The following is a 57,671-nucleotide window of genomic DNA, read 5'->3' as shown; positions in this document are numbered from 1 at the left end:
GTTTGGCGCAACCGCAGGTCGAAAAGGCTCATCGGCCCACTCCAGCCGCACTCGCCCAAGTGTTGGACCTGATCGCTGGACAACTCCAACAGCCCCTCACGCTGCAACAACTGGCGGCGGCCTACGGCCAGAGCGAGTTGCGCTTTTTGCGCGACTTTACCCGCGCCATCGGCCTGACACCGCACGCTTACCTCGTTGAAGTACGACTGCAGGCGGCACGGCGGATGATCGAGCACACCCGGCTGAGCCTGGCTGACATCGCCCTTGATGCCGGTTTCGCCCATCAGTCGCACATGGGCAGCGCCTTCCGCAAATTCCTCGCCATGACCCCCAGCCAATACCGCTCGCGCTTTTAGTCGTACGCCCGCCGCGCGCATCTGCCATGCTCAAAGTCCGCAGCACTGTTTCAACAAAGGAACACCGCAATGGACGACGTACAGCAACTGGGCGAGATGCTTCGCCACTACGCAGACAGCGAAGCGCACAAAAAACAACTGTTCGAGTCGCAATCGGCCGTGTGGGCGACGCGCATTGGCGAGCTGTTCGATCAGATCCAGCAATGGCTGGAACCGGTCCGGGCGCCGAACCTGCTGGAAGTCAGCCGCGAGGCATATGTCGCCTCGGGGCCGAGTGTTCCGGTCGAGACTTCAACATTCAAGACCGAGAAACTGGGCATCGTGATCGCCGGCAAACCCGTGGAGTTCGTGCCGGACGTGATGGGCACCGGCGGGCAGATTTCCCTGGCGGTGATGGGCCTGACCGCCGCGCGGTATGGCAGCATTTCGCTGGTGTGCCTGCCGCCGGCCAACAACTGGCAGTGGCGCAAGACCAATGGTTTGAAGGACCCGGACACCTTTGCCTTCGATGCGAATTTCCTGGCGCTGCAGTTGCAGAGTCTGATCCCTCGAGATCGTAGCTGAACTTCCTGACCTGACAACAACCCCTTGTGGGAGCGAGCCTGCTCGCGATTGCGGTTCAGCATTCAACATTTATGCTGCCTGACCCTCCGCTATCGCCGGCAAGCCGGTCTCGCTCCTACAATGGATCTGCGGTGCATCAGATTTCGAGGTTTATCCAACCGGGTTTTGCCACTTCCGGCGCAACCGCCTTCACCACTTTCCCCGTCGCCAACTCCACCCGTCGCGCCACCTCCGGGTCATCGGCAAACGGGATCAGGCTCGCTTCCTCCAGACTCTCCGTTGTCTGCTGCTTTAGGCAGTACTCGACCGCCAGCCAAAGCCCCGCAACACCCACGATATTCAACACGATCTCGAACATCTCAGCTCCTCGCCTCAGGCAATCCGTGCATCACGTTCAGCCATCGCCACGTCGGAAACCCGCACGGTGCGCCAGGCGTTGTACGCCATCAACAGCATGCCGCTGAGGAAGAACACGCCGCCGGCAAACCGCACCACAAATCCCGGATGGCTGGCCTGCAAGGCTTCGACGAAGGAATAGGTCAGCGTGCCGTCGTCGTTGATCGCGCGCCACATCAGGCCCTGGGTGATGCCGTTGACCCACATCGAGGCGATGTACAGCACGGTGCCGATGGTCGCCAGCCAGAAATGCAGGTTGATCAGCGGCGTGCTGTACATCTGCTCGCGACCGAAGACTTTCGGAATCATGTGGTAGACCGCGCCGAAGGTGATCATCGCCACCCAACCGAGGGCGCCGGCGTGCACGTGGCCGATGGTCCAGTCGGTGTAGTGGGAGAGGGCGTTCACGGTTTTGATCGCCATCATCGGCCCCTCGAAAGTCGACATGCCGTAGAAGGCCAGCGACAGCACCAGAAAACGCAAAATCGGATCGGTGCGCAATTTATGCCAGGCACCCGACAGGGTCATCATGCCGTTGATCATGCCGCCCCAGCTCGGCGCCAACAGGATCAGCGACATGGCCATGCCCAACGACTGCGCCCAGTCCGGCAATGCGGTGTAGTGCAAATGGTGCGGGCCGGCCCAGATGTACAGGGTGATCAACGCCCAGAAATGCACGATGGACAAACGATAGGAATACACCGGCCGCCCGACCTGTTTCGGCACGAAGTAATACATCATCCCGAGGAACCCGGTCGTCAGGAAGAAACCCACCGCGTTATGCCCGTACCACCACTGCACCATGGCGTCGGTGGCGCCGGAATACACCGGGTAGGACTTGAACCAGTCCACCGGAATCGACAGGTGATTGACCACGTGCAACATGGCGATCACCACGATGAACGCGCCGAAAAACCAGTTGCCGACGTAAATGTGATGGGTCTTGCGTTGCACCACCGTGGTGAAAAACACGACGGCGTACGCCACCCAGACCACGGTCATCCACACCGCGCCGGAGAACTCGATCTCGGCGTATTCCTTGGTGGTGGTGTAGCCCAGCGGCAGGGTGATCAGCATCACCACGATGACCGATTGCCAACCCCAGAAGGTGAAGGCGGCAAGGGTGTCCGAGTACAACCGCACCTGGCAGGTACGCTGCACTGCGTAGTAACTGGCGGCGAACTGCGCGCTGCCGGCAAAGCCGAAAATCACCAGGCTGGTGTGCAGCGGACGCAAACGCCCGAACGAGGTCCACGGCAGGTCGAGGTTCATCTCGGGCCACACCAGTTGCGAGGCGATCCACACCCCCATCGCCATCCCCACGACGCCCCAGAAAATGGTCGCCACGACGAATTGGCGGACGACCTTGTAGTTATAGGCCTGTCCGATTGTTGCTGTGCTCATGGTCAATGCTTCCACGGTTGCAAAGTCTTGCCAGGCCACCCGGACTGGCATGCCGTGAACTGTAGAAATCTCATCGAAAACAAAACAGATTCAGGAAAGCGCAATTAATACGGATCAGATAAAGGCGCCGTACCTGTCAGAGTTGACAGTATCGGCGGATTGAATCCAGCGGTTTAATAAACCCGCTGACGCATTGGGTAGTGGTGAGTTCCAGTGGTTGCGTTCAAGGCAAGTCAGCCCTGCCGGTCATGGCGATCAGGAGGGGCACTTTCATACAGGATGTTCTGAACTCAAGGGTGAACCAATGACAACTTCCACTTATACAGGCCCCAAGGCGCCTGCCGATGACGCGTCCGTGATGCCCGATATTCGCGGTAAAAAGATATTCATGGGTTTTTGGCATAACTGGGGGCCGAGTGTCGGGTATCAAGGCGGATTGACGGGTGAAGTGCAACTGGAAGACATCCCCGTCGAATACAACGTTGTGGCCGTCGCGTTCATGAAGGGGGCCGGTATCCCGACATTCAAGCCATACAACCAGACCGATGTGGAGTTTCGGCGTCAGGTCGGCGTACTCAACAAGCAAGGTCGCGCGGTGCTGATTTCACTGGGGGGCGCCGATGCTCACATTGAGCTGCGCAATGGTCAGGAACAGGCGCTTGCCACTGAAATTATCCGATTGGCGGAAGTCTATGGTTTTGATGGGCTGGACATCGATCTGGAGCAGGCCGCTATCGACTTTGCCGATAACAATAAGGTGATTCCGGCGGCGCTTAAACTGGTCAGGGAACACTACGGGAAAGAGGGTAAACACTTCATCATCAGCATGGCGCCAGAGTTCCCGTATCTGAGAACCGGGGGTAAGTACCTACCGTATTTGACTGCGCTGAAGGACCATTACGACTTCATTGCCCCTCAATATTACAACCAGCGCGGCGATGGGCTTAGTGTCCCAGGGCTTAACCCACCATGGCTTGCGCAGGACGATGGAGTGCGCAAGGAAGAGTTCCTCTACTACCTGACCGCCGCATTGGTAACAGGTGATTTGGGTTTCACCAAAATCCCTGCCGACAAATTCGTTATCGGCTTGCCCAGCAATATCGATGCAGCCGCCAACGGATATGTAGTTGATCCCGCTTTTGTGAAAAATGCACTCAAGCGACTGGTAAAAGACGGCAACCGGATCAGAGGCTTGATGACGTGGTCGTGCAGTTGGGAGTGTGGCACCAACAAGGCCGGCGATTCGTACGATTGGCGCTTCAAAAGGCTTTACGCACCCATCGTTGATGAGATGCCGAATCAACCTCAGTAGTGATCCATCAAACTGATATGGTTTTTTTGAAGTCTCCTGAATCTGTAATGTTTTTCCGGTGCCCCTCATAGTCGCCTCATCGAAAACGAGCCACAGAGCCCGTCCCATCCTGATGAGGTAGCCACATGTATCAGTACGACGACTATGACCGGGCGCTGGTCTTCGAGCGGGTTGCGCAGTTTCGTGATCAGGTCGAACGCTTCACGGCAGGCGAGTTGAGCGAAGAGGAATTCCTGCCGTTGCGCTTGCAGAATGGCCTGTACATGCAAAAACACGCGTACATGCTGCGCGTGGCCATTCCCTACGGCACGCTGAGTGCGCAACAGATGCGTACGCTGGCGAGCATCGCCCGGGATTACGACCGTGGCTACGGCCACTTCACCACCCGGCAGAACATGCAGTTCAACTGGATCGAACTGGCCCAGGTGCCGGAAATCCTCGAACGCCTGGCCCAGGTAGAAATGCACGCGATCCAGACGTCCGGCAACTGCGTGCGCAATATCACCACCGAAGCCTTCGCCGGGGTTGCGGCGGACGAGTTGATCGACCCGCGACCGCTGGCGGAAATCCTGCGCCAATGGTCGACGATCAACCCGGAGTTCCTGTTCCTGCCACGCAAATTCAAGATCGCCATCTGCTCGGCCGTACAGGACCGCGCGGCGATCATGATGCACGACATCGGTCTTTATCTTTACCCCGGCGCCGACGGACAAATGCTCCTGCGGGTGATCGTAGGCGGTGGTTTGGGACGCACGCCGATTCTTGGCCTGCAGATTCGCGAAGGCTTGCCGTGGCAGCATTTGCTGTCGTATGTCGAAGCGGTGCTGCGGGTCTACAACCGCCACGGTCGGCGGGACAACAAGTACAAGGCGCGGATCAAGATTCTGGTCAAGGCGCTCGGTATCGAAGCCTTCGCCAGGGAAGTGGAGGAGGAGTGGCAGCACCTCAAGGACGGTCCGGCGCAGTTGACCGGCGATGAATATGCGCGTGTCGCCAGTGCCTTCGTGCCGCCGGATTACCGTTCGCTGTCCAGTACCGACCTGGAGTTCGGCACCCGCCTGGCCGAAAACAGTGCATTCGCCCGCTGGGTCTCGCGCAACGTCCAGCCGCACAAGGTGCCGGGCTACGCCAGTGTGGTGCTGTCGACCAAACCGGGCAGTGCTTCGCCGCCGGGAGATGTCACCGGCGAACAAATGGATGCCGTGGCCGCGTGGTCCGAGCAATTCGGTTTCGGCGAAATCCGCATTGCCCATGAACAGAACATCGTCCTGCCGGACGTGCCGAAGTCGGACTTGTTCACGCTCTGGCGTGTGGCTTGCGAGCATGGGTTGGGCAGTGCCAATGTCGGTTTGCTGACCGACATCATCGCGTGCCCCGGCGGCGATTTCTGTGCATTGGCCAACGCCAAGTCGATCCCCATTGCGCAAGGCATTCAGGCGCGTTTTGACGACCTGGATTATCTGCATGATCTGGGCGACATCAGCCTCAACATTTCCGGTTGCATGAACGCCTGCGGCCATCACCACATCGGCAATATCGGCATTCTTGGCGTCGACAAGAACGGCAGCGAGTGGTACCAGATCACCCTCGGCGGCGCTCAGGGCAAGAACAGCGCGCTGGGAAAAGTCATCGGCCCATCCTTCAGCGCGGCTGAAGTGCCCGACGTGATCGAGCGGATCATCGCCACGTTCGTGCGTTACCGCGAGAGTGAGGAACTGTTCGTCGACACGTTGCAGCGCCTTGGTCTGGAGCCGTTCAAAGAGGCGGTCTATCCGAAGTTGCTGGAGGTCTCGGCATGAACAATCTGCTGCGACTGGAGGCCGGTGTAGCGCGGATCGATAGCGCCGATCCGTGGACCCTGGTCAGGGAGCTTGCCGCCGGATTGCCGTCAGGTCCGGTGATAGTCCCGCTGGCCTGCTGGCTGGAGGAACCCGGGCGGCAGGGCGTGTGGCTGGGGCCGGACGATGAAGTGGAAAGCCTCAAGCCGTGGTTCGACCAACTGCCGCTGATTGCGCTGGATTTCCCGAGTTTTCGCGACGGTCGTGGTTACAGCCAGGCGTATTTGCTGCGTACCCGACTGGGCTGGACCGGCGAATTGCGCGCGGTTGGCGATGTCCTGCGCGATCAACTCAGCCACATGCGCCAATGCGGGTTCGACAGCTTTGCGGTGCGCGAGGACAAATCCGCCGAAGACGCGCTCAAGGGCCTCGCCGGCATGAGCGTGTTGTATGGCCGCTCGGTGATCGAGCCTCGACCGTTGTTTCGGCGCCGCTGAAAACCACACGACTTTTTGCTTTGGCCGGGGACCCCGTTTTGATAGAGTCCGCGCCTCATAAGGAAGCGGGTCAAAGAAAGGAGTCTGGTTTGAGCGCGGGCAAGAAAGTTTTAGGGCTGGTCGCAGTGTTGCTGATGGCGGCCCTGTGGGGCAGTTATGTGTATCTGTTCCAGGAGAACCGTGACGGGCAACTCGGGGCCTCAGCCGACAGTTCCGCCTGGTGCGGCACGCCACCGGCCAGCGATGCGGCGGCGCTGGGCAAGGATCACCTGACCCTGCGCATCACCAACAACGTACGGGGCGATTTCATGCTCTCGGGTGCGGTCATCGTCTCCGAGCGCACTTTCGATCGGTATGACCTGGGCCGCAACGAGTTGCGCCTGCGCCTGGAACCTCTTCAATGGTCCTACGGCGTCACGCCGATCTTCCTTGAGCAGGTCAAGATCAAGCCGCTGAGTCGCAACCTCTCTTCGCTCGACAAAAGTGCCTACGCCGAGCTTGAGTCCCGGCCTATCGGCGTGCAGGGGCGGGCGGCGGCGTTTCCGTTCGACACTTGGCGCTACGGCTACAAACCGGTGCTGTACATCCTCAAGGGCAATGAACGGATCGACCTGAAGTTCAAACGCATCACCACCCTCATGGAGATGTCCAACACCTTCACGCCGATTCAAAAGTACAACCGGGTCGAATACATCAACGAGAAAAATTCATTGGTTCGCGAGGACGATTACAAGCCCTACGCGGCCAATGAGTGCGCCTTCAGTGTCGAGCGCAAAGGCTCGTTCAAGGTGATCGTGCTGCTGTTGTTGCTGGTGATCTGCCTGCCGCTGATGCACGTGTTTTACCGCGACGAACCGGGCATCGATTTTCTCGCGACACTGGTGAGTATCGGCGCGATCCGCGTGCTGTTGGTGGGACCGCTGGAGGACTTCCAGTTGTACAACATCGACTTCCTGTTCGGCGCCGCGATTCTGTTGGTGGGCACGGTGTCGTTGATCAAGGCGATGCGGGCTAACAGTCGGCGGGAGTTGGCGTTGAAGAGTGGTTCTTCGTGGTGATGTAAGGTTAAGACCGTGGTGACGCTTTCGCGGGCAAGTCGGATCGCCGCACCGCTCGCTCCTACAAGGATTACGCAATACCTGTAGGAGCGAGCGGTGCGGCGATCCGACTTGCCCGCGAAGGGGCCCTCGAATCAACCCTCGGATCACTTCAACGCCGGATCCCCCATGTTCATCTTCTTCCAGCCCTGCAACAGCACCTGGGCCTTGGGCTCCTGTCCGTTTTCCAGGTAGTACTGGATCAACGACAACCGCGCATTGCGGTTCGCCGGTTGCACCTTCAACAACCGTTCCAGTTCCTCGCAGGCCTCATCGACCTTGCCGCTGTCATGCAGCGCCACCGCCAGCACATAGCCGAATTGCGCGCTCTGGGGTTCCAGCCCGGCGGCTTTGCGCAGCACCGGCATGGCCTGGGCCGTTTTACCCGCTCGTATCAGCGACAACCCTTGGGTATGCAACAGCAAAGCGGCGTCCGGATGCTCCTTGATGCCCTGTTCCAGCAGGGTCTGTGCCTCCTGACCGCGCCCACTGGCTTCCAGCCACTGCACCAGCGTCACCAGCGCCGGGTAAAAGTCCGGATCGCGCTGGAGCGCCGTGCGCAGCAGCGCTTCAACTTCAGCGCTGCGACCGCTGGCCTGATACAGCATGGCGAGGTTGAGGTTGGCTTCCGCGCGTTCGGCCAGGCTCTTTTGCACATCCTCATACTCGGCGATGGCGGCGTTCCAGTTCGCCTGAGCGCTGCCCAAACCGTCGCGGGCGACGCTGAGCAGATCCCGGGCGGCAGCGATGCGTACCGCTTTGACCGGGTCACCCAGTAACGGTGTCAGCAGTGGTGCGCGCTCCGGCGGCGGGAGGAACGCGCTGATCGCCCGAACGGCGCTTTCACGCACTTGCGGTGCCGGGTTGCGCAAGTCCTGAGTCGCCAGTTTCAACGCCTGTTCGCTGGGGTACAGCGGCAACTCGGCCAGCAGCGTTGCGCGCTGGATCGCCGGCAGGTTGCTGCGTTGCAGCTGTTCGTACAAGGCTTGCGCCGCGCTGGGCTGACCATTGCGAATCAGCCACAGGCTTTCGTCGTAACGCGGCGCCTGGGCGGCGGTGGCTGCGGTATTCCAGAGCTTGAATTGTTCAGTGATTTTGTCACCGGCCTTACCCTGATGGCAGGTCAGGCAGGCGTCCGGCGTGCCGAGTTTTTTCGCCCGCTCAGGGTTGGGAATGCTGAAGCTGTGGTCATGCCGAAAGTCATTGCCCATGTAGAACTTGCCGGGCATGTGGCAATCCACGCACTGCGAACCCGGTTGGCCCATGGCGTGGCGGGTGTGTTCGACAGAATCGTAGTTTTTCGCTTGCAAGCCCTTGCCCTCGACACCGGCCACCGAGGTTTTGCCGGCGCTGTTGTGGCATTGCAGGCAGACGCCGTTGCCCGGTGCCTTGAGTTCGTTGCTGTGGGGATTGTGGCAGTTGCTGCAGCGCACGCCCTTGTCGAACATTTTGCTCTGGGCGAAGGAACCGTGTTCGAACACTTCGTCCTTGATCTTGCCATCCAGCGCATACAACTCGCGGGTCAGGGGGCTGGGCAGATAGTCATCCATCAGGCGCTTGCCGACGGTGAAGCCATCACCCAGCGGTGCGCGCCGTGAATGGCAGCGGGCGCAGGTTTCGATCTCGACGGTCGCGTCCTTGTCCTTGAGGTCGACGGCGAAACCGGCGTGGATCAGATCAGTCTTTTTCGCGGTCCATTCCAGGTGGCTGGACGCCGGACCGTGGCACGCCTGACAACCCACGCCAAGGCTGTTCCACTGACTGTCAAAGGTGTTTTTAGCCGCATCGAAGTTGCGTTTGTAGCCGGTGGTATGGCACTCGACGCACATGAAATTGGCGTTCTGGCTCGGCTTGCTCCAGTGCAACGGGTTCTTGAAGTTCACACCCCGGCCCGGATAGAGGTGAAACCAGCGGTGTTTCTCGGTATCCCAAGCGACACCCAACGCCTGCAACCGACCATCACCGACCTCAATCAAATACTGCTGCAACGGCGCGATACCAAAGGTGTAGGCGACCTTGAAATCAGCGTTGTTGCCATCAATGCCCGGCGTGTTGACCCAGAATTCGTCGTTCTTGCGCGAAAACCGGGTCGTCTCGTTTTCGGCCTTGAAGGTGACGTTGTTGAAGTCGCCGAGCATCGTCCCGGCGCTGGCTTCCTGCATCGCCAATTGGTGATGCGAGCCTTGCCAGTCCTTCACTTGCTCGCTGTGGCAAGCCTGGCACTGTTGCTCATCGACCATCTTCGCCGGCGCGGCGACCACGGGTTTTTCAGGAGCAATGACCGGTGTACTGAGCGGCGGCGCATAGGTCACCGGGGCCGGTTGGCTGCTGAACAGAAACCAGCCAATGCCCCCGATCGCCAGGAGCAGCACGCTGATGAGAACGGGAAACAGATAACGAGAAAACGAAGTCGGTGACGAATCAGGGTTTGGGGCGACTGCTTTGTTTTTATGTTTCGGCATTGCGACTTCCATAGTCCGGGTGCGTTTGCCGTCAGGCGCGCGTTCTAGCTCGATGCAGCTTTGACGGATGCCGGGCGTCTGTCAAATGACAGGTGTGATCCTCTGCGCGGCGATAGATGAATGTTGTGATTCTGCACAACAAAACGCGCTGCATTAGCTATACCTGTTAAACCGTTTCCAAACCGTAGTCGACCGCCCTACAGGAGTTACCGCATGAAGCTTGCATTGATGATGAGTACATTGTGTATTGCCTCGATCGGCGTAGTTGGCTGCGCCAGCAAAAAGGTCGAGCCAGACGAGTATTCAGGCTTCCTCAAAAATTACAGCCAACTCCAGGAAGCCAAATCACCTTCGGGTGCAGTAGTGATGCGCTGGATCGATCCGAAAGTTGACATCAAGAAATTCCAAAGCGTGTACATCGAGCCGACCCAGCTGTATCCCAAGCCTCAGGCAACCGTAAAAATCCCTCAGGCCACCCTGAACGGAATCACCAGTTATTACGATCAGGCGCTCAAACGCGAAATCGGCAAATCCCTGCCTCTGGCCTCAGGCCCTGGCCCGGGTGTGATTGTGGTGCGCGCCGCGATCACTGCCGTGAGCAGCAAGACCGAAGGGCTGAAACCTTATGAAGTGATCCCGATTGCGTTGGTGGCAGCGGCGGTGAGTACTGCCAGCGGTATTCGTGATCAGCAGACCGACCTGGCCACCGAAGCGGTGTTCCTCGACGGCGGCAGCAATAAAGTCGTGGCCCAGGTCGTGCGCAAGGGCACCGGCAAACCGCTGGAAAACGAGTCGCAGGTGATGAAGGCCGATGACGTGAAAAGCGTGATCGATGGCTGGGCTGCGGATATGCATCAGTCGTATCTGAAGCTCAAATCCAAGTAAGCGCAAAAAGCTTCGCGGGCAAGCCTCGCTCCTACAGAGTTGCGGTCGGATGCAAAAAATGTGTACGACTCGGACCTGTAGGAGCGAGGCTTGCCCGCGAAAGCGTACTTATGGGCACCGCATCACTCCCCGACAAACCACCGGTAATACGGATTCCCCCCATCCCCGCGCATCACCTCGCGAATATCCCTGGCCCACGCATCACGGTCGCCGTCATAGGCATGCAGGCTCGCCCGATAGAACTGCATCAAGCGCTGCTGGTGCGCATTCATCCGCTCGATGAATCCCGCATCGGCATTCACTAACGGTGGCGCGACGTGCAAGTCCAGCAGGGCGGGGAGCACCCGACTGATCTCTTTGGCCCGCACCCACGGCGCATATTCGATACGCGGCTGGTCGTCGGTCACTGGTGGGGCATCGGCGGCGAAACGCTCCAGCCCCGTGCGATCGGTGACCCACGTGGCGAGCAAGGTGTTGGCGGAACCGATGCCCACGTCCTGCAACGTGCTGCGCACGCTGTCCTGCTGGAAGCGCTCGCTGATTTTTGCCACATCCAGCGCAATCGGTTCCATCGAACCCACCAGCAGCATTTCGTGGAACTCGCTGGTCCACACGTTGGCGTACGGGAACACATCGAGAAAGCTGCGCACCAGGGAGCGTGAATCGTCGATGTTCTGCGTGGGCAGCGGCAGCCACTGCGCGACCAGCCCCTGTTTCTCCAGACGACTGGCGGCCAGTTGGTAGAAGTCCCGGGAGTAAAGATTGACCACGCCGGCCGCGGAGGGCGGTGGCGGTTCAAGGGTGATCAAGTCATAGCGCTGCGGGTTGCGCAGCAGCTCCTGGCGCCCGTCGCGCAGGCGTACGTCAACGCCGGGATCGGCGGCGGCATTGAAGTTGCCTTTGAACAGCGGCGCAGCCTTGACCACCGAAGGCAGCAACTCGGCCACCACCCGGTGTTCGAGCCCCGGATAACGGGTCAATGCGCCTGCGGTGATGCCGGTGCCAAAACCGATCACCAGCGCCGAGCGCGGTTCGCCGTTGTGGATCAGCAGCGGCAGCAGCGCCTGAATGCGCATGTAACGCAGGGACGGCATGGCGTCGCCGGTGTTGGACACGCCTTGAATGTACAAACGCTGGAAGGCTTTCTGTCCCTTGCCCTGGGTGACCACCGCCACGGTCCCGCCGCGTCCTTCTTCATAGAAGGCCAGCGTGGCGTTGCGAGCACCGGGGAGCAGGCTGGCGAGTTTGTTCACCGGGGTAAATACCGCCACCGCCACCGACAACAGGCCGATAGCCACCACGGCTTGGCGCCGACCTTTCTTGACCCCGTGACCCTTGCGCACCGCGAAGTACCCGATCCCGGCGGCGACAATGGCCAACAGCCCCAATGTGCGTACCAGGCCCAGCCACGGGATCAGCACAAACCCGCAGAGCATCACCCCGACAATCCCGCCCAGCGTATTGAACGCCACGACAGCGCCGACATCCTGGCCGACCCGCTCGCGGCCAACGCTCAGGCGCAGGGCGAGGGGAAACGCCGCGCCCAACAACAGCGTCGGCACAAACACGATGCTTAACGCCGCCACCGCAAACCGCGCGCTCATGCCCGGCAACTCACTCGCACCCAGCGACAACACCCAGGCTTCGGCGAGGCTTTGCGCGACCACCAACCAGCGACCGAGCAGGGCGATTTCCAGCAACGCGACCAGCCCGGCGCCGGCGATCAGCAAACCGAATACTCCCCAGGGATCACGAATGCGCTCCACCCGACGGGCCAGCAGCACACTGCCGAGAAACAGCCCGGTGAGGTACGTCGCCAGCACCACGGCAAAGGCGTAGGTGCGGGTGCTCATGAACTGCACGATCGATTGCGACCAGACCACCTCATAACCGAGGGCCACGCCGCCGGCAATCGAGTACAGCCACAAGGCCAGTCGGTCGGGCGCTTTGCTCGACGTGTGTTTTGCCGGCGCAACGGCCGGCAGTGAACGGTGACGCTGAAACCACAAGGCGCCGGCGGCGGCCAGCAGGTTCAGCATCGCGGCGGCCAGGGCACTGCCGCGCACGCCGAGGGTGGCAATCAGCACGAACGCCGCAAGCAGGGTGCCGGCGATGGCCCCGGCGGTGTTCGCCGCGTAAAGCTGGCCGCCAGCCTTGCCCAGATGCTGCGGGTCGGTGGCCAGCGAGCGCACCAGCACCGGCAAGGTGCCGCCCATCAACAGCGCCGGAATACCCACCAACGCAAACGGCAATGCCCATGCGGCCAGACCGATGTGTTGTTCCAGCCAGGCAAACGGGCTGGCCGCGAGACTCATGGCAAAGGTCGCGCCGACACCCAGCACGGCCACCACCACTTCCAGCCCTGCATACAGCAGAACGGGCTGCTGCAAGCGATCCGCCCAGCGTCCGAACAGCCATCCACCCAAGGCCAGCCCGGCAAAAAAAGCGCTGATACCGGTGGTGATTGCATAGACCTCGACGCCGACCACCAGCGACAGTTGCTTGATCCACAGCACCTGATACACCAGCGCCGCAGCACCGGAGACGAACAGCAACAGGGCCGGGATCAGCAGCGCGGGGGAGGCGGCATGAGGAACAGGAATGGCCGACGACTTGCTGGCGACACGTGAGGACATAGGGCTATTGCCTTGTACAAAAATTCAAATAAAACACAAATCCTTGTAGGAGCCGGCTTGCTGGCGATAGCGGTGGGTCAGACACCGATTGATTGACTGGAAGACCGCTATCGTCGGAACGCCGCCCGCAGCAAGCCGGCTCCTACAGGGTTTGTGTTTGCACCATGGAATAGGGCCGCTCGCCCGGTCAGGGCGAGCGGCGGTCAAACGTTATTTCTTGGCTTTTTCTTCAATCCGTCGATCCACATCCGCGCGGATCTGATCGATGCTGAAGCTCGCCGGTTTCTGGCTAGGCGGATACTCGACGAAGGTTTCCAGGAATCTCGCGGCCTGGGTGGACGCTAGCGATACGAGGTACGCATTCTTGGCCGTCCAGTCGTAATACTGGTCGGAAACCACATCGGCACGTTCATACGGATCCATGCGCAGGTTGAAGATTTTCGGTACGCGCAGGCAGACGAACGGTTCGGCCCAGACTTCGAAACCACCTGGTTTGCGTTGTTCGCAGAACACCGCTTTCCAGTTGCCGGAGCGCATGGACACGAGCACGCCGTCATCGTTGAAGTAGAAGAACTGCGTGCGCTCACTCTTAGGCGATTGGCCGGTCAGGTACGGTAGTTGGTTGTACCCGTCCAGATGCACCTTGAAACTGGTGCCGCCTGAAGCCGGCGCCCAGCCCTTGAGCAGCTTGTCCTTGACCCCGTCGTCGCCAGCAGCCGCCAGCAAGGTCGGGAACCAGTCGAGGCCCGAGAACAGTTCGTTGGAAACCTCGCCCGGTTTGATCTTGCCCGGCCAACGCACCATGGCCGGAACGCGGTAGGCACCTTCCCAGTTGGAGTTCTTCTCGTTACGGAACGGCGTGGTCGCCGCGTCCGGCCAGGACCATTGATTCGGGCCGTTGTCGGTGGTGTAGACCACGATGGTGTTGTCGGTGATTTTCAGGTCATCGAGGGTCTTGAGCAGTTTGCCGACATCCCCGTCGTGCTCGAGCATGCCGTCGGCGTACTCGTTGCCTGGCATGCCGCTCTGGCCCGCCATCGATTCACGCACATGAGTGAAGGCGTGCATGCGCGTGGTGTTCATCCAGACGAAGAACGGCTTATCGGCCTTGGCCTGTTTCTCGATGAACGCTTGCGCAGCGGCGGTGGTTTCGTCGTCGATGGTTTCCATGCGCTTGGTCGTCAAGGCGCCGGTGTCCTCGATCTTGCCATCGGCAAAGCTGTGGATCACGCCGCGTGGAGAGTTGGCCTTGACCCACTCGGGGTCATCTTTGGGCCAATACGGTCGTTGCGGCTCTTCTTCGGCATTGAGGTGGTACAGGTTGCCGAAAAATTCGTCAAAGCCGTGGTTCGTTGGCAGGTATTCATCCCGGTCGCCCAAGTGATTTTTGCCGAACTGGCCTGTCGCGTAGCCTTGCGATTTGAGTGCCTGAGCAATGGTGATGTCGCGTTTCTGAATGCCGACCGGCGCACCTGGAACGCCGACTTTCGACAGGCCGGTACGCAACGGCGTCTGGCCAGTGATGAACGATGAGCGTCCGGCCGTGCAGCTGTTCTCCGCGTAATAGTCGGTGAACAGCATGCCTTCCTTGGCAATCCGGTCGATGTTCGGAGTCTTGTACCCGACCACGCCCATGGAGTAGGCACTGATGTTGGTCTGGCCGATGTCATCGCCGAAGATCACGAGAATGTTGGGTTTTTCGGCAGCCCCGGCAGTCGCCGAAATCGCCATCACCGAGGCCGCCACCAGGGCGAGTTTCGGTAGCCACTTGCGTATGCGAGTCATCTGACTTGCTCCTTTTGCGCTAGTGTCGCGTGGTGCGACAAACGTTTATTGCAGTCCTGCGTCACGCTTTTTATTGCACTTGCTCGGGAGTGGCGGCTGCCTCGAACGGATAGATCCGGCGCCATTCGGACGCCATGTCGACGATAGTCCAGCCACGGGTTTTTGCTTCGTCCAGGGCTTTGTCCAGGCGCCCGATATCGGACTTGCGGTCATAGGCCCATTCGCGTTTGGCGTCGGTGTGGTGCACCAACCCCATGAATCGTTTGCCGGGGCCGGCGGCAGTCCACTGCAACATTTGCAGGTCGCCGTCGGAATTGCCGAACGCCAGGATTGGCCGCTTGCCGATCACCGCGTCGATGCTTTCCGGTTTGCCCGGACCGTCGTCGTTATGGGCCAGCTTGGGCGTGCGCACGATCGAAGCCTTGCCGTCCTTGAACTGGAACGCCGTGACGAAGGTGGTGCCGATCACTTGCTCGGGCGGGATGCCGTAGACCTTCTCGGCGAAGGCGCGCATGAACCCGGTGTCGCCACCAGAGACGATGTAGGTCTTGAAGTCCTGGCCGCGCAGGTAGTCGAGCATTTCCAGCATCGGCTGGAAGATCATCTCGGTGTACGGCTTGCCGGTCTTCGGATGCCGGGCCTGGCTCAGCCAGGTCTTGGCATAGTCGTCGAAGGCTTCGGTGGTCATGCCGGTGTGGGTCGCACCGAAGATCTTCATGATGCCGTCCATGCCGGCGGCGGCGAGTGCCTGGTGATCGTTTTCCAGGACGGCCTTGAAGGGCTGGGTGGTTTTCCATTCCGGGTGCTGCGGCGCGGTGCGCTTGACCTCTTCCAGGGCAAACAGCAGCTCGAAGTACATCGGCTGCTCGCTCCACAAGGTGCCGTCGTTGTCGAACACGGCGATGCGGTCAGCGGGCTTGACGAAGTCCCTGCTGGATTGGTCGGTGACCGTCTGGACGAACTCGATGATGTGCTTTTTCGCCGGGCCGTCATTCCACGACGGCAATGGCTCGTTGGCATGCGCCAGCAGCGGCAGGATCAGCGTGAAGAGCAGCGTCAGCCCGAAACGATGGTGGCTTGATGTCGCGTTCGTCATGGGAATTCCTTCTCGTGGACGGGGTTGAGCGGCCGCAGTGCGGGAACGGTCCGGACGTTGCTGCCTCGCGCCTGACTATGCAGCGTAGACAAGGATTGCCCGAGTTGGCGCAGCGCCTGATCTTCGGTCGATTGACGGCTGTAACAGGCGCGTAACAGGTCCTGCAGGCGCGGTCCGAGGACGCTCAATTTCAGGCCTCCGCGGCTGCGTTTGAGCCACAGGTACAGGGCGCTGAGTTGCGCCGGTGTGGCGTTGATTTGCCGTGGAATCTGCCGCCAGGCGTAGTCGGCGGATTGCAGCCACGCGGCGTATCGGGCACGGCGTCGGTCGCGCACGGACAGGTAAACGCGATGCATGAAAGGCCTTGCGAACCAGCCCAGTAGCAGCACTGCCGGCAGCAGCAAGACAACCAGCCAGTGCCTGGAAAAACGCACGCGACTGTGTTCGCCCATTTGTTTCAGGTCTTCGGCAATCGAGAACACAGGCGTGTAAGCGCTGTTGGCGATGGCCTCAAAGCTCACTGCCGGCACTTGCGCGGTGCGGGTTTGCTGGCTGCTGGCATCCCACCATTTCAACTCGATCGCGGGCAGGCTGTGATGGCCTTCGCTGTCGATACGGTAAGTCACGGTGTCGATGCGTTGGCCGCCGGTGAAGTTGCCCCGGCCGTCGTCCAGGCTGCTGATTTGCGGGTTCTTCGGGTAACGGCTCAGGCCGCTGACATCGCCCAGTGACGGCGCAGGCAGCGACATGGCCATGGCGTTGTCGGCCTGTAAGGTCAGTTGCCGGGTCAGGCTGTCGCCGACCTTCAAAGGCGTTGCCGAGTCGATGACTTTTTGCGTGAAACGCAGCCCTTGCGCCACCAGTACCGGTTCGCCGGATTTGAATCCAGGTGGTTGCTTGGCGGTGAAATGCAGCGGCTTGCTTTGCGCACTCAACGGGGCGCTGGCCTGGCCCGGCGTGGCCTGCACGGTCAGCGCCGGAATGTCAAAATCCCGGGCCTGATTCGGGCTGATCCGGTAGCTGTAGCGCATGCCGTTGAACGCCTTGCCGTCCAGCGTCTGGTTGATGTGCTCGGCGTGGCCGTCGGGCGGTAGCACCAGCGCGCCGGGCAGTTTCAGGTCGGGCAGGGCGGGGGCGTCGGTGAACCAACTGTCGGTGAGGACGTCGAGTTGCAGTTCCAGAAGGCCGCCGACCATGACCGGGGCAGCGGGTTGCAGGCGGGTCTGGATGCGCAGTTCGGGTTCAGCGGCGAGGGCGGATGTGGTGATCAGGCAGCAGAGCAAAGCGCAGAGATTTGTGGTGAGTGAGCGGACGCCATCGCGAGCAGGCTCGCTCCCACAGTTGATTGGATTGAAATCAAATTTTTGTGATCGCCACAAATCCTCTGTAGGAGCCGGCTTGCCGGCGATGGCCATCACCCGATTCATGGCTTGCCCCCCGCCTGATCCTGCAAGCTGAACTTCTGCTTGAGGAATTTCGCTGGCGATGTCGTCAGGTTCTGCAACCACAACGCGTCCGACGCTGCCTGCTCGGTCTCCACGGTTTTGCTTTGTCCCTTGCCCGGCGCCTTGTCCATCTTGATTTCGTCGGGTTTGACCTCAGGCGCGTTCTGTTCGGCGCTTTCGGTGTCTTTTTCCAGGGCGATGGCCAACGCCAGATTGGCCGTGGCCTCCGGGAACTGTGGTTGCAGCTTCAGCGCCTGGGTGTAGGCCGCGATGGCCTGATCAAACTTGAAACGGCGCACGTAAATATTGCCCAGGTAGAAATACGCCTGGGGTGTTTCCAGTCGCGCAAAACTCGCCAGCGCGAGGTCAAAATCCGCCGCGTTATAGGCCGCGATGCCTTTCCAGTACGGATCGACAAAAAGCGCAGCGGCCTGCGGGAAGTGCTCATGTTCGAAGGCCCAGCGACCTTGCTGGTCGGGGGTAAAAAATGCATCGGTCAAAGCGTTGGCCTGGGCATTGGTGGGCTGAAAACCGATACCCAGCGCCAGCAGCAAACCGGCCGTCCAGTTCAGGCTCCAGCCTTTGCGCACGCAGAAAAACGCGATCAGCAACAGCGGCCAGCACAGCCAGTATCCGGCGTCTTTCCAATGCAACTCACGCTGCTCGTCACTGGTCGCCTGGAAATGTTGACGGGCGTGCAGTTCGATCCAGTCCAGATCGTTGTCATTGAGCGTCAGGCTGCCCAGCGGCGCCGCCATGGCTGATGCCAACTGCTTCAGCGCGGCCTGGTCGAAACGGCCAAGGGCCGGGCGGCCATTACTGTCGGTGCGCGGCTGGCCATTGGCGTCACGAATGATCCCGCCATCCTCGCGCCCGACCGCGAGGATCAACACTTGCAGCGTGCTGTCGTTCAGTTGCTTGCCCAGGCCGGCGAGTTGCGAGGTGTCGGCGCCGTCGGTGATCAGCAACAACGTGCCCGGCGTTTTCTCCGCCGCCAACAGGCGTTTGGCCTCGTCGATCACCGCGCCGACATCCTTCCCAGGTTTGCCGATCAGGTCACTGCTCAATGCCTGGATAAACGTATCGAGCAACGCCGGATCGTCGGTTGGCGGCAGCACCAGATGCGCGCTGCCGGCGTAGGCGATCAGCGCGTTGCGAGCACCGGCGCGGCGCTGGATCAGGTCGTGCAGTTTGTGTTTGACCGCTTCCAGGCGACTGGGCTGCACGTCGCTGGCGTCCATCGAGGACGAGAGGTCGATGGCAATGATCAGCGGCGCACGATTTTCCAGAAAGTCCGGCTGGTCCTGCTCCCAGGTCGGCCCGGCAGCGGCGAGGGCGCCCAACATCAACAGCGCGCATACCAGATGCACCGGCCGCAAGCGCTGTTGGTCCTGCGGGGTCATCAGCAAGTGCGGCAGCAAGTGCTCGGCAATGTTGCTGCGCAAACGCCGCTGCACATCCCGACTGCGCCTCCAGAGCCACGGCAGCAAGGCACCCAACGGCACGAGCAAGAGCCACAGCGGACGGAGGAAGTGCAAGTCGCTGAGGTTGATCTCCATCTCAAGCCTCCTGCCGCTGACGCGCGAGGGTCAGGTGCGGACGCAGCAGGGCGCCGAGGTGGTAGAGCGCGAGCAAACCGATAGCGGCGCCGAGCGGCCACCAGAACAGATCCCTTTTCGGTTGGTGGCTGAGGGTTTTCACCTGGTGCGGGGTCAGCGTGTCGAGGGTGCTGTAGACCTGATCCAGCGCGGTGCGGTCTTCGGCGCGGAAGAACTTGCCACCCGTGGCGTCGGCGATCTGCTGCAAGCCTTGCAGGTTGACCTTGGCTTCGCCTTCGGCGCTCGGGTCGCCAATGCCGATGGTATGAATCACCACACCTTTGGCGGCGGCCATCGACGCCGCGTGATCCGGGGTGATGGCGCTGCTGGTGTCGTTGCCGTCGGTGAGCAGGATCAGGACTTTTTCCTGTTCATGGGCCTGATCCAGCAACTTCAGGCTCAGGCCAATCGCATCACCGATGGCGGTGTTGGGTCCGGCCATGCCGATGCCGGTGTCGTCCAGCAACAGCGACAGGCTGGCGTGATCCAGTGTCAGCGGCGCCTGCGGATACGCGCCGCTGCCGAACACGATCAGGCCCAGGCGATCTTCTTTACGCTTGTCGATAAAACCGTGGACCACGTCCTTGACCGCCGCCAGACGATTGATTTTCTGCCCGTTGGCATCGGTGAAATCAGTGGTTTCCATTGACTGGGAGATGTCGATGGCCAGCATCAGATCACGCACCGGTTGCTGGCGTTCGATGGGTTTTTCCACGAACACCGGGCGTGCGGCCGCGAGCAGCAACAGCGCCCAGACCAGCAGGTTCAGGAGCAATTGCCAGCGATTGTTGCGTGTACCGGCGGCGCTCGGCGCCTGACCGACCGCGCGGCTCATGGCGCCAAAAAACGGCACCCGCACGGCGCTGCGGGCTTCGCGGTAATCGGGCAGGTAGCGGTAACCCAACCAGGGCAACGGGAGGAGCAGTAACAGCCAAGGGTAATCAAGCTGCCACATGATGCGACTCCACCCAGTGTTTGCAGGTGTCGAACAACTGCTGACGCTGATCATTGGGCAACGCCAGCAATGTTGCATCCGGCGCATAGGCCAGCAACGCCAATTGCCGGCTGAAATCCGCCGGCAACGGCTGCGCACTGTGCTGCGCCAGAAATGCCTGCCAACGCTCATTACCTAACGCCGCAGGACCTTGTAGGAGCGAGGCTTGCCCGCGAAGAACGATTACACGGTTTGTCTGGGATACCGTGGGGCCTGGTTCGCGGGCAAGCCTCGCTCCTACGGGATCTGGCATCGACAGGGCTACGCGTTTGAGCAGTTCGGGGAGTTCGCGCAGGGCGCTGATTTGATCATCGCTGCCTTGCAGTTCAGCCAACCGCACCAATGCCTCGCGCCGATACCGATCCCGCCGCCACTGCCAATACCGCCGCGCACCCACCAGCAACACGGCGCCCATCAACACCGCCAACAACACCCACCAGCCCCACGTTTGTGGCGCGTAACTGACGGGCGCCGGCAGGGCCATTTCCTTGAGTTGCTCAATGCTCGGCACGTTCGGGTTCATCGCCGCCCCCCGCCGAGTTTGCCCAGTTCCGCGCGCAGTTGTGCCTGCGCCTCGGTCGCCGTACTGAACATCATCAACGGCACCTGACTGCGCCGCAGCAGCGTGGCGACGTCCTTGAGCCGACCGCTGAGAAAATCCCCCAGCGGCTGATGAACGCTGCGTTGCTCGACCGCCAGCTCGACTTGCAACTGACCTTGAGTAATCAGCAAGCGGCCATTTTTCGGCAGGTTCAACGCCAGCGGGTCGTACACCTGCATGGCGATCACATCGTTATGCGCCGCCAGTTGCCGCATCAGTTGCAAGGTGTGTTCGCCCGCACCGGCAAAGTCGCTGACGATGCAGATCAGGTGATCGTGACCGGCCACAGCCAGGCACTGTTGCAGGACTTTATCGAGTTGATCTTCGCCCTCGGCGTCCGGGTTGGCCGCGCTCAATGCCTGATTCTGCTGGACGATGCGACTGCACAGCGCTTCGATCCGTTTGCGGCTGCGCAACGGGGCAATCGCGTCGATCCGTGAGTCGTTGAATACCAACCCTCCAACCCGGTCGCCCGCGTTGAACACCATCCACGCCGCCAGTGCGCCGAGTTCGGCGGCAACCGCGGATTTGAAACTGCGTTGCGAGCCGAAAAACATCGACATGCGCTGGTCCACGAGGATCAACGCCGGGCGATCGCGCTCTTCGGTGAACGTGCGCACCACCGGTTTGCCAGTGCGCAGCGAGGCGCGCCAATCGAGGTGACGCAAGTCGTCCCCCGGTTGATAGCGGCGCAGCTCATCGAAATTCAGCCCACGCCCCCGCAGCCGCGAGGCATGGTTGCCGGCGAGGATGCTGCCTTGCGGCTGGCGTGCGAGGAAACTCAGGTCACGGGCCTTGAATTCCAGCGCCATCAATTGCGCCAGAGAGACATAGACCAGACCGTCGACACTTTTTGTTTTCAACATCAGGCAGGAATCGCAACGTTATCGAGCAGGCGATCCAGTACCTGATCGGCCGTGACGCCATCAGCGACCGCGTCATAACTCAGCTGCAAACGATGGCGCAGCACCGGATGCACCACGGCGCGCACGTTGTCCGGCGAGACAAAATCCTGCCCCTGCAACCAGGCATCGGCACGGGCGCAACGGTCCAGGCCGATGCCGCCGCGCGGGCTGGCGCCGATGGCGATCCAGCGGCCCAGGTCCGCGTCGTAATCCGTCGGATGGCGGGTGGCGTTGATCAGGTCGATCAGGTAACGATCGATGGCCGGGGACACATGGATGGCGCTGACCTCCCGGCGTGCAGCGAATATCACGTCCTGCGACAGCGCGAAACCTTGCACCGGCGCGGTCTTGGCGCCCGTCGCAAACTCCTCTTCACGCAGCAGTCGCAGCACTTGGCTCTCGTTTTCCGCGCTCGGGTAATCGAGCAGCACCTTCATCAGGAAACGGTCCATCTGCGCTTCCGGCAGCGGGTAAGTGCCTTCCTGTTCGATGGGGTTTTGGGTGGCGACCACGATGAACAACTCCGGCAGCCCATGGCTGTTGCCGGCCACGGTGATTTGCCGTTCTTCCATCGCTTCCAGCAGGGCCGCCTGGACCTTGGCCGGTGCGCGGTTGATTTCGTCGGCCAGAATCAGGTTGCCGAACAGTGGACCGGGCTGGAACCGGATCTCGTTCTTGCCATCGATCTGGTGCAGCACTTCGGCCCCGGTGATGTCCGACGGCAGGAGATCAGGGGTGAACTGGATGCGGCTCATCTTCGCGTCCAGGTGTTTGGCCAGCGCTTTCACCGTGCGGGTCTTGGCCAGCCCGGGCAAGCTTTCCAGGAGCAAATGGCCGTTAGCGAGAAGGCCCAGCAGAATCTGCCGGATCACTTGATCCTGGCCCAGCACCGCTTCGGCGATGCTGGCTTGCAGGGCATTGAGGTCGTTGAGTGCGGTCATTGAGGGGCCTTTATTCAAGGTTGGCAGGTTGATCGATAAAACTGGCGATCCCTGTTCACTTCTAGAAGAACGCCAAAGTCAGGTTGACGCTGAATCCGTTGCCTTCAGGCCGGTTCTTGGTGTCGAACTCCGGGATCCAGCGAGCGTTGACGCTGGCCTGGGCGTCGGCGAATTTGCCGGCCCAGCCCACCGTCGGACCGGCGCCCACCGAGCGTCCGCGAAAGCCGCTGTTGGCGCCTGACCCGGAGTCGTCGGTGAGCTGCTGGATGTAGCCCGCGGCCATGCCGGCGTTCCAGCCGTTGCCGAAACCGTGGGTCCATAGCGCATCGAGGGTGAAGAGGTTGCCGTTCTTGTAGTCCGTGGCGTCGTTTTCGGTGTAGAACTCAAGCCCCCCGGACAAGGTGAACTCGCCGCCCTTGCCGTCGAGGTGAGTGAAGGCCACGGTGGGCATGAAGGTGTAGTTGTTCTGCCCGGCGTTGGCCAGGCGATCATCGTTGTAAGCGCCGGTCGGCAGGTAGATCGGCAAGGACAACGAGAGGTGGTTGACCTCGTCGAAGTGGTAGCCGGCGGCGATGGGCGTCACCAGCAGGTCGGCGAACTGGGTGCCGGTATCTTCCGTTCCCAGCGTCCGGCCACGAGGCCCGGTGACGCTCGCGGTAATGTCGGTGTACTGCACCGGCACGCCAATCGCCGACGCGTAGTTCCAGCGACCCTTGCCGGTATCCCAGACATGGGTGAAGTTGGCCATGGTGTAAGACACTTGCAGCTCAAGCCCGGCACTCAATGCGCCAACGATAGGCACTTGCACGTTACCCTTGAGCTCGCCGTCGTACCAGAAACTGCTCAGCGACATCACCCAGCCGGGTTCCGGTGGCACGATCCCGGCATTGGAAAACACCTGCAAGCCGGTCATCGGCCGGCCGCCACCGCCTTCTGCCGCCAGTGCCAGCGGGCTGCTGCCGACCACGCAGAGGGCCAACAAAGGACGTACCACAAAAGACCTGACCATGGCTGGCTCCGCTTATTGATTTTGTGGGATGACTGGCGTCAACGAGGGCATTTTCCACTCGCCGCTGGAGACTTCCGGTCTTGGCAGGTACAGGCGCAGGACACCGTAGAAAGGCCCGTTCGGCGCTGGCAGCCAATTACTTTGAAGGTCCTTGGCCGGGGCTTTGTGCTGCACGTAAAGGGTCAGGCCGCCGTCGGCATCCAGCTTGAGATCCGGCAGCATTCGCGAGTTGATCAGGTAACGATTCAACGGGTTGGCGACCAGCAATTTGTTCTTGCCGTCGTACATCGTCAGCGACCAGAACGCGTCGGCCGGGGGCAGGGCGCCCTTGTCGAAATGCAGCGTGTAATCGTGTTTCGAGGCGTCGACCGGCTGGCCGTCCTTGTCGACGAAATAGCCGATGTAATTCGCCTCTTCGGCAGAGTTGCCGAAGATCCCCATGTTGGCGCCGGCGTAGCGGTACAGGTAGTTACCGTTGAGGTGGTCGCGGGTGCCGAACAAATCGCCGCTGCTGACCTGATGGCTGTCGACCTTGTCCTTTTTAAACTGTGCGAATTCGGCCTTGGCGTCGGCGATGCCGTCTTCCAGGGCTTTGCGCTGACTGGCAGGCAGCTCGTTGGGTTTGAACGGTTTGCCGGCTTCGATGCCGATTTTGGCGAAACGCGCGAGCAAGTCTTTCTCCGCGTCCTGGGGCGGGGCAAACGACAGCATGAAATTCAGGTAGCCGAACAGCTCCGGGGTTTCGCTCATGGTCGGCGTGGGCTTGGGCCAGTCGACCTTCGGCGCGGCAGGCGGGGCCTTTTGTTTAACGTAGTGGCTCAGCGGCTCGATCTTGTAGCCCTTCTGGATGTTCTTGACCTTGCCCAGGTCTTTTTCGTCGAACAACTGCGTGCGATACAGCGCGTAGGCGATGTTGGTTTCACTGCGCAGCAGACGGTCGATTTCAACCGGTTGCTGACCTTGCCAGTTCGGCCCGGCGATCATGAAATGCCCACCGGCGTTGCCCGTGCTGCGGGTGCCCAGATACGCAAAATTCTGCGTGTAGGCGTCGATCAGTTGCACCGAGTAGTAACGGTGTTCTTCGATGGGCGGCAGGGTCAGCACCACCGGTTCGGCGCGCAGATCCATCCAGATAAACGAGTAGGGCGTGTCGGCGTTGGGCGTGACGAAGGCCGTGTCCTTGGCGGTGAAAGCCTGTGCGGTGTTGCCGATCTGATTGAGCGGTGCCTTGAAGTTCGGGCTCTTCTTGTCGACCGCCTGGGTGTAGAGGGTCTTGTACATTTCCACCACCGGGTAGCCATACAAATAAGCTTCCTTGGCGATGGCCCGCGCTTCTTCCGGGCTGGCGGTGAATCCGGTCTTTTGATTGACGCTGATGTCTTGAGCGCCAACGCCGCAACTGACAAACATGCTCATCAGGCTGTAACCGGCCGCGCGAATTGCACCGTGCATAAATAAGGTCCTTATTTGCCGAAGGTGACGTTGATCCCCGCGAACAGCGTGAACTGCGGCAAGCCATCGCCCTTGCGCTCGACGGTCCACTGCGGCTCGATAAAGGCATTGAGAATATTGGACCCGGATTTCCAGACCTTGCCGGCACCCAGACCGAGGGGGATGTAATGGGTGTCGTTCTTCAGATCAAAGGTCCAGATGGCGGTGGAGCGCAGGTACCAGCCTCTATCGAGGTTGTGAATGACAAACGGCTGCAGGGTGGCCGATTCGACATGCGGGCGGTCGCTGTCGCCGGCAAAAGAGCTCTGGTATTGCACCAACGCACCGAGCAAGCCACGGGGCGATGAATCAATCGCAATGGCCGCCAGCCCCGCTTGCCACTTGCCGGTGCCGAGCTCGTCCCGATCGGCGTAGGGCGCGGTGATCATCGGGCCAATGCCCAACTGCACGCCTTCGGTCTTGAGCAGGAAGATATCGAACAGGTTCAGATCGCCTTCGCCGGTGCTGTAGCCACCGTGCGGATCGGGACGGGTGCTGATCGGTGCGGTGGCGCGCAGCAATTGCGGGACGCCGATGAAGTCGTTGGGCGCAATCGGCAGTGTCCCGCGCACCAGCAAATCGTTGGTGTGGATATTCGAGTCGTAGTACTTCGGGGTGTAATAGTCCTGCAGGTTCATCCCCGGTGCGAGGTTCAACGGGTTGTTACTTTTGTTGGCCGTGTCAGCGTTGTCCGCCTGGGCACACACGGCGGACGTTATTGAAGCCGCCAACAAAAGGGCGCTCGCTCCTGGAGTGTTCGACATGATTCCCCGGTTCCTTGGTGGCTCATTGGTCTACTCGGCACTTGGCGGCCGTTACTGAGTAATTTCTTTCCTATCAAGCCTGTAGGACATGTCTGATGACGTTAGCAGTTGTCGGCGGGTAATCCAGTCGAAGGGTGCACTTCTCTGCCCGTGAAGTGGTTGTTGATGATGATCAAGCGCTTCAAACAAAACGTGGGATGGCATGCCGTATTCGAATAAAAAGTAGCCGGCATATTGCCGATCAGTCTTTGCGACCTGTGATTTGTGACAGTTTTCGGCGGCGTGTTTTTCGCTGATAGTTAAACGCCCAGTTTTCAATCACCGACGATTATCGAGAACACACCATGATGAACCAGCCCAATAAAAAATCAGCTCTCGATCGTTCCTGGGATGAGGCCACGATTCTCTTCAACGGCAAGCCGGTATTGCCGAACGAGACAATCGCTCTGCTTTATGGAGAAGACAGCACTTTCGAAATAGAAGCTGCACCGGAAGTTGCTGAAGAAATTTATCTGGCGGTCGTTGATAATAAAGAGGGTGTTGAACTCTTGGTGGAGCCGGCATTGGAGCTCTGGCACAAGCTGGTCGACGGAAAATTAAGTTATAAGATCAGTCCGGAAGTTGGAAAGAGCGGTGCTCTTGTGCTCGTTCTAATGAGTCGGCAATTGAATATGCCATTGGAAATTTCATGTCAGGTCATGTCGCCCAAGCCAATTGAACAGTTAGTCATCCGGATTAATGGCTCAGAGCTCAAGTCTGGAGATATTGTTTATGCGGTGAGGGGTAGCAGTAATTTAATTGAGGTGGAACCTCTTCGCGGTAGCCCGTTAATAGGCCAGAACATTGAATTGTCTTCGGATGCGGCGACACCGCCGAAACTGGTTCCAGTGTTCGAACCGCCAGAAGGATCTCAAACACTTAACCCCGTTGCTCGTTGGAGCCTGGATTGCGGTGACGAAACGGATGGAAACTTATCAATCAAATTGAGTCTGGAGAGTAGCCCGCAAGAATTTGTTCAGCTGCCAGTGGACGTGGGCTATCAAGACGGTGGTGTCATACTGACAACCATTATTCTGCAGACGGTTGGCAGTTCAAAAACACTGACGACTAGATCCATGAAAGGTGTTCAGTTGAAGAAGGGGGTTAAGGTTGAATGGCTTAGGGCAGACGGTAGTCGTCTGAAACTTGAATTCACCGGTGAAAATGCATCCAGCTCTATACAGTTTAAACAGGGGGAATTGGTCGGTGTGATTACAGCCCACACCTTTGTTCGCGGAAAACCTAGTTCTCCAAGAACCATTAATATCGTTTAACCCTGATAAGTATCAGGTTAAACGGGTGAACGTCGAGCTCCCGATCACGTCCGTTCAATGGCACAGGACCTGGACGTGATCGCGGCGCTATGGCGGGGCTCAGCGCTTGTCCATCTGCTCTCGTTGCCGCTCCTCCTGCTCCCGCAGTTCCGGTGTGAACTCGGCCCCAAAATCCTCCGCCTCGAACACCTGGCGGATCTCGATCTCAGCTTCGGTACCCGGCATCGGGTTGGGGCAGCGCTTGACCCATTCGATCGCTTCCTCTTTCGACTTCACTTGCCACAGCCAGTAGCCGGCGATCAATTCCTTGGTTTCGATAAACGGGCCGTCAATTACCGTGCGCTTGTCGCCGGAAAAACGCACGCGCGCGCCTTTACTGCTGGGGTGCAGGCCTTCTCCGGCCAGCATGATCCCGGCCTTGATCAGCTCCTCGTTGTAGTTGCCCATCGCGGTCAACAGTTCTTCGCTGGGCATGACGCCAGCCTCGGAGTCTGGGCTGGCTTTGACAATGATCATGAATCGCATGGGGTTGTCTCCAATGGATGTGAGTGATTCACAGCATGGTCGATTGGCCGACGTTTAAATCGACAGCGCTTCCCGAAGTATCGCGCGTCATCGGAACAACGTGGCTCAAGCCCTTATTCCAAGATAACGGTATTTTTAGAACATTTATTGTGAATGGATCTTATCAACTGTCATTTCTGACAGTGCCCGCCGCTGCTTTTTTTATCGATAGTCGAATGGCCAGTTTTTTGTCCACTTCCAACTATCGGAAACGCGTCATGACCTCGAATCTTAAAATCGGAGCTACCGAAACTTCTCCCGTTTATTTTTGTTACGGGGCTTCAGGCGAACGCGGGCATACGCTCACCGCAGTCGGCGAAGCCAGCAGTCCGTGGGTCGGACACGGCGTCAGCGTAAATCCCGCTGCCGGGCAAACCCTTCCGTTCCAGACCGTCCCCGCGTCTGGCGATTACCAGAAGTTTTCGGAGCAGGGATGTGAGTGGAAGGTCAATTGCCCGAACGACGGCGAAGAGCTCGCCTTCGATTGCAGGATACAGACCGAGTTTACCGCCGAGCCCTACAGTATTCCGGTGAAGTTGGGGCATTACCTGCGTGAATTCCTGGGCAGGCGCAATCCGATCGGTGCGCCCCTGATCGGTGATGAAGTCACCGCCGAGGTCCAGGTAGTGTCTGCCTACACCCAAAAAGTACTCAAAGATATCGAGGTTCAGTGGTTCGTGGGTGGCGAACCCGCAGGACCGAAAAAAACCAACGATCTGGGCTGGAGCACACTCAGTCACACCTTCGCAGCGGAAGGCGAACAGACGATTACGGCCAAGGTGTACAACCCCTATGACGACACCTGGGTCGAACACAGTTTTCCAATCAAGGTGTACGCCGATAGTCCCTGGAAACAAGCGGAGTTTAAAGTCAACGGTGTACCCGTGGCATGGAGCTCACACGCTCTCCTGCGTCGCGGGCAAGCGAATGAAGTGACCGTGAAAGTTGAGCCGGCAATCGCAAAAACCCTCAGGCTGGCGTTGATTAATGACGAAGGGCTGAACATTGTTGCCGTGCCTGCGGACAATGTATGGCAGCAACCGGATCCAGTGTCCGGAGAGTTCAAATGGACCCTCACCTCGAACGAGCAGAAGAGTGGTCGAGTCAAGTTAGTCATCTATAGCCAGGAAGTGGCCCAGCCTTGGGAGCACGACTGTCGAGTGCTTGCAGGCGATCTCGCTGATGAAGTGGAAGCCCGGATTGACGGCAAGCCTGTCACGTTGGACGGCAACTTTTTCTTCCGCGGTCTGCCCCGTTTTTTTACGTTGGTGCCAAAAGAGGGCAGTTCCGTGATAGACGGCCTCACTGTGACGCTGACTTGCGCGATCACCAGCGGTCTTGTTCAAGCAGATTTGAGGTCCGCGCCCGCATTTGGCCTTCCTACTTTGGATCATCGCTGGAATGTAATTGGCTCTAACAACAGTGGTACTTTCCAGCTGATATTTACATGCCAGGGTATTGCCGTGCCACTCACGCTGGCACTCAACGCCTTGTTGTCGACTGATCTGAATGACGAAGCCGATGTGCGGATCGGCGGCGTAGAAATCCCGGCAGAAGGGCAGGTTTTTTTCAGGAGCGAGGCACAAACGCTGACAGTGGTTGCCAAATCGGGCAGTCCACTGGGCCGCCTGCCTCTGAAGTTGCGATGGATCAAAGGGGAAGGGCTGCGGGCCGAAGAGTTTACCTGCGAACCCGCCCTCGACACCTATACCGCAGACCACAGCTGGAACATCACTGGCCCCGCAGACAAGAGCGGCACCTTCCAGTTCGAGTTGGTTGGCGAGGGCATGAGTACGCCCATTGAATTGCCAGAGTGTGTATTGCTGTCGAAAAACTTTGCTGATGAGGGCGCGTTCCTGGTCGACGGTGTGGAATTGTCGGACAGCACGGTTTTCACCAGAGGCGTTGCAAGTGCCCTGACCTTGGTGCCGAACGCGGGCAGTCCGCTCGCCAACTTGACGAAAAGCTTGCAATGGCATGCGGGCACGGGATTGGTCAAAGCAGATCTGACATGCACCCCGGCGCTTGACCTGCCCACAAAACTCAATAGTTGGCAAATTACCGGTTCCGCTACCAAGAGCGGTACGTTCCAGTTGAAACTGGTCGGCCCGGGAGGGGTGACGCTGGGGCAACTGGCTGTTTGCATGTTGTTGTCGCGCAACCTCGAGGACGACGTGACCGTCAAGCTGGATGGCGCCGTCATCCCGGCCGAAGGCAAGGTGTTTATCCGGGGCAAGCCGCGAACGTTGACCCTGGAGCCGAAAGCGGGCAGTCCAGTGGCCAATCTGCTGATGAGCTTGCGATGGGGCAGTGGCACCGGTTTGGTCGAAGGGGACTTCCAATGTGTACCGGCATTGGGTGAGGCGATCAAACCTCATAGCTGGCGCATCACGGTACCCGCGGCAAAGAGCGGCACCTTTCACTTTACAGTGGCCGGTCCGAGCGGCGTCACGCTGATCACCCTTAAGGTCAGCACCGTGCTGTCGGACAACCTGCGCGATGAAGTCGACGTTTTGTATGACCGCCAGCCCGTGCCGGCTCAAGGGGTGGTGTTGTTGCGCAGCAACGCCCAGTGGTTAACGTTTTCATTGGTGCCCAAGGCGAACAGCCCCATTGTCGGTAAGCCCCTGGTGATGAAGCTCACGGGAGGCACGCTGACTGCCAGTAGTTTGACTTGTCGGCCCGGATTTGACCAGCCTACAACCACGCATGAATGGGCGTGCACCAGCAAAGACTTCCGAAGCGGTACGTTTATTGCCGAGGTTGGTTATGGGCAGGAGGCGAAGCTGGTTTTGGAGTCCGTTACTGTTCTATCAATTTATTTAGCAAATGAGTTGGATGCCCTCGAAATCACCCCTCAGGGTGGAGCGCCGTCTCCGATTAATCTGCTTGACGGCATGACGCTCACGAAAGACACCGCAACTTTGACGATGAAAGTAAAGCCCTCCAGCCCGCTTATCGGTAGAACAGTCGCATTTAAGTGGGCGGGAGATCCAAATCCTTCAATGAAGTTGCCTGAACCGTTTGAAGTGAAGGCTACGACTGTCGTCGAAATCAAGGGCGTGGATAATCCCGCGTGGCTCAAGAGCCATCGGATGTGTCTGGACTACGGTGGTAAGGTCACACACCACTGGACATTTAGATACTTCAGGGGGCTGCCTTCCAACGGTCTAGGTATCTGGTGTGACGGCGTGTACCACGGTCCGCATTCCTTATTGCTTAAGCTCGATAAAATTTACGTACTTTCTATTAGGTCGAAAATTGAAGGTAGCGTTTTTTTGGACTGGAAATGCAAGTTTTACGGCGTTACAGAGCACGGACTTAATGTCGAGTTGCAACCCCCTTCTTCCGAATTTATGGTGATTGGCCCACCAGGAGCAGTGGGGGCGAATAAAAAAATACGGGCAACGGTTGTCGGGGATTTCAATTATCAAAAAATTCACATGGGTGTAGAGATTGAAAATGTTGGGGTTTTGACTGTTCCAATTGAGATTGTTGATATTTTAGTTGGGGCTTGAAGATTGGCACGTACTGAAAGGTGCCATTTTCAGCGAGATCAGATTTTTTTGACGTGGTTTGACAGGCGGTTGTGATGTGAATGGCAAATTAAATTTCTTAATTCTTTGTAAGTTAAGGCGAGGAAGCAGCCGTGAGTAATGAAACACCTGAAAACAAATATGAGTCGGGATCAAATGATGATCAGTCCGGCGGAGTGAGAAGCAGTAATACTTCAAGCTTTTTTGATTCGTGTACTAAATTTGAAATTGTGAGAGGTCTTGACGCTGAAGAATATCGATACCTTGCGAACTATAAATCTGGAAAAATAGTTATCCCTGATGACTTTCGAAGTACTAGGTTTGAATTGACGATGAAAGCGCCGTTAGATAACCAGTACATGTTTGTATCTTCGGATAGGCATCATAGGGTCTGGGATGGATTTCCGCCTTCGCCTTTTAGCATTAGAATTTCGCTTTCTGCTCCTGTCCACATTAATAAGCATATTTTCACATTTGCTTCGTCAGGCGTGACATCTGAACTAAATGTTTTTTTTGCGCCTTTCGATCTGTCGTACTTTACGTCATATAAGTTGAATGGCGAAGATGTTGGTAAGCAAGATTTGTTGTTGCACTATAACGTTTTTTATAGCTTGGAATTGTATAATTTAGATAATGAAGATTATGAGTTTATTCGGTCGAGCAAAATAAAAAGCATTTCATATGATAAAGATGCGCCTTACACTATTGATTTTATAGGGGATGAAGAGTTAGTCGAAAATGAATCTGGGGACTCGAGTATTGATGGTTTGTCGTCAGCGGGAAGCAAGACTATGAAGATGACCGGCGGGGTCAGGGGGTTGAGAGTGCGTTATAAAAATCCGAATAATCCATATTTCGGACGGCTTGACGTGACCTTGCATTTTGAAGAGGGAATGGTGCTTAAGCCTCCTATCGAGGTCGTAAAAAGAGTTGAAGTGTAAATTGCTAGGCTTGCCCCCTGAGGCTCAGGGGGTGAGTTGTCCCGTAACACTCGATGCCTGCCAGCAATAATATTGATTGTCAGCGGACAAGCACACTTCGCTGTGTGACAACTATCCAAGATTTCATTTCCCCATAGGCCCCCACCCCCATTTCATGCTTAACTTCTGCCTCGTCGAATTTTCCACATCAACGTTCAGAAGGACTCCGTTCATGGCTCAAGTCACTCTCAAAGGCAACCCGGTTCAAGTCAACGGCCAACTGCCACAAGCCGGTTCCAAGGCACCAGCCTTTTCCCTGGTTGCCGGCAATCTGTCCGACGTGACCCTGGCGAGCTTCGCCGGCAAGCGCAAAGTGCTGAACATCTTCCCAAGCGTCGACACGCCGACCTGCGCCACGTCGGTGCGCAAGTTCAACGCCCAGGCCAATGACGTCGCCAACACTGTGGTGCTGTGCATCTCTGCTGATCTGCCGTTCGCCCAGGCCCGTTTCTGCGGCGCCGAAGGCCTGGAAAACGTACAGAACCTGTCGACCCTGCGCGGTGCCGAGTTCATCGAGAACTACGGCGTTGCGATTGCCGATGGCCCGCTAAAAGGCCTGACCGCCCGTGCCGTTGTGGTACTGGACGAGAACGACAACGTGCTGCACAGCGAGCTGGTCAAGGAAATCGCTGAAGAACCGAACTACGAAGCGGCACTTGCCGTTCTGAAATAAGCGTCTTTTACAATTGTTAACGGCCTGGCCCTGTCCAGGCCGTTTTCATTTGTGCTTCAGTGTCTTAGATAATTCTCCTGTTACGTAAGCCGAAGGTAAATTGCCGGTAAAGGCGCTTTGCTAAATCCCCGCCAGTGCTTATCGTTCAGCCTCCCGTAGAAAAAGCCCACGCGCCCAATGGTTGATCATTCAATGCAATCCTCTGCTCCCCGTAGTCCTCGTCGCTGGCTGTTCGGCCTGCTTGTCCTGTTGGTCATCGCTGGCCTGTGCTGGAAGTTCTGGCCTGGCAGTGCTGCGCCAAAAGAAGGCAACGGACAAAAAGCCGTGGCCGGGCACACAGGCCGTTCGGGTGGCATGCGTCCGGGTTTCGGTGGGGCGACCGGGCCGGTTCCGGTGCGTGTGGCGCCGGCGGTCAAGGGTGACTTCCCGCTGTATTACAAGGCGTTGGGCACAGTGACGGCGCTGAACACCATTAATGTGCGCAGTCGGGTGGGCGGCGAACTGATCAAGGTGTCGTTCGAAGAAGGGCAGATGGTCAAGGCCGGTGACTTGCTGGCGGAAATCGATCCGCGCCCTTACCAGAACGCCTTGCTGCAAGCCGAAGGCACCTTGCTGCAGAATCAGGCGCAACTGAAAAACGCGCAGGTCGATGTCGAGCGTTATCGCAACCTGTACCGCGAAGACAGCATCGCCAAGCAAACCCTGGACACCGCCGAAGCGCTGGTCGGCCAGTACCAAGGCACGGTCAAGACCAATCAGGCGGCGGTCAACGACGCCAAACTCAATCTCGAATTCACCAAGATCCGCGCGCCGATCACCGGTCGTGTGGGGCTGCGTCAGCTCGACGTCGGCAACCTGGTGGCGGCCAACGACACCACGGCGCTGGCGATCATCACCCAGACCCAACCGATCAGCGTGGCGTTCACCTTGCCGGAAAACAGCCTCGACGTGGTGCTGGCTCGCTATCGCAGCGGCGCCAAATTGCCCGCCGAAGCGTGGAACCGTGGCGACACCCAAATACAGGCCACCGGTGTATTGCAGAGCCTCGACAACCAGATCGACGTCACCACCGGCACCCTGAAATTCAAGGCGCGCTACGAAAACCGTGATCAGGCGCTATTCCCCAATCAGTTCGTTAACGTCCACCTGTTGGCCGACACCCTCAAAGGCGTGGTACTCGCGCCATCGGCAGCGATTCAATTCGGCACCAATGGCACCTTCGTCTATGCGATGGATGGCGACAAGAAAGTCACGATCCGCCAGTTGAAAGTCGGCGCCAGCGACGGTGACAACACCGTGATCACCGAAGGCCTGGCCGCCGGCGATCGTGTCGTCCTGGAAGGCACCGACCGCCTGAAGGAAGGCAGCGAAGTGGAAGTGGTCAACGACACCAAGGATGTGCCGACCACCCCGACCGGGCACCTGCAAGGTAAATCGGCGGCCGACGCGACTGAGCCGGCGACCACCGACAAGGCGAAAAAGGGCGGCGCATGAACATCTCGCGGCTGTTCATCCTTCGCCCGGTCGCCACGACCCTGAGCATGCTGGCCATTATTCTGGCCGGCGTGATCGCCTATCGGCTGTTGCCGGTATCGGCGTTACCGCAGGTCGATTACCCGACTATTCGCGTGATGACCCTCTATCCCGGCGCCAGCCCGGACGTCATGACCAGCGCCGTCACCGCGCCGCTCGAACGTCAGTTCGGGCAGATGCCGGGTCTCACCCAAATGGCTTCGACCAGCTCCGGCGGCGCTTCGGTGCTGACCCTGCGGTTCAGCCTCGACATCAACATGGACGTCGCCGAGCAGCAGGTGCAAGCCGCGATTAACGCCGCGACCAATCTGCTGCCCAAGGACCTGCCGGCGCCGCCGGTGTACAACAAGGTCAACCCGGCGGACACCCCGGTGCTGACCCTGGCGATCACTTCCAAAACCATGTTGTTGCCCAAGCTCAATGACCTGGTCGATACGCGCATGGCGCAGAAAATCGCCCAGATCAGCGGCGTCGGCATGGTCAGCATTGCCGGCGGCCAGCGTCAGGCGGTGCGGATCAAGGTCAACCCTGAAGCCCTGGCGGCCAACGGCCTGAACCTGTCGGACGTGCGCACCTTGATCGGTGCCTCCAACGTCAACCAGCCCAAGGGCAACTTCGACGGCCCGACCCGGGTCTCGATGCTCGATGCAAACGATCAACTGACCTCGCCCAAGGATTACGCCAACCTGATCCTGGCCTACACCAACGGCGCGCCGTTGCGGCTCAAGGACGTGGCGGAAATCGTCGATGGCGCAGAGAACGAGCGCCTGGCGGCATGGGCCAATGAAAATCAGGCGGTATTGCTGAATATTCAGCGTCAGCCGGGGGCCAACGTCATCGAGGTGGTCGACCGGATCAAGGCCTTGCTGCCGAGCATCACCGACAACCTGCCGGCCGGTCTTGAGGTCACCGTACTGACCGACCGCACCCAGACCATCCGCGCATCGGTCACCGACGTGCAACACGAGCTGCTGATCGCCATCGCGCTGGTGGTGATGGTTACGTTCCTGTTCCTGCGTCGGGCCAGCGCCACGATCATTCCATCGGTGGCCGTGCCGCTGTCGCTGATCGGCACCTTCGGCGTGATGTACCTCGCCGGTTTCTCGGTGAACAACCTGACCCTGATGGCGCTGACCATCGCCACCGGTTTCGTGGTCGACGATGCGATCGTCATGCTGGAGAACATTTCCCGGTTCATCGAAGAGGGCGACAGCCCGTTGAACGCGGCACTCAAGGGCGCCAAGCAGATTGGCTTTACCCTGATTTCCCTGACGCTGTCGCTGATCGCGGTACTGATTCCGCTGCTGTTCATGGCCGACGTGGTAGGGCGCTTGTTTCGCGAATTTGCCATCACCCTGGCGGTGGCGATCCTGATTTCCCTGGTCGTGTCGTTGACCCTGACACCGATGATGTGCGCGCGGTTGCTCAAGCGCGAACCCAAGGAAGAAGAGCAGGGCCGTTTCTACCGGGCCAGCGGCGAAGCAATCGATTGGATGATCGCGGCTTACGGGCGCAAGTTAAAGTGGGTTCTCAAGCATCAACCGCTGACGTTGCTGGTGGCCATCGGCACTTTGGCGCTGACGGTGTTCCTTTACATGGTGGTGCCGAAGGGCTTCTTCCCGGTGCAGGACACCGGGGTGATTCAGGGGATTTCCGAAGCGCCGCAGTCAATTTCCTTTGCGGCGATGAGCGAGCGGCAGCAGGAACTGGCGAAAGTGATCCTCGCGGATCCTGCCGTCGAAAGCCTGTCGTCCTACATCGGCGTCGATGGCGATAACTCGACATTGAACAGCGGCCGCCTGCTGATCAACCTCAAATCACACAGCAATCGCGACTTGAGCGCCACCGAGGTGATTGCCCGCCTGCAACCGGAACTCGACAAACTGGTCGGTATCCGTCTGTTCATGCAGCCGGTACAAGACCTGACCATCGAGGACCGGGTCAGCCGCACGCAGTACCAGTTCAGCATGTCGTCGCCGGATTCCGAGCTGCTCAGCCTGTGGAGCAGTCGATTGGTCGAGGCTTTGGCCCAACGGCCGGAACTGACCGACGTCGCCAGTGACCTTCAGGACAAAGGCTTGCAGGTTTACCTGGTGATCGACCGCGATGCCGCGTCGCGGGTCGGCGTATCGGTGTCGAACATCACCGACGCGCTGTACGACGCCTTCGGCCAACGGCAGATTTCGACCATTTACACCCAGGCCAGCCAGTATCGCGTGGTCCTGCAGTCGCAGTCCGGCGAGAAAATCGGCCCGGACGCGCTGAACCAGATTCACGTCAAGACCACCGATGGCGGGCAAGTGCGCCTCTCCAGCCTGGCGCACATCGAAGAGCGCCAGGCGCAACTGGCGATCACCCACATCGGCCAGTTCCCGGCGGTGATGATGTCCTTCAACCTCGCACCTGGCGTGGCGCTGGGGCATGCGGTGCAAATCATCGAGCAAGTGCAAAAGGACATCGGCATGCCGATTGGCGTGCAGACCCAGTTCCAGGGCGCGGCCGAGGCGTTCCAGGCTTCGCTGTCGAGCACCTTGCTGCTGATTCTGGCGGCGGTGGTGACCATGTACATCGTGCTCGGCGTGCTCTACGAGAGCTACATCCACCCGATCACCATCCTCTCGACCTTGCCCTCGGCGGCGGTCGGCGCCTTGCTGGCGTTGCTGTTGAGTGGCAATGACCTGGGGATGATCGCGATCATCGGCATCATCCTGCTGATCGGTATCGTGAAGAAGAACGCGATCATGATGATCGACTTCGCCCTCGATGCTGAGCGCAATCAGGGCATGGACCCGGAAACGGCGATCTATCAAGCCGCGCTGCTGCGGTTCCGGCCGATTCTAATGACCACGCTCGCGGCGTTGTTCGGCGCGGTGCCGTTGATGCTCGCCACCGGTTCTGGCGCTGAGTTGCGTCAGCCGTTGGGTCTGGTGATGGTCGGTGGCTTGTTGGTGAGTCAGGTGCTGACGCTGTTCACCACGCCTGTTATCTACCTGTACTTCGACCGCCTCGGTCGTCGTTGGGGCCGCAAGTCCGAGTCCGTGGAAGTGGTCGAGCAGCCATGAACCTCTCCGGACCTTTCATCAAGCGCCCGGTCGCCACCATGTTGCTGAGCCTGGCGATCATGCTGCTGGGCGGGGTGAGCTTCGGTTTGCTGCCTGTGTCGCCGTTGCCGCAAATGGACTTCCCGGTGATCGTGGTCCAGGCCAGTCTGCCCGGCGCGAGCCCGGAGGTAATGGCCTCGACCGTGGCCACGCCGCTCGAACGTTCCTTCGGCGCCATTGCCGGGGTCAACACCATGAGCAGCCGATCCAGCCAGGGCTCGACCCGGGTCATTCTGCAATTCGACCTCGACCGCGACATCAACGGCGCAGCGCGGGAAGTGCAAGCGGCGATCAACGCCTCGCGCAACCTGCTGCCGAGCGGGATGCGCAGCATGCCGACCTACAAGAAGGTCAACCCGTCCCAGGCACCAATCATGGTGCTGTCGCTGACCTCGGACGTTTTGGAAAAGGGCCAACTCTACGATTTGGCCTCGACGATCCTGTCCCAGAGCCTGTCCCAGGTGCAAGGCGTGGGCGAAGTACAGATCGGCGGCAGCTCTTTGCCGGCGGTGCGTATCGAACTCGAACCGCAGGCGCTCAACCAGTACGGCGTGGCGCTGGACGATGTGCGCAACACCATCGCCAACGCCAACGTGCGCCGGCCCAAGGGCTCGGTCGAGGACGGCCAGCGCTTGTGGCAGGTTCAGGCCAACGATCAACTGGAAAAGGCCAAGGACTACGAGTCGCTGATCATCCACTACAACGGCGGTGCAGCATTGCGCCTGAAGGATGTGGCCAAGGTCAGCGACGGCGTCGAAGACCGCTACAACAGCGGTTTCTTCAACGACGACGCGGCAGTGCTGCTGGTGATCAACCGCCAGGCCGGCGCCAACATCATCGAGACCGTCAACGAGATCAAGGCCCAGCTCCCGGCACTGCAAGCCGTGCTGCCAGCCAGCGTCAAACTGAACCTGGCCATGGACCGCTCGCCGGTAATCAAGGCGACCCTGCACGAAGCGGAAATGACCCTGCTGATTGCCGTGGCGCTGGTGATTCTGGTGGTGTTCCTGTTCCTCGGTAACTTCCGCGCTTCGCTGATTCCGACCCTCGCGGTGCCGGTGTCGCTGGTCGGCACCTTCGCGGTGATGTACCTCTACGGGTTCTCGCTTAACAACCTGTCGCTGATGGCATTGATTTTGGCCACCGGGCTGGTGGTGGACGACGCCATCGTGGTGCTGGAGAACATTTCCCGGCACATCGACGAAGGCGTGCCGCCGATGAAGGCCGCTTACCTCGGGGCACAGGAAGTCGGCTTTACGCTGCTGTCGATGAACGTGTCGCTGGTGGCGGTGTTCCTCTCGATCCTGTTTATGGGCGGGATCATCGAAAGCCTGTTCCGTGAGTTCTCCATCACGCTGGCGGCGTCCATCGTGGTGTCGCTGGTGGTCTCGCTGACGCTGACACCGATGCTGTGCGCCCGTTGGCTCAAGCCACATACGCCGGGTCAGGAAAACCGTTTGCAGCGCTGGAGCCAGCGCGCCAATGAGTGGATGGTCGGCAAATACGCCACCAGCCTTGACTGGGTGCTGCGTCACCGCCGTCTGACGTTGCTCAGTTTGATCGTGACAGTTGGCGTTAATATTGCGCTGTATGTTGTTGTTCCTAAAACATTTTTGCCTCAGCAAGACACCGGTCAGCTGATCGGTTTCGTGCGTGGCGACGATGGTCTGTCGTTCAGCGTGATGCAGCCGAAAATGGAAATCTTCCGCCGTGCCGTGTTGAAAGATGAGGCAGTGGAAAGCGTCGCCGGCTTCATCGGTGGCACTAACGGCACCAACAACGCCTTCATGCTGGTGCGTCTGAAGCCGATCAAGGAACGGGGCGTGTCCGCGCAAAAAGTCATCGAACGCCTGCGCAAGGAAATGCCCAAGGTTCCCGGCGCACAGTTGATGCTGATGGCGGATCAGGACCTGCAGTTTGGCGGTGGTCGTGAACAGACCAGTTCGCAGTATTCCTACATCCTGCAAAGCGCCGACCTTGGCGAATTGCGCCAGTGGTACCCGAAAGTCGTCACCGCGCTCAAAGCGTTGCCGGAACTGACCGCGATTGACGCCCGTGAAGGACGCGGCGCGCAACAAGTGACCTTGATCGTCGATCGCGATCAGGCCAAGCGCCTGGGCGTCGATATGGACATGGTCACCGCCGTGTTGAACAACGCCTACAGTCAGCGGCAGATTTCGACGATTTACGACAGCCTCAACCAATATCAGGTGGTGATGGAGGTCAATCCGAAGTACGCCCAGGACCCGATCACCCTCAAGCAGGTCCAGGTGATCACCGCCGACGGCGCGCGGATTCCGCTGTCGACCATCGCCCATTACGAAAACAGCCTGGAAGATGACCGCGTCAGCCACGAAGGCCAGTTCGCCTCCGAAAGCATTTCCTTCGACATGGCCGAAGGCGTGACCGTGGAGCAGGGCAGTGCGGCCATCGAACGGGCGATTGCCAAGCTCGGTATGCCGGAAGACGTCATCGTGAAAATGGCCGGTACAGCCGATGCCTTTGCCGCCACGCAAAAGAGCCAGCCCTGGATGATTCTTGGCGCGCTGGTGGCGGTGTATCTGGTGCTGGGCGTGTTGTATGAAAGCTACATTCATCCGCTGACCATTCTCTCGACCTTGCCGTCGGCCGGGGTCGGCGCGTTGTTGTCGATCTATGCATTGGGCGGCGAGTTCAGCCTGATCTCGTTGCTCGGCCTGTTTTTGCTGATCGGGGTGGTGAAGAAGAACGCCATTCTGATGATCGACCTCGCGCTGCAACTGGAGCGGCAAAAGGGCCTGGAACCGCTGGAGTCGATTCGCAGCGCGTGCCTGCAACGTCTGCGTCCGATCCTGATGACCACGCTGGCGGCGATCCTCGGAGCGTTGCCGCTGCTGCTGAGCCGTGCCGAAGGTGCGGAAATGCGCCAGCCGCTGGGCCTGACCATCATCGGCGGGCTGATCTTCAGTCAGGTGCTGACCCTTTACACCACCCCGGTGGTTTACCTCTATCTCGACAAACTGCGCCATCGTTTCAATAAATGGCGTGGGGTGCGTACTGATGCTGCTCTGGAAACTCCGCTATGACTGACCGTTCGCTTATCAACCTGTCTGCACCGCTGATCACGGCCCGAGGCTCGCGTTTGTTGAGCCTGTCGCTGTGCGTGGCGCTGCTCAGTGCCTGCGCCATCGGCCCGGATTACCAGCGCCCGACGGCCGCCGCGCCGGTGCAGTACAAGGAGGCGGCCGGTTGGCGTCAGGCCAACCCGAGCGATTCCCTGGCCCGCGGCGCCTGGTGGGAGCTGTATGGCGATCAACAGCTCAACGGCCTGATCGACAAACTCAACAGCGCCAACCAGACCGTCGCCCAGTCCGAAGCCCAGTACCGTCAAGCCCAGGCCCTGGTGCGCAGTGCCCGCGGCGCTTTCTTCCCGACGGTGGACCTGACCGTCGGGAAAAACCGTTCCAGTCAGGGCACCGGCAGCAGCAGTTCGAGCCTGAGCAGTTCCTCCAGCGGTATTCGCAACACCTACACGGCACAGGCCGGGGTCAGTTGGGAGGCCGACGTCTGGGGCAAACTGCGCCGGGGCCTTGAGGCCGACACTGCCAACGCCGAGGCAAGTTTTGCCGATCTGGCGGCGATGCGTTTGAGTCAGCAGTCGGAGCTGGTACAGAACTACCTGCAATTGCGCGTGATCGATGAGCAAAGGCGGCTGCTGCAAGCGACGGTCGAGGCCTATCAGCGCTCGCTTAAAATGACCGAAAACCAGTACCGCGCCGGTGTTTCCGGCAAGGACGCGGTGGCACAGGCCACCACTCAGCTCAAGAGCACCGAGGCCGAGTTGGTCGATCTGATCTGGCAGCGCGCCCAGTTCGAGAACGCTATCGCCGTACTGATCGGGCTGCCGCCCGCTGAGTTCAGCCTCGCAGAAACCACGGACATCCCGTTGCTGCCCGACGTGCCGCTGAACCTGCCTTCGCAATTGCTCGAACGTCGCCCGGACATCGCCTCCGCCGAGCGCTCGGTGATGGCGGCCAACGCCAACATCGGCGTGGCCAAGGCCGCTTATTACCCGGACCTGACGTTGAGTTTGAACGGTGGTTACAGCAGCAGCACCTCTTCGAACTGGATCAGTGTGCCGAACCGCTTCTGGTCGGTCGGCCCGCAATTGGCAATGACCCTGTTCGACGGCGGTCAGCGTTCGGCGGAAGTCGACCGCAGCGAAGCGGCCTATGACGAAACCGTGGCCAAGTACCGTCAGACAGTGCTCGACGGTTTCCGCGAGGTGGAAAACTACCTGGTGCAGCTCAAGGTCCTGGAAGACGAGTCCGCCGTGCGTCAACAGGCACTGGACGCGGCACGTGAGTCCCTGCGCCTGACCCAGAACCAGTACAAGGCCGGGTTGATTGCTTATCTGGATGTGGTCGTGGTGCAGGCCACGGCGCTGAACAATGAACGCAACATGCTGGACTTGTTGCAGAGCCGACTGATCGCCAGCGTGCAATTGATTGCGGCGCTGGGCGGCGGATGGGACGGCCAGCTCGAACTCAACAACTGACCCCCGTATTCCCGAATTCCCCCGTATCCCCCCGTATCCCTGTAGGAGCTGTCGAGTGAAACGAGGCGGCGATTTTTGATCTTGCTCCAGATCTTCATTGCCTGAAAGAATCGCCGCCTCGTTTCACTCGACAGCTCCTACAGGAGAGCGGGGGAGTTGGGGCTCGGGAGTAACGTTTCAGAGGTATTGCGGGTGATCAAACAAGCGTTTCATCGGCTTGATGGCCCTTTGCTAATTTTCTCAGTGCGTTCTTTTGTGCAATCAGTACAATCGCCCGATTTGCCCCCCGAGAACGGAAGCAGTACGGCGGGGTAGTCGCGAGAAATCCAATGCTCATCGGTAGCTATTCACCCACGCTGGTTATCATTTCGCTCTTCGTAGCGATTCTCGCCTCCTATACCGCACTCGACATGACCGGGCGCATTGCCACCGCCAAAGGTCGGGCCGTGCATTTGTGGACGGCGGGCGGGGCTTTTGCGATGGGCATTGGTGTGTGGTCGATGCATTTCATCGGCATGCTCGCGTTCAAATTGCCGATTGACCTTGGCTACGATGTCACGCTGACGTCGCTGTCGCTGCTGACCGCGTTCCTGTCCAGCGGCTTCGCCCTGTGGCTGGTCAGCCAGCCACAATTACCGGCCTGGCAACTGGCGTTCGGCGCACTGGTGATGGGTGCCGGCATCAGCGCCATGCATTACACCGGCATGGCCGCCATGAGCATGCAGCCGGGCATCGATTACGACCCGACGCTGTTCAGCGCATCGCTGCTGATAGCCGTTGGCGCCTCGGGCGCGGCGTTATGGATCGCCTTCCGCCTGCGCAAGCACACACCTTATGTCCGGCTGATTCGCGGCGGCGCGGCGGTGATCATGGGCATCGCCATCGTCGGCATGCACTACACGGCCATGGCCGCGGCGCGGTTTCCCGACGGCAGTTTCTGTGGCGCGGCGGTCAACGGTTTAAGCGGCAAGGGCCTGGACAGCCTGGTCTTGATCACCACGCTGGCGGTGTTGAGCATCGCCTTGCTCACCTCGATTCTGGATGCGCGTCTGGAGGCGCGCACCGCCGACCTGGCCCGCTCGCTGACCGAAGCCAATCGTGAACTCACCCAACTGGCGCTGCACGACACCCTGACCGGTTTGCCGAATCGGGTATTGCTGGCCGACCGCATCGGCCAGGCCATGTCGAAGGTGCAGGAGCAGGGCGGTTGTTTTGCATTGATGTTCATCGATCTGGACGGTTTCAAACCGGTCAATGATGCGTTCGGCCATCACATGGGCGACCTGCTGCTGCGGGAAGTCGGCTTGCGCCTGCGCGAGGATCTGCGCAGCCAGGACACCCTGGCGCGGATCGGCGGTGACGAATTTGTCTTGCTGGTGCAACTGCGCGACGAACATGACGCCCTGAACCTGGCGGCCCGTCAGGTCGGAATGATCGCGCGCTCGTTCCGCGTCGCCGAACATGATTTGCAGATTTCAGCCAGTGTCGGCATCGCCCTCTATCCGGGCAACGGCCAGACGGCCGAAGAGCTGCTGATGAATGCCGATGCGGCGATGTATCACGCCAAGGGCGCGGGTAAAAACGGCTACAGCTTCTTCGACGCCTCGATGAACAGCAACGCGCGCAAACAACTGCAATTGCTGCAAGACCTGCGTAATGCCGTGGACCAGCAACAGTTCAGCCTCTATTACCAGCCCAAGTTCGACGCCAGCAATGGCCGGCCGGTCGGCGCCGAAGCGCTGTTGCGTTGGGTGCACCCGACTCAGGGCATGCTGCTGCCGGACAAATTCATCGAACTGGCGGAGAAGACCGGGCTGATCATTCCGATTGGCGACTGGGTGCTTAACGAAGCCTGCCGCCAGATGCGCGAGTGGTACGTGCTCGGCTACACCGACTGGCGCATCGCGGTGAACCTCTCGGCCCTGCAGTTCTGCCATGCAGGCCTGGTTCAAAGTGTCGCCAAAGCCCTGGCCACGCACCATTTGCCCGCCAACAGCCTGACCCTGGAAATCACTGAAACCACCGCCATGAGTGACGCCGATGCGAGCATGACGGTGCTTAACGAGCTCTCGGAGATGGGCGTCGACCTGTCCATCGATGACTTTGGCACCGGCTATTCGAGTTTGATGTACCTCAAGCGTTTGCCGGCCAATGAATTGAAGATCGACCGCGGTTTTGTCCGCGACCTGGAACGCGACAGCGACGACGCCGCCATCGTTTCCGCCATCGTCGCGTTGGGCCAGGCACTGGGTTTGCGGATTGTCGCCGAAGGGGTGGAAACCGACGTGCAGCAGGATTTCCTCACCCAGCTGGGCTGTGATTCGTTGCAGGGTTACCTGCTGGGGCACCCGCTGCCGGCGGAGCGCTTCATGGTCGACATCCTTCGAGCGGAGCGTGCAGCCGCGTTACCGCTTACCGCCGAGTCACTCCCCCTGTAGGAGCCGGCTTGCCGGCGATGGCGTCCGCCCGCACACCACAACACCCCATGCAAAAAACGTCGATGACGGTTATTCTTGCCCCCGACTGCTTACGCTTGAACGGGGAAAGCTCGCATGGACAAAGTCATCGTCATCACCGGCGGCAGCCGCGGCATCGGCGCCGCCACAGCCTTGTTGGCCGCCGAACAGGGCTATCGGATCTGCATCAACTATCAATCCGACGAAGAAGCTGCGCACCGTGTGCTCGAGCAAGTCCGCGCCCTCGGTGCCCAAGCGATCGCGGTCCGTGCCGACGTCAGCATCGAAGACGAAGTGATCGCCTTGTTTCACCGGGTCGACACCGAACTGGGCCGGGTCACCGCACTGGTCAACAACGCCGGCACCGTGGGGCACAAGTCCCGGGTCGACGAAATGTCCGAATTCCGCATCCTCAAAATTCTCAAAACCAACGTCCTGGCGCCAATCCTCTGCGCCAAACACGCGATCCTGCGCATGTCGCCCAAACATGGCGGCCAGGGAGGCAGCATCGTCAACGTTTCCTCGGTGGCCGCACGCTTGGGCGCCCCCAACGAATACGTCGACTACGCGTCCTCCAAAGGCGCGCTCGACACCTTCACCGTCGGCCTGTCCAAGGAAGTGGCCGGCGAGGGTATCCGCGTCAACGCCGTGCGACCTGGCTACATCTACACCGATTTCCACGCGCTGAGCGGCGATCCGGACCGGGTCAGCAAACTGGAATCGGCGATACCGATGGCGCGCGGTGGCCGGCCGGATGAAGTGGCGGAAGCGATTGTGTGGTTGTTGTCGGATAAGGCGTCGTATGCGACGGGGACGTTTGTTGATCTTGGTGGCGGACGCTAGCCCTCAAGTGTTGTGGTGCCTGTTCTGGTCTCATCGCGAGCAGGCTCGCTCCCACAGTGGAACGCGGTCAACTGTAGGAGCGAGCCTGCTCGCGAAGGCGATAGTCCATACACTTTCGAGCCTTCAGAAGGACCGAACAATCCGCCCCAACGTCTCCATCGCCTTCTCCGAAGCCTCATCCCAAGGGCTGCCATAATTCAGCCGAATGCAATTCCTGAACCGCTGCGCCGGTGAGAATATCGGCCCCGGCGCAATGCTGATCCCTTGCGCCAATGCCATCTGAAACAACTTCAACGAGTCCATCTGCGGCGGCAATTCCAGCCACAAAAAATACCCGCCGGCCGGTTGGCTGACGCGAGTCTGCGCCGGGAAATAGCGCGCAATCGCCGCCAGCATTGCACTTTGCTGCTCTTCCAACGCATAGCGCAGTTTGCGCAGATGCCGGTCGTAGCCGCCATGTTGCAGGTAGTCGGCAATGGCCGCTTGCGCCGGCATCGAAGCGCACAGCGAAGTCATCAACTTCAACCGCTCAATCTTCTGCGCATAGCGCCCGGCAGCCACCCAGCCAATGCGATAACCAGGGGCGAGGCTCTTGGCGAACGAGCCGCAGTGCATCACCAACCCTTCGGTATCGAACGCTTTCGCCGGTTTTGGCGCCTGTTGCCCGTAATAGAGTTCTGCGTAAACGTCATCTTCGATCAGCGGCACCTGATGGCTGCGCAACAACTCCACCAGTTCCTGTTTCTTGGCCTCGGGCATGGTGGCGCCCATGGGGTTCTGGAAGCTGGTCATGCACCAGCAGGCCTTGATTGGGTGGCGCTCCAGGGTTTGCGCGAGCACGCGGAGGTCGATGCCGTCGCGTGGGTGCACGGGGATTTCCACGGCTTTGAGTTTCAGCCGTTCGAGGATTTGCAGGCAGGCGTAGAACGCCGGGGCTTCGATGGCCACCAGGTCGCCGGGTTCAGTGACGGCTTGCAGGCACAGGTTCAGCGCCTCAAGGGCGCCGTTGGTGATCAGCAGTTCTTCCATGGGCAGCATCAGGCCGCCGACCATATAGCGCAGGGCGATTTGTCGGCGCAGTTGCGGGTTGCCCGGCGACATGTCGGTGACGACCATGCGCGGGTCCATGTCCCGGGCGGCGCTGGCCAGGGAGCGGGACAGGCGTTGCAGGGGAAACAGGGTCGGGCTGGGGAACGCCGAGCCGAAGGGCACGGTGTTGGGGTCTTTGATCGAGTCGAGGACCGAGAACACCAGTTCGCTGACGTCGACTTCGGTGGACTCGTTGACCTGGCTGCTGATTACCGGCTCTGAAAACGGGCTCGGCGCATGGGTGTTGACGAAGTAGCCGGAACGCGGGCGGGCGCGGATCAGGCCACGGCGCTCCAACAGGTAATAGGCCTGGAACACCGTGGACGGGCTGACGCCGTAGGTCTGGCTGGCGTAGCGCACCGAGGGCACGCGCTGGCCGGGGCCGAGGACGCCGGAGCGGATCAGTTCAGCGATGTCGTCGGCGAATTTTTCGTAGCGTTTCATCGAGTGCCCGGTTCATTGTGGTTCAGTGAAATCGAGGTGACTTCTTCGCGGGCAAGCACCGCTCCTACAGTACGGTGGAGACTGTAGGAGCGAGGCTTGCCCGCGAATGGCAGCACCGCAGTCTAAGGGATCAACGGTTCATCGGCGCAACAAACCGGCTTTTGGCCACGCTATAAATCTCAGGTTCATCGCTGTCGATGATCTTGAAACTGATGCTCTGCGAGCTGCTGCTCGGCCGTTCGGTGGTCATCGCCACGGACACCGGCACGTCGACAATTTCACCCGGTGCCAGGCTCAGTTCGGTCTTGCCTTGCAACTGGAAGCCGTCGCCATCGACCAGGGTCAAGCGGTAGTCCTGACGTTGCTGGGTCTTGTTGATGACCTTAAGGCTGTAGATGTTTTCGATCTGCCCCTGACTGTTCTCGCGGAACAGACCACGGTCCTTGCTGACGTCCAGCGACACCATCGGCCGTTCCACCAGCGCGAGGGCGAGGGCGCCGATCATCACCAGCAACACCGCGGTGTAGCCGATCAGCCTTGGCCGCAGCAGATGCGTCTTGCCACCTTGCAACTCGTGCTCCGAGGTGTAGCTGATCAGGCCACGGGCATAGCCCATTTTGTCCATGATTGAATCGCAGGCGTCGATACACGCGGCGCACCCGATGCACTCCATCTGCAAGCCATCGCGGATGTCGATGCCGGTCGGGCAGACCTGAACGCACAGTTGGCAATCGATGCAATCGCCAAGGCCGACGTCGGCAGGTTTCACCTCACGTTTGCGTGGGCCACGGTTTTCGCCACGGGCGACATCGTAGGAAATGGTCAGCGTGTCCTTGTCGAACATCACGCTCTGGAACCGTGCATACGGACACATGTGCATGCACACCGCTTCACGCAGCCAACCGGCGTTGATGTAGGTCGCGCCGGTGAAAAACAGCACCCAAAACAGGCTGACACCGCCCATCTGCAAGGTCAGCAACTCTTCGGCCAGCGGCCGGATCGGCGTGAAGTAACCGACAAACGTCAGGCCCGTCATCAAACTGATCGCCAGCCACAGCGTGTGCTTGGCCGAGCGACGCATCAGTTTATTCACGCCCCAGGGCGCGGCTTGCAGCTTGATTCGCTGGTTACGCTCGCCTTCGGTGATCTTCTCGCACCACATGAAGATCCAGGTCCAGGAGCTCTGCGGGCAGGTGTAGCCGCACCAGACCCGGCCGGCAAATACGGTGATCGCAAACAGACCGAACGCGGCAATGATCAACAGTGCCGACAACAGGATGAAATCCTGCGGCCAGAAGGTCGCACCGAAGATGTGGAATTTGCTTTCGGAAAGGTCCCAGAGCACGGCCTGACGGCCACCCCAGTTCAACCAAACGGTGCCGAAAAACAGCAGAAACAGAAATCCCGCACCGCTCAAGCGCAGGGTTCGGAACAGGCCGGTGAAGCTGCGGGTGTGGATCAGGTTGTCGCTGGACTTGGCCTTCATCTTTGGACGCGAAGGTTCAAATGTTTCTACGGTTCGGACGGGGATTCTTTCGCTCATGGTCTTTCGCTCATCAGCCTCCATCAGGCATGAGCACTATGAGCGGCGATCTGTTTGCATAACAGACTCAGGTATCGCAATAAAAAGCGGATCAGATGAGCGTTGAGCCTTGCCCTGCGACAAGTTGATGCACCCGTCAAAACGGGGCGCGGGCGCCTATATCAGGCGCTCGCGCGTGATGTTGATCCGGGTCAGTCAAATCACCGAATCACTGTTGGTTGCCTTCAGATGCCGTCGACCGTCCACTGCACCTGCTACGGTCAATGCATCGGCTTCTGCTTCGGTGATGTAAATGCGCTGGCCGTCGATGTCTACCGCCGACATGGCCTTGGCGCCGTCGGTGATGATGGTGACGTCGGGGCACAGACGGATTTCTTCGCCGTTCTGCGTGATGAAGAAGCAGGTCTGGTTTTCGATGCGCACAGTCATGGAGAGGTCCTTTTTCTGCGGGTTCATGACTGTTAGGGCACCCGCGGCCGCCATCGTTCTGTGCAACCGATTAATGGTCGGCGCGGTCCATCCTCTATCGAGCATCTACAAGGATTGCACCATGAACGCCTGGTGGCATGAGGTTTGGGTGACGCTGCAAGCGGAGTTCGCCGACATCGGTGACGCCTCACAACTGACACGAATTACCGTCAGATTGCTGATAGCGGCGATTTTGGGCGGGATTCTAGGGTTCGAGCGTGAACACAAGGGCAAGGCGGCCGGAGTGCGAACGCACATGTTGGTCGCGCTTGGCGCGGCATTGTTTGTGCTGGTGCCGCAAATGTCCGGTTCTCAGGCGGATGCCATGAGCCGCGTGGTGCAGGGCGTGATCGCCGGGATCGGCTTTCTCGGTGCCGGGACCATCCTGAAAAACCAGGACGGTGATGAAGGCCATGTGAAAGGCCTGACCACCGCCGCCGGGTTGTGGATGACCGCGGCGATTGGTGTTTCCGCCGGGTTGGGGCGTGAGGCGACGGCGGTGTTCAGTACGTTGCTGGCGTTGGCGATTTTCAGCGTGATGCCGAGGATCGTGAAGCTACTCGAAAACAAAGACTGACACGGCCCTGTAGGAGCCGGCTTGCTGGCGATGGCGGTGTGTCAATCAATGCAAATGGTGCGTTGTAAACCGCTATCGCCAGCTAGCTGGCTCCTACAGGGGGCGCGGCATCATTCGGGACTGACGATCACCGGCGGGATGGTTTCTGGCGGATCTTCACGCGGTGGCGGGGTAGTGCCCGGCGGGTCCTGCTCGGGTACAGGCTGCGGCTCAGTCGGCGGAATGGTCGGTTGGTCGATGTTCGGATCTGGCGTTTCTGCCGGGATTGGAATACTCATCGTTGAAGCCTCCAGTGGCACATGGCGCAAGTCGTGCTTAAGTGTGTTGACCACTTCGTGCAGGAATTGATTCCACCGGATACCCAGGCAAATCCCCGTGAACTTTTACCGGCGCCCGTCGCTCGGAACTTAAGTGAGTTCATTCCGGGGCCGCTGGCCTTGCGCGAATGACGACCAGGTACAAGAGCGTCCATGGGGCGTGAAGGAGAGATGCTCGATGACTGCTGAAAAACCCACAGAGCTCAACTACAACCCTCATATGCCGCTGTCGCAGGCATTACTGCTACCGCGCATCGCCATCGAAAACACTATGCCGACCCTCGATGGCGGGCAATTCGCCGTTAAAGCGGTGGTGGGGCAAGACGTGGTCGTTACCAGCAAAGTCTTCGCCGACGGTCATGACAAACTGGCCGTCCGGGTCCGCTGGCGCGCCGCCGACGATGAAGTCTGGCAGAGCGACGTCATGGGCGAGTTGGGCAACAACGGTTATCAAGGCCAGTTCCGCGTCGACCGCCAGGGCCGTTATGTGTTCTGCATCGAAGCCTGGGTCGATCAGTTCGCCAGCTTCTGTTATGAGCTGGAAAAAAAGTACACGGCCCGCGTGCCGGTCAGTCTTGAGTTGCAGGAGGGGCGCAATCAGGTCCAGCAGGCGGCCGAACGCACTGAAGGACCACTCAGCGAAGCGCTGGCCGCGCTGCACCATGACTTGTCCGGGTTGCTCGAAACCGAGCAGGTCGCACTGTTTTTGCACCAGCGTAGCGCTGACCTGATGGCCGAGGCCGATCACCACGCTTATTTGAGCCTGAGCGCCGAGTATCCGCTGGATGTCGAACGCGAGCTCGCGCAGTTTGCCAGTTGGTATGAGTTGTTCCCGCGTTCGATCACCGATGACCCGGCCCGTCACGGCACCTTCAACGACGTGCATTCGCGGCTACCGATGATCCACGACATGGGTTTCGACGTGCTGTACTTTCCGCCGATCCACCCGATCGGGCGCAGCTACCGCAAGGGCCCGAACAATTCGCTCACCGCTGGCCCCGACGATCCGGGCAGCCCCTATGCCATTGGCAGTGAAGAGGGCGGGCATGAGGCGATTCATAAGGAGCTGGGCACCCGCGAAGACTTCCGTCGGCTGGTGGCTGCCGCAGCTGACCATGGCCTGGAAATCGCGCTCGACTTTGCCATCCAGTGTTCCCAGGACCATCCGTGGCTCAAACAGCACCCGGGCTGGTTCAACTGGCGCCCGGACGGCACGATCAAATACGCCGAGAACCCGCCGAAGAAATACCAGGACATCGTCAACGTCGACTTCTATGCCGTCGAAGCGATCCCCAGCCTGTGGGTCGAATTGCGCGACATCGTGGTCGGCTGGGTCGAGGAGGGCGTGAAGCTCTTTCGCGTCGACAACCCGCACACCAAACCGTTGCCGTTCTGGCAGTGGCTGATTGCCGATGTGCGGGCGCTGTACCCGGAGGTGATTTTTCTCGCCGAAGCCTTCACCACGCCGGCGATGATGGCGCGCCTGGGTAAGGTCGGTTATTCGCAGAGCTACACCTACTTCACCTGGCGCAACACCAAGCATGAACTGTCGACGTACTTCACCGAGCTCAACGAATCGCCGTGGCGCGAATGCTATCGGCCGAATTTCTTCGTCAATACACCAGACATCAACCCGGCGTTTCTGCATGAGTCGGGGCGCGCCGGTTTTCTCATCCGTGCGGCGCTGGCCACCATGGGCTCCGGGTTGTGGGGCATGTATTCCGGGTTCGAACTCTGCGAAGCCGCGCCTGTGCCGGGGAAGGAGGAATACCTCGATTCCGAGAAGTACGAGATCCGCCCAAGGGACTTCAATGCGCCCGGCAACATCATCGCCGAGATCGCGCAGCTCAATCGCATTCGTCGGCAAAACCCGGCGCTGCACACGCATTTGGGGCTAAGGGTCTACAACGCCTGGAATGACAACATTCTGTATTTCGGCAAGCGCAGCGCCGATGGCAGCAATTTCATTCTGGTGGCCGTCAGCCTCGATCCGCACAACGTTCAGGAAGCGAATTTCGAATTGCCGCTGTGGGAAATGGGTTTGTCCGACGACGCCAGCACCCAGGGTGAGGATTTGATGAACGGGCATCGCTGGACCTGGCACGGCAAGTACCAGTTCATGCGGATCGACCCGGCGCATCAGCCGTTCGGGATCTGGCGCATCACCGTCTAAACGCAGGACCTGTAGGAGCCGGCTTGCTGGCGATAGCGCAATAGCATTCAACAGTTTCGTTGACTGGCCCGCCGCCATCGTCAGCAAGCCGGCTCCTACAAGGGAAATCATTGCGTCGGAGGACTGTGTACGGCCCAGCGACCTTCTCGAACTCAACAGGAGTTTCAAATGGCGAAGAAACCCAAGGCAGCCACGTTTATCAAGGACCCGCTCTGGTACAAGGATGCGGTGATCTACCAGGTTCACGTTAAGTCTTTTTTCGACTCCAACAACGACGGAATCGGCGACTTTCCCGGCCTTATCGCCAAACTCGATTACATTGCCGACCTCGGCGTCAACACCATCTGGCTGTTGCCGTTTTACCCGTCGCCACGACGCGATGACGGTTACGACATTGCCGAATACCGCGGCGTGCACCCCGATTACGGCACCATGGCCGACGCAAAACGCTTTATCTCTGAAGCGCACAAACGCGGTTTGCGGGTGATTACCGAACTGGTCATCAATCACACTTCGGACCAGCACGCGTGGTTCCAGCGTGCGCGCAAAGCCAAGCCCGGCTCGGCCGCGCGGGACTTTTACGTCTGGTCCGATGACGATCAAAAATACGACGGCACCCGCATCATTTTTCTCGACACCGAGAAATCCAACTGGACCTGGGACCCGGTCGCCGGTCAGTACTTCTGGCACCGCTTCTATTCCCACCAGCCGGACCTGAACTTCGATAACCCGCAGGTCATGAAAGCTGTGCTCTCGGTGATGCGCTATTGGCTGGACATGGGCATCGACGGTTTGCGTCTGGATGCGATTCCGTACCTCATCGAGCGCGACGGCACCAACAACGAAAACCTGCCCGAGACCCACGATGTCCTCAAGCAGATCCGTGCCGAAATCGACGCCAATTATCCCGATCGCATGCTGCTGGCCGAGGCCAACCAATGGCCGGAAGACACCCAGCTCTACTTCGGTGAAACCGATAAAAAAGGCCTGAACGGCGACGAGTGCCACATGGCCTTTCACTTCCCCCTGATGCCGCGGATGTACATGGCGCTGGCCCAGGAAGACCGTTTCCCGATCACCGACATTCTGCGTCAGACCCCGGAAATCCCCGCCAACTGTCAGTGGGCGATTTTCCTGCGCAACCACGATGAGCTGACCCTGGAAATGGTCACCGACAAGGAGCGCGATTACCTGTGGAATTACTACGCCGCCGACCGTCGTGCGCGGATCAACCTGGGGATTCGCCGTCGCCTCGCGCCGCTGATGGAGCGTGATCGTCGTCGCGTGGAATTGCTCAATAGCCTGTTGCTGTCGATGCCCGGCACACCGACGCTGTATTACGGCGATGAAATCGGCATGGGCGACAACATCTACCTCGGCGACCGCGATGGCGTGCGCACGCCGATGCAATGGTCGATCGACCGTAACGGCGGGTTTTCTCGCGCCGACCCGGCGAGCCTGGTGCTGCCGCCGATCATGGACCCGCAATACGGCTACCTGTCGGTCAACGTCGAAACCCAGGCCGGCGACCCGCATTCGCTGCTGAACTGGACCCGCCGCATGCTCGCGGTGCGCAAGCAGTCCAAAGCCTTCGGTCGTGGCACCCTGAAAATGCTGTCGCCGAGCAACCGCCGGATTCTGGCCTACACCCGTGAATTCACCGGGGCCGACGGCAAGCACGAAATCATCCTGTGCGTAGCCAACGTGTCCCGCAGCGCGCAAGCGGCAGAGCTCGACCTGTCGGCCTACGTCGGCATGGTGCCGGTGGAGATGCTCGGCGGGAATGCGTTCCCGCCGATTGGGCAATTGAATTTCCTCCTGACCCTGGCACCGTACGGTTTCTATTGGTTCGTGCTGGCAGCTGAAAACCAGATGCCGAGCTGGCACGTCGAACCGGCGCAAAGCCTGCCGGACTTCACCACGCTGGTGCTGAAGAAACGCATGGAAGAACTGCTCGAAGCGCCGTCCCGTGGCACGCTGGAGCAGAGCATCTTGCCAAGCTGGTTGCAGAACCGGCGTTGGTTCGCCGGCAAGGACGCAGCCATCGACAAGGTCAACCTGGCCTACGGCGTGCGTTTCGGTGATGCGCAGCATCCGGTGCTGTTGAGTGAAATCGAAGTCACCAGTGGCGGCCAGACCAGTCGTTACCAGTTGCCGTTCGGCTTCATTGCGGACGATCAGGTCGGGCCGGCATTGCCGCAGCAACTGGCGTTGTCGCGCGTGCGACGCGGACCGCAGGTGGGTTTGATCACCGATGCCTTCAGCCTCGAACACTTCATCCGCGCCGTGCTGTCAGCCATGCAGGGCAACACGGTGTTGCCTTCCGATGGCGGCGAAATCCGTTTCGAGCCGACTGCCGCACTGGCCGGCCTGGGCCTGACGGCGGAATCGGAAGTGCGTTACCTGTCCGCCGAACAGTCCAACAGTTCGGTGGTGGTGGGCAAAACCATGGTGCTGAAGCTGATCCGCAAGATCGCCTCGGGCGTGCACCCGGAACTGGAAATGAGCGCGTACCTGACCAACGCAGGCTTTGCCAATATCTCGCCGCTGCTGGGTTCGGTGGTTCGCCGCGACGCCAAGGGCGAAGACAATCTGCTGATGATCGCCCAAGGCTATTTGAGCAATCAGGGCGATGCGTGGGAATGGACGCAGAACAACCTCGAACGGGCGCTGCGCGATGAACTGGCCGACGCCATGTCCGAGCAGGAGCAGCATTACAACGCTCTCGGCGAGTTGAAAGACTTCGCCGCAATGCTTGGTCAGCGCCTGGGTGAAATGCACCTGGTGCTGGCGGCGTCTACCGACGACCCGGACTTCGCCCCGCACGTCACCACGCAAAAAGACGCCCTGGCCTCGGCCAAGGATGTCGCGGCGCAACTGGAGCACGCGCTGAAGTTGCTCAAGCAGCATCAAAGCGAACTGAACCCGACGGACAAAACCCTGGTCAGCCGTTTACTGGACAACAAAAAAGCCATCCTCGGCCACGTCCAGGAGCTGGGTAAAAAAGCGGTCGGTGGTCTGCGGATTCGCGTCCACGGCGACTTGCACCTCGGGCAGGTGCTGGTGATCAAGGGTGATGCGTACCTGATCGATTTCGAAGGCGAACCGGCACGGCCACTGGCCGAACGTCGCGGCAAACACAGCCCCTACAAGGATGTCAGCGGCGTGTTGCGTTCCTTCGACTACGCTGCGGCGATGACGATCAACGTGCACAACGCCGATCACACCACCGATGTGCAGGCGGCCCGTCAGCGCGTTGCCGATCGCTATTTAAGTGAAGCGCGACAGGCATTTGTCGACGCTTATCGGCTGGCGGCAGCTAGTCTTGCTCATGCGTGGCAAGATCCGGAAGGCGAGGACGCCGCGCTGGCGTTGTTCGGTCTGGAGAAAGCGGCGTATGAGGTGGCCTATGAGGCAGAGAATCGGCCCACCTGGTTGCCCGTGCCGTTGCACGGTTTATATGGATTATTGAGTGGGCTTAAACCCTTTTCCGATCTTGGTGGAGAGTAGTCATGAGTTTCTCGAACAAGGAACAGGGTCACGCTAGAGAGGCGTTACTGCCCAGATCCCGGGACATCGATGCGCTGGTACGCGCAGAACATCACGACCCCTTTGCAATCCTCGGCCCCCATGGCGATGGTGCTGGCGGGCAATTCATACGGGCTTATCTGCCTGATGCGCTGAGCGTGCAGGTGCTGGCCAAGGACTCCGGCGAAGAACTCGGCAGCCTTGAAGCCACCCAGACGCCGGGGTTGTTTGTCGGGCATTTCGAGCATGCGCAGCCGTATGTGCTGCGCACCCGTTGGGCCGGCGGCGAACAGGTGTCCGAGGACCCTTACAGCTTCGGTCCGTTGCTCGGTGAAATGGACTTGTACCTGTTCGCCGAGGGCAATCACCGCGACTTGAGCAGTTGCCTCGGTGCGCAGCTGAAAAACGTCGACGGCGTCGACGGCGTGCGTTTCGCCGTGTGGGCACCCAACGCCAGACGGGTGTCAGTGGTCGGCGATTTCAATAACTGGGATGGCCGCCGGCACCCGATGCGCTCGCGTCACCCGACCGGTGTCTGGGAAGTGTTCATCCCGCGCATGCAGGCAGGCGAGGCTTACAAGTACGAGATCCTCGGTGCCCACGGCATTCTGCCGCTCAAGGCCGATCCGATGGCCCTGGCCACCGCGCTGCCCCCGGACACCGCATCGAAAGTCGCCTCACCCCTGAGCATCGAATGGCAGGATCACGCGTGGATGCAGGCACGCGTCGAGCGTTCACGCCCGAGCGCGCCGTTGTCGATCTACGAATTGCACGCCGGCTCCTGGCAGTGCGAACTGGACGATCTGGGCGAAGTCGCGCGCCAGTACACCTGGCACGAACTGGGTGAACGGTTGATCCCGTACGTCAAGGATCTGGGCTTCACCCACATCGAGCTGATGCCGATCATGGAACACCCGTTCGGCGGTTCGTGGGGCTATCAACTGCTCTCGCAATTCGCCCCGAGTGCGCGCTACGGTTCACCGGATGACTTCGCCGCGTTCGTCAACGCCTGTCACCTGGCCGACATCGGCGTCATCCTCGATTGGGTGCCGGCGCATTTTCCGACCGATGTCCACGGCCTGGCGCAATTCGACGGCACCGCGCTGTACGAATACGGCAACCCGCTGGAAGGTTTCCACCAGGATTGGGACACGCTGATCTACAACCTCGGCCGCACCGAAGTGCACGGCTACATGCTGGCGTCGGGGCTGCACTGGCTCAAGCATTTCCATGTCGATGGCCTGCGCGTCGACGCGGTGGCATCGATGCTGTATCGCGATTACTCGCGCAAGGCCGGCGAATGGGTGCCGAACCGTCACGGCGGGCGGGAGAACCTTGAAGCGATCGACTTCCTGCGCCACCTCAACGACGTGGTCAACCTCGAAGCCCCTGGCGCACTGGTGATCGCGGAAGAATCCACCGCGTGGCCAGGCGTGAGCCAGAGCACGCAACAGGGCGGCCTGGGTTTCGATTACAAATGGAACATGGGCTGGATGCACGATTCGCTGCATTACATCCAGCAGGATCCGGTGTACCGCGCACATCATCACAACGAACTGAGTTTCGGCCTGGTATACGCCTGGTCCGAGCGCTTCATCCTGCCGATCTCCCACGACGAAGTGGTCCACGGCAAACACTCGCTGATCGACAAAATGCCCGGCGACCGCTGGCAGAAATTCGCCAACCTGCGTGCGTACCTGAGCTTCATGTGGGCGCATCCGGGCAAGAAGCTGTTGTTCATGGGCTGCGAGTTTGGCCAGTGGCGCGAGTGGGATCATGATCAGCAGCTGGATTGGTACTTGCTGCAGTACCCGGAACACCAAGGTGTGAAGACTTTGGTCGGTGACCTGAATCGGCTGTACCGCGAAGAACCGGCGCTGCATGAGCAGGACGACGTGCCGCAAGGGTTCCAGTGGTTGATCGGCGATGACGCGATCAACAGCGTTTACGCGTTCCTGCGCTGGAGCAAGGATGGGCGGC

The 57,671-nt window shown here is 59.7% G+C and carries 41 protein-coding genes (2 of these 41 running past the window's edge); 21 read left to right on the top strand and 20 right to left on the bottom strand.

Translation table 11 applies throughout. The features are described 5' to 3' along the window. Positions 1-356, top strand: partial view of an AraC family transcriptional regulator gene (locus IB245_RS08340; protein WP_192227289.1) — the 3' portion only. Its footprint begins 412 nt before the window's first position; 356 of the gene's 768 nt are visible here — the last part of the coding sequence; its start codon lies beyond the left edge, outside the window; its stop codon occupies positions 354-356. Positions 357-425: 69 nt separating this feature from the next. Beyond that, positions 426-920 carry a hypothetical protein gene (locus IB245_RS08335; RefSeq protein ID WP_192227288.1) on the top strand — a complete coding sequence of 165 codons (495 nt, stop codon included), beginning with the start codon at positions 426-428 and terminating at the stop codon, positions 918-920. A 136-nt stretch (positions 921-1,056) separates the two neighbouring features. Here IB245_RS08335 and IB245_RS08330 read toward each other — a convergent pair whose 3' ends face one another. Both IB245_RS08330 and ccoN read right to left on the bottom strand, forming a co-directional pair. Further along, positions 1,057-1,278, bottom strand: a complete 222-nt coding sequence (locus IB245_RS08330) for a cbb3-type cytochrome c oxidase subunit 3 (RefSeq protein ID WP_192227287.1) — start codon at positions 1,276-1,278, stop codon at positions 1,057-1,059. A gap of 14 nt (positions 1,279-1,292) precedes the next feature. Further along, entirely contained in the window at positions 1,293-2,720 is a 1,428-nt protein-coding gene (ccoN, locus tag IB245_RS08325) for a cytochrome-c oxidase, cbb3-type subunit I (RefSeq protein WP_008030155.1), read from the bottom strand. 304 nt (positions 2,721-3,024) lie between these two features. Here ccoN and IB245_RS08320 point away from each other — a divergent pair, with 304 nt between their 5' ends. The 4 genes from IB245_RS08320 (at position 3,025) to IB245_RS08305 (ending at position 7,365) form a co-directional block, all read left to right on the top strand. Further along, entirely contained in the window at positions 3,025-4,032 is a 1,008-nt protein-coding gene (locus IB245_RS08320; RefSeq protein ID WP_192227286.1) for a glycosyl hydrolase family 18 protein, read from the top strand. A gap of 125 nt (positions 4,033-4,157) precedes the next feature. After that, positions 4,158-5,831, top strand: a complete 1,674-nt coding sequence (locus IB245_RS08315; protein ID WP_192227285.1) for a nitrite/sulfite reductase — start codon at positions 4,158-4,160, stop codon at positions 5,829-5,831. Next, positions 5,828-6,307 (top strand): DUF934 domain-containing protein, encoded by a 480-nt coding sequence (locus IB245_RS08310; protein WP_192227284.1) that lies wholly within the window; start codon positions 5,828-5,830, stop codon positions 6,305-6,307. The genes IB245_RS08315 and IB245_RS08310 overlap by 4 nt, the downstream gene beginning before the upstream one ends. An 89-nt stretch (positions 6,308-6,396) precedes the next feature. Further along, complete coding sequence (locus IB245_RS08305) at positions 6,397-7,365, top strand: hypothetical protein (protein WP_192227283.1); 969 nt, start codon at positions 6,397-6,399, stop codon at positions 7,363-7,365. A 146-nt stretch (positions 7,366-7,511) separates the two neighbouring features. On the opposite strand, the gene IB245_RS08300 is transcribed toward IB245_RS08305, so the two are convergent. Further along, entirely contained in the window at positions 7,512-9,866 is a 2,355-nt protein-coding gene (locus IB245_RS08300) for a tetratricopeptide repeat protein (RefSeq protein WP_192227282.1), read from the bottom strand. A gap of 213 nt (positions 9,867-10,079) precedes the next feature. On the opposite strand from IB245_RS08300, the gene IB245_RS08295 reads away from it, so the two are divergent. Further along, a complete protein-coding gene (locus tag IB245_RS08295; protein WP_192227281.1) occupies positions 10,080-10,751 on the top strand; it encodes a DUF3313 domain-containing protein in 672 nt (223 codons plus the stop codon). A gap of 122 nt (positions 10,752-10,873) precedes the next feature. Here IB245_RS08295 and IB245_RS08290 read toward each other — a convergent pair whose 3' ends face one another. The 12 genes from IB245_RS08290 to IB245_RS08235 all read right to left on the bottom strand — a co-directional run bounded on the left by IB245_RS08290 (position 10,874) and on the right by IB245_RS08235 (position 26,016). Continuing rightward, positions 10,874-13,387: a fused MFS/spermidine synthase gene (locus tag IB245_RS08290; RefSeq protein ID WP_192227280.1), complete on the bottom strand. Its 2,514-nt coding sequence runs from the start codon at positions 13,385-13,387 to the stop codon at positions 10,874-10,876. Positions 13,388-13,597: 210 nt separating this feature from the next. Beyond that, on the bottom strand, positions 13,598-15,172 hold the full coding sequence (locus IB245_RS08285; RefSeq protein WP_008036341.1) for an arylsulfatase: 1,575 nt from the start codon (positions 15,170-15,172) through the stop codon (positions 13,598-13,600). 70 nt (positions 15,173-15,242) lie between these two features. Next, positions 15,243-16,268: an HAD family hydrolase gene (locus tag IB245_RS08280; RefSeq protein ID WP_008030176.1), complete on the bottom strand. Its 1,026-nt coding sequence runs from the start codon at positions 16,266-16,268 to the stop codon at positions 15,243-15,245. Next, on the bottom strand, positions 16,265-17,695 hold the full coding sequence (locus IB245_RS08275) for a BatD family protein (protein ID WP_192227279.1): 1,431 nt from the start codon (positions 17,693-17,695) through the stop codon (positions 16,265-16,267). The genes IB245_RS08280 and IB245_RS08275 overlap by 4 nt, the downstream gene beginning before the upstream one ends. After that, positions 17,692-19,272 carry a VWA domain-containing protein gene (locus tag IB245_RS08270; RefSeq protein ID WP_192227278.1) on the bottom strand — a complete coding sequence of 527 codons (1,581 nt, stop codon included), beginning with the start codon at positions 19,270-19,272 and terminating at the stop codon, positions 17,692-17,694. The genes IB245_RS08275 and IB245_RS08270 overlap by 4 nt, the downstream gene beginning before the upstream one ends. A gap of 1 nt (position 19,273) precedes the next feature. Then, the gene (locus tag IB245_RS08265; RefSeq protein WP_192227277.1) at positions 19,274-20,266 is read right to left on the bottom strand and encodes a vWA domain-containing protein; all 993 of its coding nucleotides are present in this window, start codon (positions 20,264-20,266) and stop codon (positions 19,274-19,276) included. Continuing rightward, positions 20,253-20,828 (bottom strand): DUF4381 domain-containing protein, encoded by a 576-nt coding sequence (locus IB245_RS08260; RefSeq protein WP_192227276.1) that lies wholly within the window; start codon positions 20,826-20,828, stop codon positions 20,253-20,255. Before IB245_RS08260 ends, IB245_RS08265 begins: the two co-directional genes overlap by 14 nt. Then, positions 20,825-21,772 (bottom strand): DUF58 domain-containing protein, encoded by a 948-nt coding sequence (locus IB245_RS08255; RefSeq protein WP_192227275.1) that lies wholly within the window; start codon positions 21,770-21,772, stop codon positions 20,825-20,827. The genes IB245_RS08260 and IB245_RS08255 overlap by 4 nt, the downstream gene beginning before the upstream one ends. Beyond that, positions 21,772-22,752 (bottom strand): AAA family ATPase, encoded by a 981-nt coding sequence (locus IB245_RS08250; protein WP_008036331.1) that lies wholly within the window; start codon positions 22,750-22,752, stop codon positions 21,772-21,774. Before IB245_RS08250 ends, IB245_RS08255 begins: the two co-directional genes overlap by 1 nt. Positions 22,753-22,813: 61 nt before the next feature. Continuing rightward, on the bottom strand, positions 22,814-23,761 hold the full coding sequence (locus tag IB245_RS08245) for a transporter (RefSeq protein WP_192227274.1): 948 nt from the start codon (positions 23,759-23,761) through the stop codon (positions 22,814-22,816). Between the two features lie 12 nt (positions 23,762-23,773). Then, a complete protein-coding gene (locus IB245_RS08240) occupies positions 23,774-25,213 on the bottom strand; it encodes a DUF1254 domain-containing protein (RefSeq protein ID WP_192227273.1) in 1,440 nt (479 codons plus the stop codon). An 11-nt stretch (positions 25,214-25,224) separates the two neighbouring features. Then, positions 25,225-26,016, bottom strand: a complete 792-nt coding sequence (locus tag IB245_RS08235; RefSeq protein ID WP_192227272.1) for a hypothetical protein — start codon at positions 26,014-26,016, stop codon at positions 25,225-25,227. Positions 26,017-26,360: 344 nt separating this feature from the next. Here IB245_RS08235 and IB245_RS08230 point away from each other — a divergent pair, with 344 nt between their 5' ends. After that, on the top strand, positions 26,361-27,329 hold the full coding sequence (locus IB245_RS08230; protein WP_192227271.1) for a hypothetical protein: 969 nt from the start codon (positions 26,361-26,363) through the stop codon (positions 27,327-27,329). A gap of 99 nt (positions 27,330-27,428) precedes the next feature. Here the strand turns inward: IB245_RS08230 and IB245_RS08225 are convergent, their stop codons facing one another. Then, positions 27,429-27,854, bottom strand: coding sequence for a YciI family protein (locus tag IB245_RS08225; RefSeq protein ID WP_192227270.1), 426 nt, complete (start codon positions 27,852-27,854; stop codon positions 27,429-27,431). A 35-nt stretch (positions 27,855-27,889) separates the two neighbouring features. On the opposite strand from IB245_RS08225, the gene IB245_RS29035 reads away from it, so the two are divergent. The 9 genes from IB245_RS29035 to IB245_RS08180 all read left to right on the top strand — a co-directional run bounded on the left by IB245_RS29035 (position 27,890) and on the right by IB245_RS08180 (position 45,552). Next, a complete protein-coding gene (locus IB245_RS29035) occupies positions 27,890-31,411 on the top strand; it encodes a hypothetical protein (RefSeq protein WP_225609825.1) in 3,522 nt (1,173 codons plus the stop codon). Between the two features lie 131 nt (positions 31,412-31,542). Next, on the top strand, positions 31,543-32,370 hold the full coding sequence (locus tag IB245_RS08215) for a hypothetical protein (protein ID WP_192227269.1): 828 nt from the start codon (positions 31,543-31,545) through the stop codon (positions 32,368-32,370). 211 nt (positions 32,371-32,581) lie between these two features. Beyond that, on the top strand, positions 32,582-33,082 hold the full coding sequence (tpx, locus tag IB245_RS08210; RefSeq protein ID WP_008030203.1) for a thiol peroxidase: 501 nt from the start codon (positions 32,582-32,584) through the stop codon (positions 33,080-33,082). Positions 33,083-33,259: 177 nt separating this feature from the next. Then, positions 33,260-34,576, top strand: coding sequence for an MdtA/MuxA family multidrug efflux RND transporter periplasmic adaptor subunit (locus IB245_RS08205; protein WP_192227268.1), 1,317 nt, complete (start codon positions 33,260-33,262; stop codon positions 34,574-34,576). Then, positions 34,573-37,677, top strand: a complete 3,105-nt coding sequence (locus tag IB245_RS08200) for an MdtB/MuxB family multidrug efflux RND transporter permease subunit (RefSeq protein WP_008030209.1) — start codon at positions 34,573-34,575, stop codon at positions 37,675-37,677. Before IB245_RS08205 ends, IB245_RS08200 begins: the two co-directional genes overlap by 4 nt. Next, a complete protein-coding gene (locus IB245_RS08195) occupies positions 37,674-40,781 on the top strand; it encodes an efflux RND transporter permease subunit (RefSeq protein ID WP_192227267.1) in 3,108 nt (1,035 codons plus the stop codon). The genes IB245_RS08200 and IB245_RS08195 overlap by 4 nt, the downstream gene beginning before the upstream one ends. Beyond that, complete coding sequence (locus tag IB245_RS08190; RefSeq protein ID WP_008030212.1) at positions 40,778-42,253, top strand: efflux transporter outer membrane subunit; 1,476 nt, start codon at positions 40,778-40,780, stop codon at positions 42,251-42,253. The genes IB245_RS08195 and IB245_RS08190 overlap by 4 nt, the downstream gene beginning before the upstream one ends. A 329-nt stretch (positions 42,254-42,582) precedes the next feature. Next, the gene (locus IB245_RS08185; RefSeq protein ID WP_192227266.1) at positions 42,583-44,691 is read left to right on the top strand and encodes a putative bifunctional diguanylate cyclase/phosphodiesterase; all 2,109 of its coding nucleotides are present in this window, start codon (positions 42,583-42,585) and stop codon (positions 44,689-44,691) included. Between the two features lie 114 nt (positions 44,692-44,805). Next, entirely contained in the window at positions 44,806-45,552 is a 747-nt protein-coding gene (locus IB245_RS08180; RefSeq protein ID WP_008035597.1) for an SDR family oxidoreductase, read from the top strand. Between the two features lie 123 nt (positions 45,553-45,675). On the opposite strand, the gene mapR is transcribed toward IB245_RS08180, so the two are convergent. The 3 genes from mapR to IB245_RS08165 all read right to left on the bottom strand — a co-directional run bounded on the left by mapR (position 45,676) and on the right by IB245_RS08165 (position 49,057). Continuing rightward, complete coding sequence (mapR, locus tag IB245_RS08175) at positions 45,676-47,085, bottom strand: GntR family transcriptional regulator MpaR (protein WP_192227265.1); 1,410 nt, start codon at positions 47,083-47,085, stop codon at positions 45,676-45,678. A 130-nt stretch (positions 47,086-47,215) separates the two neighbouring features. Beyond that, the gene (gene ccoG, locus IB245_RS08170; protein WP_192227264.1) at positions 47,216-48,628 is read right to left on the bottom strand and encodes a cytochrome c oxidase accessory protein CcoG; all 1,413 of its coding nucleotides are present in this window, start codon (positions 48,626-48,628) and stop codon (positions 47,216-47,218) included. 195 nt (positions 48,629-48,823) lie between these two features. Continuing rightward, the gene (locus IB245_RS08165; RefSeq protein ID WP_008035603.1) at positions 48,824-49,057 is read right to left on the bottom strand and encodes a DUF3203 family protein; all 234 of its coding nucleotides are present in this window, start codon (positions 49,055-49,057) and stop codon (positions 48,824-48,826) included. A gap of 121 nt (positions 49,058-49,178) precedes the next feature. On the opposite strand from IB245_RS08165, the gene IB245_RS08160 reads away from it, so the two are divergent. After that, the gene (locus tag IB245_RS08160; protein ID WP_008041053.1) at positions 49,179-49,673 is read left to right on the top strand and encodes an MgtC/SapB family protein; all 495 of its coding nucleotides are present in this window, start codon (positions 49,179-49,181) and stop codon (positions 49,671-49,673) included. A gap of 110 nt (positions 49,674-49,783) precedes the next feature. Here IB245_RS08160 and IB245_RS08155 read toward each other — a convergent pair whose 3' ends face one another. Further along, the gene (locus IB245_RS08155; protein ID WP_192227263.1) at positions 49,784-49,951 is read right to left on the bottom strand and encodes a hypothetical protein; all 168 of its coding nucleotides are present in this window, start codon (positions 49,949-49,951) and stop codon (positions 49,784-49,786) included. Between the two features lie 217 nt (positions 49,952-50,168). Here IB245_RS08155 and IB245_RS08150 point away from each other — a divergent pair, with 217 nt between their 5' ends. The 3 genes from IB245_RS08150 to glgB all read left to right on the top strand — a co-directional run. Next, positions 50,169-52,163: an alpha-1,4-glucan--maltose-1-phosphate maltosyltransferase gene (locus tag IB245_RS08150; protein WP_192227262.1), complete on the top strand. Its 1,995-nt coding sequence runs from the start codon at positions 50,169-50,171 to the stop codon at positions 52,161-52,163. 168 nt (positions 52,164-52,331) lie between these two features. Continuing rightward, positions 52,332-55,673, top strand: a complete 3,342-nt coding sequence (treS, locus tag IB245_RS08145; RefSeq protein WP_192227261.1) for a maltose alpha-D-glucosyltransferase — start codon at positions 52,332-52,334, stop codon at positions 55,671-55,673. Positions 55,674-55,675: 2 nt separating this feature from the next. Beyond that, a protein-coding gene (gene glgB / locus IB245_RS08140) for a 1,4-alpha-glucan branching protein GlgB (RefSeq protein ID WP_192227260.1) crosses the window boundary here: on the top strand, positions 55,676-57,671 show its 5' portion. Its footprint extends 236 nt past the window's final position; the window shows 1,996 of its 2,232 coding nt (coding positions 1-1,996); the start codon lies at positions 55,676-55,678; the stop codon falls past the right edge of the window.

The organism is Pseudomonas sp. PDM02 (assembly GCF_014852285.1).
GTDB classification, from domain to species: Bacteria; Pseudomonadota; Gammaproteobacteria; order Pseudomonadales; family Pseudomonadaceae; genus Aquipseudomonas; species Aquipseudomonas migulae.
The sequence above is the reverse complement of the archived record's forward strand: the minus strand, read 5'-3'. Positions and strand labels throughout refer to the sequence as shown.

Coding starts and splice junctions, on each gene's coding strand:
- IB245_RS08335 (WP_192227288.1), top strand. CDS start 426: ATGGACGACGTACAGCAACTGGGCGAGATGCTTCGCCACTACGCAGAC.
- IB245_RS08330 (WP_192227287.1), bottom strand. CDS start 1,278: ATGTTCGAGATCGTGTTGAATATCGTGGGTGTTGCGGGGCTTTGGCTG.
- ccoN (WP_008030155.1), bottom strand. CDS start 2,720: ATGAGCACAGCAACAATCGGACAGGCCTATAACTACAAGGTCGTCCGC.
- IB245_RS08320 (WP_192227286.1), top strand. CDS start 3,025: ATGACAACTTCCACTTATACAGGCCCCAAGGCGCCTGCCGATGACGCG.
- IB245_RS08315 (WP_192227285.1), top strand. CDS start 4,158: ATGTATCAGTACGACGACTATGACCGGGCGCTGGTCTTCGAGCGGGTT.
- IB245_RS08310 (WP_192227284.1), top strand. CDS start 5,828: ATGAACAATCTGCTGCGACTGGAGGCCGGTGTAGCGCGGATCGATAGC.
- IB245_RS08300 (WP_192227282.1), bottom strand. CDS start 9,866: ATGCCGAAACATAAAAACAAAGCAGTCGCCCCAAACCCTGATTCGTCA.
- IB245_RS08295 (WP_192227281.1), top strand. CDS start 10,080: ATGAAGCTTGCATTGATGATGAGTACATTGTGTATTGCCTCGATCGGC.
- IB245_RS08290 (WP_192227280.1), bottom strand. CDS start 13,387: ATGTCCTCACGTGTCGCCAGCAAGTCGTCGGCCATTCCTGTTCCTCAT.
- IB245_RS08285 (WP_008036341.1), bottom strand. CDS start 15,172: ATGACTCGCATACGCAAGTGGCTACCGAAACTCGCCCTGGTGGCGGCC.
- IB245_RS08280 (WP_008030176.1), bottom strand. CDS start 16,268: ATGACGAACGCGACATCAAGCCACCATCGTTTCGGGCTGACGCTGCTC.
- IB245_RS08275 (WP_192227279.1), bottom strand. CDS start 17,695: ATGAATCGGGTGATGGCCATCGCCGGCAAGCCGGCTCCTACAGAGGAT.
- IB245_RS08270 (WP_192227278.1), bottom strand. CDS start 19,272: ATGGAGATCAACCTCAGCGACTTGCACTTCCTCCGTCCGCTGTGGCTC.
- IB245_RS08265 (WP_192227277.1), bottom strand. CDS start 20,266: ATGTGGCAGCTTGATTACCCTTGGCTGTTACTGCTCCTCCCGTTGCCC.
- IB245_RS08260 (WP_192227276.1), bottom strand. CDS start 20,828: ATGAACCCGAACGTGCCGAGCATTGAGCAACTCAAGGAAATGGCCCTG.
- IB245_RS08255 (WP_192227275.1), bottom strand. CDS start 21,772: ATGTTGAAAACAAAAAGTGTCGACGGTCTGGTCTATGTCTCTCTGGCG.
- IB245_RS08250 (WP_008036331.1), bottom strand. CDS start 22,752: ATGACCGCACTCAACGACCTCAATGCCCTGCAAGCCAGCATCGCCGAA.
- IB245_RS08245 (WP_192227274.1), bottom strand. CDS start 23,761: ATGGTCAGGTCTTTTGTGGTACGTCCTTTGTTGGCCCTCTGCGTGGTC.
- IB245_RS08240 (WP_192227273.1), bottom strand. CDS start 25,213: ATGCACGGTGCAATTCGCGCGGCCGGTTACAGCCTGATGAGCATGTTT.
- IB245_RS08235 (WP_192227272.1), bottom strand. CDS start 26,016: ATGTCGAACACTCCAGGAGCGAGCGCCCTTTTGTTGGCGGCTTCAATA.
- IB245_RS08230 (WP_192227271.1), top strand. CDS start 26,361: ATGATGAACCAGCCCAATAAAAAATCAGCTCTCGATCGTTCCTGGGAT.
- IB245_RS08225 (WP_192227270.1), bottom strand. CDS start 27,854: ATGCGATTCATGATCATTGTCAAAGCCAGCCCAGACTCCGAGGCTGGC.
- IB245_RS29035 (WP_225609825.1), top strand. CDS start 27,890: ATGGTCGATTGGCCGACGTTTAAATCGACAGCGCTTCCCGAAGTATCG.
- tpx (WP_008030203.1), top strand. CDS start 32,582: ATGGCTCAAGTCACTCTCAAAGGCAACCCGGTTCAAGTCAACGGCCAA.
- IB245_RS08205 (WP_192227268.1), top strand. CDS start 33,260: ATGGTTGATCATTCAATGCAATCCTCTGCTCCCCGTAGTCCTCGTCGC.
- IB245_RS08200 (WP_008030209.1), top strand. CDS start 34,573: ATGAACATCTCGCGGCTGTTCATCCTTCGCCCGGTCGCCACGACCCTG.
- IB245_RS08195 (WP_192227267.1), top strand. CDS start 37,674: ATGAACCTCTCCGGACCTTTCATCAAGCGCCCGGTCGCCACCATGTTG.
- IB245_RS08190 (WP_008030212.1), top strand. CDS start 40,778: ATGACTGACCGTTCGCTTATCAACCTGTCTGCACCGCTGATCACGGCC.
- IB245_RS08185 (WP_192227266.1), top strand. CDS start 42,583: ATGCTCATCGGTAGCTATTCACCCACGCTGGTTATCATTTCGCTCTTC.
- IB245_RS08180 (WP_008035597.1), top strand. CDS start 44,806: ATGGACAAAGTCATCGTCATCACCGGCGGCAGCCGCGGCATCGGCGCC.
- mapR (WP_192227265.1), bottom strand. CDS start 47,085: ATGAAACGCTACGAAAAATTCGCCGACGACATCGCTGAACTGATCCGC.
- ccoG (WP_192227264.1), bottom strand. CDS start 48,628: ATGAGCGAAAGAATCCCCGTCCGAACCGTAGAAACATTTGAACCTTCG.
- IB245_RS08165 (WP_008035603.1), bottom strand. CDS start 49,057: ATGACTGTGCGCATCGAAAACCAGACCTGCTTCTTCATCACGCAGAAC.
- IB245_RS08160 (WP_008041053.1), top strand. CDS start 49,179: ATGAACGCCTGGTGGCATGAGGTTTGGGTGACGCTGCAAGCGGAGTTC.
- IB245_RS08155 (WP_192227263.1), bottom strand. CDS start 49,951: ATGAGTATTCCAATCCCGGCAGAAACGCCAGATCCGAACATCGACCAA.
- IB245_RS08150 (WP_192227262.1), top strand. CDS start 50,169: ATGACTGCTGAAAAACCCACAGAGCTCAACTACAACCCTCATATGCCG.
- treS (WP_192227261.1), top strand. CDS start 52,332: ATGGCGAAGAAACCCAAGGCAGCCACGTTTATCAAGGACCCGCTCTGG.